Consider the following 57671-nt stretch of genomic DNA (forward strand, 5'->3'; position numbering starts at 1 on the left):
TTTTTCACCTGCTCATCCAGATTAGGATTTGCCTGAGATTTCGATACGGGCGGACGCAATTGTTCAATCAACACTGGGGTCAGTGGATAAATTTCCACGTGTTTATCAAGCTGATAATCTTTATCTTCTGTTGCAATAACATTTTTTCCGGTCATAGCTAAATCCTGACCCGGTGAAAATACACAGCCTGTTAACTGGCTTATTGCAAGAAATAGAAAGGAAAATACTGTTGTGTTTTTCATTTATATAAACATATCTTTTATCGTTGTGCTTATCGTACGGACGACAATTTTATTTAAAAAAATAACCATATAATTCATTGCATTAAATGAATCATGATGTGTTAATAAAGCGTATTTTTAACGCAGTAACCAGATACTGAATCGTCTAAACCGACCCGCTCTATGGAACCAGGGATCAGACGTCATAACATGTCGTGCCGGCCGATATTAAATGTTCCACAGTGGGAAAGCATTCACTCAACGGTCCAATTTTGAAGTAACGATGCGTTTTCAGAATTAATTAATAAATCGATAAATAAATTAAATATAAAATACCAATATCATTCACCTGCGTAATGTTCTTTCTGTATTTCGACTACACAAAACCGTTCAGTTTTGTTACATTTTTTTTCAAACACACCATGTTTTGATACTTAAAATGGACCGTCTGCCGCGCATACTGAAACCCGCAGACGAAATGTATCTGTAACGATATTACTGGAGAAAAAATGGCTAAGCGTAAATTGGTGCTTCTGGGTGTACTACTGTCTCTGGCGAGTTCCGCATTTTCTGCTCCGCAAACGGCTGCAGCACCTTCTGGCATCAAAGCCTATGAAGAACAAGAGTTCATCGCTGACTTCACAAAATTTAAGATCGGCGACACGGCGCCAGCGCAGTATCAAACGCCAGAGTACACCATCAAACAATACCAGTTGCGTAACCTGCCAGCGCCGGATGCCGGAACACACTGGACCTACATGGGTGAGAACTACGTGCTGATTGGCGATGCCGATGGAAAAATCCATAAAGCCTATAACGGAGATATCTTCTATCACCGCTAATACGATCCTGGTTCGCGCCTGGCAGGAGAGCGACCGTCCTTTCCTGCGCACGATTTACCTGCATGCCCGGCGCGAAGCCTGGCCATGGTTGAACGGTTCGGAATGGCGCCTTGAAGACTTTGACGCCGCAATCCTGGACGAAGAGATTTGGGTGGCTGTGCAGGACGGGCATCGACTTGGCTTCGCCTCAGTCTGGACGAACGATAATTTTCTGCACAACCTGTTTGTTGACCCGCAGTATCAGAGCCTGGGCGTTGGGCATGTGTTGCTGGAGCAGGTACAGGAGACGTTCACCAGTACGGGGGCGCTGAAGTGTCTGGTCAAGAATGCGCGTGCTGTTGCGTTTTACCAGCGACACGGCTGGCACATTGAGGCGACGGGTGATTCTCCGGACGGAGAGTACTATCTGATGCACTATCGGCTTGGGTAAAGTCAGGTGGCGCTTCGCTTACCTGACCTACAAAACCAAACGTCGTAGGCCGGGTAAGCGAGGCGCCACCCGGCAATTCGGCGCAGAGGAATTACACCGCGCGGAACGCGATTTCGCTCGGGATCACTTCGCCCTGCCAGTAGAGTTGCGCCGCAACGCGCCCGGCCAGCTGACGATACATTTCCGCGAATTCACTTTCCGGACGGCTAACAACTGTGGGTTTCCCGCTGTCGAGATCTTCACACAGCGTGATGTGCAGCGGCATCTGGCCCAGCAGCTGGGTGTGATACTGCGCCGCCAGCTTCTCCGCACCACCGGTACCGAAGATAGGCTCATGGTGCCCGCAGTTGCTGCAGATATGCATGCTCATGTTCTCAACGATTCCCAGCACCGGTACTTCCACCTTCTCGAACATCACGATGCCCTTTTTGGCATCGATTAGTGCGATATCCTGCGGCGTGGTCACGACGACCGCTCCCGTTACCGGAATGTTCTGCGCCAGGGTCAGCTGAATGTCACCCGTACCCGGCGGCATGTCCAGCACCAGATAATCCAGATCCGGCCACATGGTTTCCTGCAGCATCTGCATCAGCGCCTTGCTGGCCATCGGACCGCGCCAGACCATCGCGTTATCGTCGGTGACCAGATAACCAATCGAGTTGGTTGCCAGACCGTGCGCCATGATTGGCGCCATGTGGGTGCCGTCCGGCGAGGTTGGACGCTGGTTTTCCGCCCCCAGCATGTTTGGAATGGACGGGCCATAAATGTCCGCATCCAGAATACCGACCTTTGCCCCTTCCGCTGCCAGCGCGAGTGCCAGGTTTACAGCCGTGGAGGATTTACCCACCCCACCCTTGCCAGAGCTGACGGCAATAATGTTTTTGACGCCGTTCACGCCAGGCTGGTTTTTCACGCGCTTCAGCGTGGCGATGCTGTGGCTCAGCTTCCAGTCAATCGCCTTCGCACCGGTGATGCGCAGCAGCTCCGAGCTGGTTTGCTCTTTCAGCGCGTCAAAGACGCTGGTCCAGACGAATGGCATCTGCAGCTCAATGTGCAGCGTATCGTCCAGCCAGGCAACGTGGTGTAACGCTTTCAGCGTCGTAAGATTGTGCTTCAGGGTTGGATGCTGAAAGTTAGCCAGCGTCCCGGCGACCATTGCTCGTAAGGCTTCCGGTGATTTGGCCTGGGATTGAGAACTCATCCCGACTCCTTTGTTCTTGTGAATAAGACCTTAGATGAACAAGTTTACCTGAAAGCCCGTGGTTTGTGCTTACTTAATAATGCCCCTTTTGGTAATATTAAAAACCCTTTTCACAGTTAAAAGAAGTAATGCCTACTATGACTCAAGTCGCGAAGAAAATTCTGGTAACGTGCGCACTGCCGTACGCCAACGGCTCAATCCACCTCGGCCACATGCTGGAGCATATCCAGGCTGATGTCTGGGTCCGTTACCAGCGAATGCGCGGCCACGAGGTTAACTTCATCTGTGCGGACGATGCTCACGGCACGCCGATCATGCTGAAAGCACAGCAGCTGGGGATTTCCCCGGAGCAGATGATTGCCGAAATGAGTCAGGAGCATCAGACTGATTTTGCTGGCTTTGACATCAGCTATGACAACTATCACTCCACGCACAGCGACGAAAACCGCGAGCTGTCGGAGCTGATCTACACCCGTCTGAAAGAGAACGGTTTTATTAAAAACCGCACTATATCTCAGCTGTACGATCCGGAGAAAGGCATGTTCCTGCCGGACCGTTTCGTCAAAGGCACCTGTCCGAAATGTAAATCCCCGGACCAGTACGGCGATAACTGCGAAGTGTGCGGCGCGACCTACAGCCCGACCGAGCTTATCGAGCCGAAATCCGTGGTTTCCGGCGCCACGCCTGTGATGCGTGACTCCGAGCACTTCTTCTTCGACCTGCCGTCGTTCAGCGAAATGCTGCAGGCGTGGACCCGCAGCGGCGCGCTGCAGGAGCAGGTGGCGAACAAAATGCAGGAGTGGTTCGAATCCGGCCTGCAGCAGTGGGATATCTCCCGCGATGCGCCGTACTTCGGCTTCGAAATCCCGAACGCGCCGGGCAAATATTTCTACGTCTGGCTGGACGCGCCAATCGGCTACATGGGCTCCTTCAAGAACCTGTGCGACAAGCGCGGCGACACCGTCAGCTTCGACGAATACTGGAAGAAAGATTCCACCGCCGAGCTGTACCACTTCATCGGTAAAGACATCGTTTATTTCCACAGCCTGTTCTGGCCGGCCATGCTGGAAGGCAGCAACTTCCGCAAGCCAACCAACCTGTTCGTTCACGGCTACGTGACGGTGAACGGCGCGAAGATGTCCAAGTCCCGCGGGACGTTCATTAAGGCCAGCACCTGGCTGAACCACTTCGACGCGGACAGCCTGCGCTACTACTACACCGCGAAGCTCTCTTCCCGCATCGACGATATCGACCTGAATCTGGAAGATTTCGTGCAGCGCGTGAACGCGGACATCGTCAACAAGGTGGTGAACCTGGCGTCCCGTAACGCGGGCTTTATCGCTAAGCGTTTTGACGGCGTGATGGCCGCTGAACTGGCGGACCCTGCCCTGTACCAAACCTTTACCGACGCGGCGGCGACTATTGGCGAAGCCTGGGAAGCGCGTGAGTTCGGAAAAGCGGTACGTGAAATCATGGCGCTGGCTGATCTGGCGAACCGCTATGTCGACGAGCAGGCACCGTGGGTGGTGGCGAAACAGGAAGGCCGCGATGCCGATCTGCAGGCCATCTGCTCCATGGGCATCAACCTGTTCCGCGTGCTGATGACCTACCTGAAGCCGGTTCTGCCGCAGCTCGCAGCCCGTGCTGAAGCGTTCCTGAACACCGAACTGACCTGGGATGCAATGGCGCAGCCGCTGCTCGGCCACAAGGTGAACACCTTCAAGGCGCTGTACAACCGCATCGAGATGAAACAGGTGGAAGCGCTGGTGGAAGCATCCAAAGAAGAAGTGAAGGCGGCTGCGGCACCGGTCACCGGCCCGCTGGCAGACGATCCAATTCAGGAAACCATCACCTTTGATGATTTCGCGAAAGTCGACCTGCGCGTGGCGCTGATTGAAAATGCGGAGTTCGTGGAAGGTTCTGACAAACTGCTGCGCCTGACGCTGGACCTGGGCGGCGAGAAGCGTAACGTCTTCTCCGGCATCCGTTCCGCGTATCCGGACCCGCAGGTGCTGATTGGTCGTCAGACCGTGATGGTGGCGAACCTGGCACCGCGCAAAATGCGCTTCGGTATCTCCGAGGGGATGGTGATGGCCGCAGGCCCTGGCGGGAAAGACATCTTCCTGTTAAGCCCTGACGAAGGCGCGAAGCCGGGCCAGCAGGTGAAATAACAAAAAAGCCGGATTCTTATCCGGCTTTTTTTTGCCGGGTGGCGGCTTCGCCTTACCCGGCCTACAAACCCCGTAGGCCCTGCAAGCGCAGCGCCGCTGGGCAAATCACGCCTTCGGGTGATGCACCCGGTGGGTCAGCCCGCGCAGGAAATTACGCAGAAACTGATCGCCGCACTCGCGGTAGTTTTTATGATCCGGCGCGCGCATCATTGCCGTCACTTCCGGTACGGATACGCGGTATTTTTGCTCGGTCATGATCGCGACAATATCGTCCGTTTTCAGCGAGAACGCGATGCGCAGCTTTTTCAGCACCGTGTTGTTGTTCACGCGACGCTCCAGCGCCAGCTCTGGTGCGGCAGGATCTTTGCCACGCTTATCGTAAATCAGGCCGTTCAGGAATCCCGACAGAATAATGTCAGGGCAGCGGACAAACCCCTCTTCGTCTTCTTTGGTCATCCAGGTATCGAAACCCGCAGACGTGGCTTCCATGTCGGACAACGCAAGAATGCGCACCATGTCGTTATTGTTTGCTTTCAGGGTGTAGCGCAGGCTACGAAGAATGTCATTACTAATCATGAGTGCCTTTAACTGTCGATGATGCAATGGCGCGCAGTGTACCAGTTTTACAGACCAATCGCCTCTTTCAAACTCTTCAGGTAGCGACGGCTGACGGGCACCGTTTGCCCGGCACGCAGCACCAGTTCCGCCTGGCCGTTATCTTCCAGGCGGATCTCCTTCAGGTGCGCCATGTTCACCAGATACTGACGATGGCAGCGGATCAGCGGCGTGCGGCTCTCCAGGGTGCGAAGCGTCAGCTCGGTAAAGCCTTCATTTCCCTCCGCGCTGGTGACATATACCCCGCTCAGACGACTGCTGACGAAGGCCACGTCATCCATCTGCAGGAGATAAATGCGGCTGTGCCCGGTGCAGGGGATAAACTTCAGCGGCTGCTGGTTTTCCGGCAGCAGCGTCATATCCTGCACGGTGCGCTCCTGGCGTAAACGGGTGAGCGTTTTATCCAGCCGCTTCTCTTCAATCGGTTTCAGCAGATAATCAAAGGCATGTTCTTCAAATGCCTTCACGGCATACTCATCAAACGCTGTCAGAAAGACGATATAGGGGCGGTGCTCAGGATCAAGCATCCCGACCATCTCCAGCCCGCTGATGCGCGGCATCTGAATGTCGAGAAACAGCACGTCCGGACGCAGTTTGTGCACCGCACCGATAGCCTCAATGGCATTTGCACACTCACCCACCACCTCGATATCACTCTGCTCCTGCAATAGCACTCGCAGGTTTTCCCGTGCCAGCGGCTCATCATCCACAATCAGCACTCTCAGCATGCATTTTTCTCCAGCGGCAGTCGTAAGGTAATACGGGTAAATCGGTCGGGTTCACAGGCAACGGTAATGCCACAGTCGTCACCAAAGTGCGCACGCAGGCGTTTATCCACCAGGCTCATCCCTAACCCTCCCGAGGCGGAAGGGACGTAGAGCCCGGCGTTATCTTCAATATCCAGCACCAGATGGTGGTTAAACTGGGTGGCAGAAATGGTGATCTCCCCGATACCCAGCAGCTGCGACGTGCCGTGTTTGATGGCATTTTCCACGATAGGCTGCAGGGTAAAGGCCGGAAGATGCTGGTACGCCAGCGCGTCCGGGACGGAGAGCGACACCTGCAGGCGAGACTGGAAGCGTGCCTGTTCAATCTGCAGGTATGCGTTAACATGTTCAATCTCGTCGGCCAGGGTCACGATTTCGGAAGGCCGCTTCAGATTCTTGCGGAAAAAGGTCGACAAAAACTGCACCAGCTGCGCGGCCTGATCGCTGTCGCGGCGGATCACCGCCTTCAGCGTATTAAGCGCGTTAAACAGGAAATGCGGATTGACCTGGGCGTGCAGGAGTTTGATCTCTGACTGCGTCAGCAGCGCCTTCTGTCGCTCGTACTGCCCGGCGAGGATTTGCGCGGACAGCAGCTGGGCAATCCCCTCCCCCAGCGTGCGGTTGATAGAGCTGAACAGGCGGTTTTTCGCTTCATAGAGCTTAATCGTCCCCATCACCCGCTGATTTTCACCGCGTAGCGGGATCACCAGCGTCGAGCCAAGTTTGCACTGCGGATGGAGCGAACAGCGGTAGGGGATCTCATTCCCGTCGGCATACACCACTTCACCGGTTTCAATGGCGCGCAGGGTATAGGTTGATGAGATCGGTTTCCCCGGCAGATGGTGGTCGTCTCCGGTACCGGTAAACGCCAGCAGCTTTTCGCGGTCGGTAATGGCGACGGCACCGATATCCAGCTCCTTGTAGAGCACCTGCGCCACCTTCATGCTGTTTTCTTCGTTGAATCCCTGACGCAGGATCCCTTCCGTTGAGGCTGCTACTTTCAGGGCCGTCGCGGAAAACGCCGAGGTGTATTTCTCAAACATGGCACGCTTGTCGAGCAGAATACGCATAAACAGCGCCGCGCCCACGGTATTGGTAACCATCATCGGAGCTGCAATATTGCTAACCAGGTGCAGCGCATCGTCATACGGACGGGCAATCAGCAGGATAATCGCCATCTGCGCCATCTCTGCCACGAAGGTAATCGCACCGGCGGTCAGCGGGCTAAATACCTTATCCGGGCGGCCGCGTTTGATCATGTAGCTGTGGACGAGGCCACCCAGTAGCCCTTCGACGATCGTGGAGATCATACAGCTCAGCGCCGTCATGCCGCCCATGGAATAGCGGTGCAGACCGCCGGTAAGCCCAACAAGGCCGCCGACTACGGGACCGCCAAGCAGGCCGCCCATCACCGCACCGATGGCGCGGGTATTGGCAATGGAATCTTCGATATGGAGGCCAAAGTAAGTCCCCATAATGCAGAAAATGGAGAAGGTCACATAGCAAAGCAGCTTGTGCGGCAGACGGACGGTGACCTGCATCAGCGGAATGAACAGGCGCGTTTTACTCATCAACCATGCGATGACAAGAAACACACACATCTGCTGAAGCAACAACAGCACCAGATTAAACTCGTACATACTGACAAACCGCACATTCTAAAAACGCGTAACATACACTGATGCAGGTAAACTTTCTTTGAAGCGTGCCAAAAAAGCTGCAAATCGTGTTCGTCATCACAGCGTTTGCCGAACATCGTGCATGCTTCGCATTATTTGTTCAAAAAACGATCAACCCTTCCTGGTTCGGCAAAGTGAGTCTACAGTTAAGCTGGGGAAGCGTAAGCCAGGGGGCGAATATGGCGCTTTACACAATAGGTGAAGTGGCACTCCTTTGTGATATCAATCCCGTTACCCTACGGGCGTGGCAGCGAAGGTATGGATTACTCAAACCGCAGAGGACCGACGGTGGGCATCGCCTTTTCAATGAGGCGGATATCGACCGCATTCGCGAAATTAAAAGCTGGATCGACAACGGAGTGCAGGTCGGCAAAGTGAAATCCCTGCTGAGCCACGACGATCCGGACACGCAACACCTCTGGCGCGAACAGCAGGAAACCCTGCTACGACTCCTGCAGGCGGGCAATCTTCAGCGCCTGCGCGCATGGATAAAAGAGCAAGGCCGCGATTATCCGGCACAGACGCTGATCAACCATCTTTTCATTCCGCTCCGTCGACGTTTGCAGTGCCAGCAGTCCACCCTGCAGGCTCTGCTCAGCATGCTCGACGGGGTGCTGATCAACTACATTGCCGTCTGCCTTGCCTCGGCGAAGAACAAGGCCGGAAAAGATGCGCTGGTGGTCGGCTGGAACGTGCACGATACCACCCGCCTGTGGCTGGAAGCGTGGATTGCGACCCAGAAGGGCTGGCGGGTGGATGTCCTGGCGCACTCGCTGGCGCAGCTCAGACCTGAGTTTTTCGATGGCCAGACCCTGCTGGTCTGGTGTGGCGAAGTACCCTCCGCCACGCAGCAACAGCTACTGACGGAATGGCGAGAGAATGGCTACCCGGTTTATTCCCTTGGCCCGGATGAACCATAACGGCATTTAATGGTTCATTAACAGCTGCGCTTCACCGTATAATTGTTCCGTTAACAACAGGAGCACATGATGAAGGCAACTAAACTGGCGGTAATTACCCTTTTTGTCCTGATGGCCGTAAGCGGTATCGGCGGCGTGATGCTGGCGGGTTACTCGTTTATCGTCCGTGGCGGTGTCGGCTGAGAAACAGCGCCAGGCGTTCGAAAAGGCGATCGACTACAATCGCCGCCAGCGCAACCAGTAGCGCGCCCTGAATAATGTAGGCCGTATTAAATCCGCTTAAGCCGATAATAATCGGCGTTCCCAGCGTGTTTGCCCCCACCGTCGAGGCGATTGTCGCCGTACCGATGTTGATAATCACCGACGTGCGGATCCCGGCGATAATGACCGGTGCCGCGAGCGGCAGTTCAACTTTGCGCAACCGCTGCCAGGCACTCATGCCCATCCCTTCTGCTACGCTCAGCACCGACGCAGGCACCGCCGCAATACCGGCCAGGGTTCCCTGAAGTATCGGCAACACTCCGTATAAAATCAGCGCAATAATCGCCGGTTGCTGACCAAAGCCAATTACCGGTACCGCAATCGCCAGCACCGCCACCGGCGGAAACGTCTGACCGATCGCCGCAATCGTCTCCACCAGCGGGCGAAACTCGCGTCCCGATGGCCTTGTTACCGCGATCCCCGCCCCCACGCCGAGCACGATGGCAATGATGCTTGAGATCGCCACCAGCCAGGCGTGCGCCAGCGCAAGGTTGATAAAACTCTCCTGCTGGTAGACCGGTCGTGGCAGGCCAGGAAAGAGCGAACTGAACAGTGCCGCGCTGTGCGGCATCAGAAAGAGCAGGCCGACGAAGAGCAGCGCCAGCCAGAACAGCGGATCACGCATGACCTTCACGGGTCACCTCCCCGGCCAGCAGATCGCGAAAGTGCAATGCCCCACAGGTTGTTCCCTGGCTGTTGGTCACCGGCAGGATCTCACATTGTCTGGCGACGAAAGCAGACAGCGCATCCCGCAGGCTCATCTGCTCCTGCAACGGTTCACCGCTTAGCGGTGCATCCTGCCGGCGCATGTAATCGCCAACGGTGCGCAAAGAGAGCAGCCTGACGCCCAGCTCGCTGCGACCAAAAAATTCGCGCACAAAGTCGTTCTTCGGTTGGCTCAACAGCGCAAGCGGCGTGCCCTGCTGTACCACCTCGCCGTGGTCCATCAGCACCAGATGGTCAGCCAGGCGCAGCGCCTCATCAATGTCGTGTGTCACAAGGATAATGGTGCGCCCCAGAATGCGGTGGATGCGGGTCATCTCCGCCTGCAGCGCGGCGCGTGTGACCGGATCCAGCGCGCCAAAAGGTTCATCCATCAGCAACACCTGGGGATTGGCCGCCAGCGCGCGCGCGACCCCAACCCGCTGCTGCTGCCCGCCGGAAAGCTGGTGCGGGTAGCGGTCACGCAGTGTCGGCTCTAATCCCAGCAGGGCCATCAGCTCATCCACCCGCGCATGGGTTTTCGCCCGCGTCCATTTTTCCAACTGCAGCACGGTGGCGATGTTCTGCGCCACCGTCCAGTGGGGAAACAGCCCGATGGACTGAATGGCGTAGCCCATACGACGGCGCAGCTCTAGCACCGGCAGACTGCGGATCTCTTCCCCGGCAAAGCGAATCTGCCCGCTGTCGTGCTCCACCAGCCGGTTGATCATCTTCAGGGTGGTGGATTTTCCCGACCCCGATGTGCCTATCAATACCGAAAACGCCCCTTCTGCAAAATGCAGGTTCAGGTGGCTTGCCGCCGGGCGACCGGCAAAGGTTTTACTGACATCATGAAATTCAATCATTGGCTCTTCTCCCGAGCAGCGCGAGCCACAGGGCAAATAACGCATCCAATACAACCGACAGCGCGATGGTGGGCACCACGCCCAACAGGACCAGGTCCAGCGCGCTGCTGAGCAGCCCCTGGAAGACCAGCGCACCAAAACCGCCCGCGCCGATGAGCGCTGCAATCACCGCCATCCCCACGGTTTGCACCGTCACCACCCGCAGGCTGCGAATTAACAGCGGAAGCGCAAGAGGTAACTGTATTTTCCAGAAACACTGCCGCGCGCTCATTCCCATCGCATGGGCGCTTTCCAGCACGTCCGGCGCAACCTGGCTTAAGCCCGCCACCACACCGCGCACCAGCGGCAGTAGCGCATACAGCACCAGCGCGATCAGCGCGGGCGTGAGCCCGGTACCGGCAATGCCGATTTCCCCCAACGCGGGAAATGACCTCGCCAGACCGGCCAGCGGAGCAATGAGCAATCCAAACAGGGCCACGGAAGGAACCGTCTGAATGACGTTGAGAACGGTGAACACGCTCCCCTGGCGCGCCGGATGGCGATAGCACCAGATACCCAGCGGGACGCCCAGAAGCAGCGCCGGGAAAAGCGTGCCGAAGAGGATCGTCAGATGTTGCGAGAGCGCATCATCAAACACCTCCTGACGATTGGCGTACTCTTTTAACAACGAGAGATTATTCAGCTCACCGCTAAACAGGAGGATCAGAGGGATGAGCCAGATTTGCGCGTTTAGCAGCCAACGCCAGACGGGCGCTGGCGTCAGGCGGCGAATGGCATCGCTACAGGCCAGCAGGCAGAGCGCCAGCCACAACCACAAACCGCTGCCGATGGACGTACGCGCCAGCGGGCTTTCCGCAGACATCATGAGCGTCGCCGACTGCCCTGCGCTCCAGAACAGCCCTAAAAAAAGGGCTTCACAGAGGAGCAACGTCAGCCATTGCGCGGCACGTCCTGACCAGAGCGATAAGACGACGGCCGCGCCCAGCGCCACCGCCAGCAGCGCGGGCGAAAACGACCAGATCTGCCAGAGTGCGCGCCCTTCACCCGACATCAGGCGGTTAGGCGCGACATTCACAAAAGGTAACGCGACCGCCGCGATGGCCACACAGGCCAACAGCAGCAGCACGCGATTATGACATTGTATTGGCACAGCTTTATCCTGTTACTTCACAAGCCCTTGTTGTTTCAGGAAGTCGGCCGCCACTTTTTTGGCATCCAGTCCCTCAACGGCAATGCTGGCGTTCAGCTGCTGCAGCGTTTTTTCATCCAGTTTTTCAAAGACCGGCTTGAGCCATTCTGCAATATCCGGGTAGGCTTTCAGCACCGCTTCGCGCACTACCGGGGTCGGGGCGTAAATCGGCTGGACGCCTTTCGGGTCGGTCAGGGTTTGCAGTCCAAGGGCCGCAACCGGGCCGTCGGTGCCGTAGGCCATCGCGGCATTTACGCCGGAGGTTTGCTGCGCCGCGGCTTTGATGGTCACTGCCGTATCACCGCCTGCCAGAGAGAGCAGTTGAGCCTGATCAAGCTTGAAGCCGTAGGCTTTTTCGAAAGCAGGCAGCGCATCAGGACGTTCGATAAATTCAGCCGACGCAGCGAGTTTGAAATCGCCCTTCTCTTTCAGGTAGCGGCTGAGATCCGCGAGCGAGGTCAGCTTGCCCTTCTCCGCCACGTCCTTACGCACCGCGATAGTCCAGGTATTGTTCGCAGGCGCAGGCGTCAACCAGACCAGTTTGTTCTGATCTGCGTCCAGTTTTTTGACTTTTTCATACCCGGCGTTGGCGTTTTTCCATGCCGGATCGTTTTCATCTTTGAAGAAGAATGCGCCGTTGCCGGTGTATTCCGGGTAGATATCCAGCTCGCCGGAGGTAATCGCACCGCGCACGACGGGCGTTGTACCGAGCTGAACTTTATTGACCGTTTTGACCCCGTGGCTCTCAAGCACCTGCAAAATAATATTGCCGAGCAGCGCCCCTTCGGTATCAATCTTTGATCCCACTTTGACAGGCTCAGCCGCCTGAAGCGGCAGGCTAAGCGCGGCCAGTAACACCGCAGAGCCCAACATCCCCTTTTTAATCGTCATTCCGCCGTCCTCATTTTTTTATCGCCTTTTTCAGAGGCTTGAGAGAAAAGCGTAGCTTAAAACGGCGTGTTTAACCGTCAAAATGCCTTTTTAGCATAAGGTAAGATGCATCCCCCGTGAGGTGGGGGATGCGAAGGAAGGGAAGTTTACTGCAGTTCGAACTCGCCTCTATTCACCCGGGCGGAATCCACGCCGATAAAGACGTTGAACTTGCCGGGTTCCACAACGTATTTCATCTGCTGGTTCCAGAACTTCAGCGCATCGACGTCGATCGGGAAGCTAACGGTTTTGGTTTCGCCCGGTTTCAGGTTGACCTTTTCAAAGCCGCGCAGCTGCTTCACCGGACGGCTCATGGACGCGGTAACATCCTGAACGTACATCTGCATCACCGTTGCGCCTTCACGCTTGCCAGTGTTGGTCACGTCCACGCTGGCGGTGACCTTGCCGTCACGCTTCATCACAGGCGCTGACATTTTTACGTCAGAGACCTTAAAGGTGGTGTAGCTCAGACCGTAACCAAACGGATACAGCGGGCCGTTGGCTTCGTCGAAGTAGCGAGAGGTGTACTTGTTCGGCTTGTCAGCGTTATACGGACGACCGGTGTTCAGGTGGCTGTAGTACACCGGGATCTGCCCGACGGAGCGCGGGAAGGACATTGGCAGCTTGCCCGACGGGTTGTAATCGCCAAACAGCACGTCGGCAATGGCGTTACCGCCTTCGGTACCGGCGAACCAGGTTTCCAGAATAGCATCAGCCTGCTGGTCTTCTTTCACCAGCGCCAGCGGACGGCCGTTCATCAGCACCAGCACCAGCGGTTTGCCGGTCGCTTTCAGGGCGGCTATCAGATCGCGCTGGCTTTGCGGAATAGTGATATCGGTACGGCTGGAGGCCTCGTGCGCCATCCCCTGCGCTTCACCCACGACCGCGACAACGATGTCAGACGTCTTCGCCGCCTTAACCGCTTCGTCAATCATCTCTTTCGGCGTGCGCGGATCCACCTTCACCGCTTCCTCGTACTGATTGAGGAAGGTAACGATGTCTTTGTCGTTAGTGACGTTCGCCCCTTTGGCGTACACCACTTTCGCGTTTTCACCGACGGCGCTCTTAATGCCGGTCAGCACGGTCACGGACTGATCGGCCACGCCCGCGGCAGACCAGCTGCCCATCACGTCGCGCTTGCTGTCGGCCAGCGGGCCCACCACGGCGATGGTGCCGGATTTTTTCAGCGGCAGCGTGTCGAGACGGTTTTTCAGCAGCACCAGGCTTTCCCGCGCCACGTCACGCGCCTCTTTGCGGTGCAGGCGGCTTTCGGCGTTGGTATCGGCCGGGTCAGACTCTTTCGGGCCCAGGTGGCTGTACGGATCGTTAAACAGCCCCATGTCGTATTTCACGTTCAGCACGTGACGCGTGGCATCGTCCAGCTCCGCCATCGTCACCTTGCCGCTCTTCACCAGCCCCGGCAGGTATTTGCTGTAGTACTCGTCGCTCATGCTCATGTTGATGCCGGACTTGAGCGCCACACGCACCGCGTCTTCCGGATCGGACGCCGTGCCGTGTTTGATCAGCTCTTTGATTGCGCCGTGGTCAGAGACGGTAATGCCCTTGAAGCCCCACTGGTCGCGCAGCACGTCTTTCAGCAGCCAGGAATCGGAAGTCGCAGGCGTGCCGTTCAGCGAGTTCAGCGCCACCATCACCGCGCCGCTACCCGCATCCAGCCCTGCCTTGTACGGCGGCATGTAGTCGTTGAACAGGCGCTGCGGGCTCATGTCGACGGTGTTGTACTCTTTACCGCCTTCAACCGCGCCGTAGGCCGCAAAATGCTTCACGCTGGTCATCACCGAGTAGCGGTCCGCCGGGCTTTTGCCCTGCATCGCTTCCACCATGGTTTTCCCCATTGTGGCCGTTAAATACGTATCTTCACCGAAGCCTTCCGACGCGCGGCCCCAGCGCGGATCGCGGGAGACGTCGACCATTGGCGCCCAGGTCATGTTCAGGCCGTCGTCCGCCGCTTCATACGCCGACACGCGCCCGACGGTTTTCACCGCGTCGAGGTTAAAGGAGGAGGCTAACCCGAGGCTAATCGGGAAGACGGTACGCTGGCCGTGCAGAACGTCATAGGCAAAGAAGAGAGGGATCTTCAGGCGGCTGAGTTCCATCACCTGATCCTGCATTTTACGGATATCCTGACGGGTGACGGTGTTAAAAATCGCCCCCACCTGGCTCTCTTTAATCATCTCACGGATGGCCTCTTTCGGGTTATCTGGGCCGACGCTGATCAGACGCAGCTGGCCGATTTTCTCATCGACCGTCATCTTTTTGAGCAATTCCGTGACAAACGCGTCTCGGGCTTCAGGCGTGAGCGGATGATTACCAAACAAATCCTCTGCGAGCGCAGGTTGCAGCGCCAGGCTGACGGCGACACCTACAGAACATAGCCATTTCATGTCGTTATACTCTCTCATCAATAACCGCCGGACGATCTCGGCCATACCGTGCGAAAAGCGCAGTGTGCCACAAACCCTTTGAACCTTGCAGGGTTATTCTCTGATTTTTCTCGTGAATACTCGACCGCTTAACAGTTAATCGCGCTATGCTTTAGAGCGAGAAATTTGCCCCACCACAAGGAGTGGAAGATGTCTTCTGTTCGAACTGACGATAACAATACTTTTATTAACGAACTGTCGCGCCTGGTTGGTCACTCTCACCTGCTTACTGACCCGGCTAAAACCGCCCGCTACCGCAAGGGTTTCCGTTCCGGCCAGGGCGACGCGCTGGCGGTGGTCTTCCCCGGCACGCTGCTGGAGCTGTGGCGCGTGCTGAGCGCCTGCGTCGCCGCCGACAAGATTATTTTAATGCAGGCCGCCAATACCGGCCTGACCGAGGGCTCCACGCCGAACGGCAATGATTACGATCGTGACATCGTCATTATCAGCACCCTGCGCCTCGACAAACTTCACCTGCTGGACAAAGGCGAACAGGTACTCGCCTTCCCCGGCACCACGCTCTACTCCCTCGAAAAAGCGCTTAAGCCGCTGGGACGCGAGCCGCACTCGGTGATCGGCTCGTCGTGCATTGGCGCGTCGGTGATCGGCGGGATCTGCAATAACTCCGGCGGCTCGCTGGTGCAGCGCGGCCCGGCGTATACCGAGATGTCGCTGTATGCCCGCATCGACGAAAACGGCAAGCTGACGCTGGTGAACCATCTGGGTATCGATCTTGGCGTGACGCCAGAGCAGATCCTGAGCAAGCTTGACGATGACCGCGTGAAGGACGAAGACGTTCAGCACGATGGCCGCCACGCGCACGATCATGATTACGTCACTCGCGTGCGGGATATCGAAGCCGACACCCCGGCGCGCTATAACGCTGACCCGGACCGCCTGTTTGAATCCTCCGGCTGCGCGGGCAAGCTGGCCGTTTTTGCCGTACGCCTTGATACCTTCCCGGCAGAGAAAAAGCAGCAGGTGTTTTACATCGGCACCAATCAGCCTGAGGTGCTGACAGAGATACGCCGTCATATTCTGGGCGAATTCACCCATCTGCCGGTGGCGGGCGAATATATGCACCGGGATATTTACGACATCGCCGAACGCTACGGGAAAGACACCTTCCTGATGATCGACAAGCTCGGCACCGATAAAATGCCGTTCTTCTTCACTATGAAGGGCCGCACCGACGCGATGCTCGATAAAGTGTCGCTGTTCAAACCGCACTTCACCGACCGCTTTATGCAGAAGCTGGGCACCGTTTTCCCGGCGCATCTGCCGGAGCGCATGAAAACCTGGCGCGATAAGTACGAACATCACCTGCTGCTGAAAATGGCCGGGGACGGAATTGCCGAAGCGCAGAGCTGGCTCACCGAGTTCTTCAAGACGGCTGAGGGTGATTTCTTTGCCTGCACGCCGGAAGAAGGCAGCAAAGCCTTCCTGCACCGTTTCGCCGCGGCGGGTGCCGCCATCCGCTATCAGGCGGTGCATTCCGACGAGGTGGAAGATATTCTGGCGCTGGATATCGCCCTGCGACGCAACGATACCGAATGGTTTGAGCACCTGCCGCCGGAGATCGACAGCAAACTGGTGCACAAGCTCTATTACGGCCACTTTATGTGTTACGTCTTCCATCAGGATTACATCGTTAAAAAAGGCGTTGACGCGCACGCGCTGAAAGAGCAGATGCTCGCCCTGTTACATGAACGTGGCGCACAATATCCTGCAGAACACAACGTCGGGCATCTTTATAAAGCCCCTGACGCACTTAAGCAGTTTTATCGCGAGAATGACCCTACAAATAGCATGAACCCCGGCATTGGTAAGACAACGCGGAAGAAATACTGGAAAGAAGAGGCAGATGCGGAGCAGCCCATAACGCAAGCATCTGATTAATTCATACAGCCATATTTGAGAGATTGTTAAGCGCTCCTTAATCGTACTAGAGTAGCGATCTGTCGCCGGAGAGACGTTTCTCCGGCATTCTACGATGAGGAGCGGGCACATCATGTCGGCTGTAGATATTTTATCCGAAACCGAGCTGGAAGTGCGCGATGCCCTTCCCGATGATGTGCATGCCATTGCCGCGATCTACGCCTGGCATGTACTTCACGGGCGCGCGTCATTTGAAGAAGTCCCCCCGACCATTGACGAAATGCGTCATCGCATGAAAAGCGTGGCTGAGAACGGTTTGCCGTGGCTTATCGCGCTGTACCGCGGCATTGTGGTGGGCTACTGCTATGCCACCCCTTACCGGCCGCGACACGCCTACCGCTATACCCTGGAAGAGTCGATTTACGTGGATGCCAGCACCACGGGCCGTGGATTCGGCTCAACGTTGCTGAACGCGCTGATCGCACGCTGCGAGCAGGGGCCGTGGCGGCAGATGATTGCCGTTGTGGGTGACGGGAACAACAATTCAGGATCGCTGCGCTTACATAAAAAGCACGGTTTTGATGTCGTGGGTCAATTGCGAAGCGTTGGGTATAAGAAAGGCGACTGGCGGGATACGTTGATAATGCAGCGCCCGCTCAACGACGGTGACTGGACGCTGCCGGAGTAGGCGCTTTCGCCCGGTGGCGCTTCGCTTACCGGGCCTACGTGTCGAGGTCTTTGTAGGCCGGGTAAGGCGAAGCCGCCACCCGGCGCGCACAAACGGCTCAGTCGTTCTGCGCCGTCGCCATCTGTTCTGCTTTCTGCTTTTTATACGTCAGCGCCGCGGCCGGAACCGGCTGCACTTTCCCGGTCTCAATCCACGTACGCAGGCGGCTGGCATCTGCGAAGTGGGTATATTTGCCGAAGGCATCCATCACCACCAGCGCCACCGGCTTACCGTTAAACACGGTGCGCATCACCAGGCAGTGACCTGCCGCATTGGTAAACCCGGTTTTGGTTAACTGAATATTCCAGTTCTCACGATACACCAGATGGTTAGTGTTGCGGAAAGGCAGCGTGTATGACGGGTTAGAGAACGTCGCCATGTCCTCGCGCGTGGTGCTGAGCTGACCGAGCAGCGGGTATTGCTTGCTGGCAATCAGCATCTTCGTCAGGTCGCGCGCCGTTGAGACGTTATGAATCGACAGCCCGGTGGGCTCCACGTAGCGGGTGTTGGTCATCCCCAGCGATTTGGCTTTAGCATTCATCGCGCGAATAAACGCATCATAGCCGCCCGGATAGTGGTGCGCCAGGCTGGCTGCCGCGCGGTTTTCGGACGACATCAGCGCCAGCAGCAGCATATCCTTTCGGCTGATTTCACTGTTCAGACGCACGCGGGAGTAGACGCCTTTCATTTCCGGCGTGTGGCTGATATCGACCTTCAGTTTTTCATCCAGCGGCAGTCGTGCATCAAGCACCACCATCGCGGTCATTAATTTGGTAATGGAGGCGATTGGTCGCACCAGATCAGGGTGGCTGGCATAGATCACTTTATTGGTGTTGAGATCGACGATCATCGCACTGCCGGAGGCAATCTGCGGTTGTGCCGCCGCGGAGGTCACCGCAGGCGTTTTAGCGATGGCTGGCGCGGCAACGGACGCACCCAGCAGCAGCGCCAGGCTCAATAATGAAACTCGGAATTTCAGCATGGTGAGACTTCTGATAATTATTCACGCACGTAATGACGTACACCGCCTGCGTCAACGGATAAACGCAGGCTGGCATCGGCATCATAGCGGTCACCGTGCATTGTCGCCAGCGGAGAATCGTGAACAGATGCTGCATTGCTGGCATTTACGCCAGCAATGCAGTGAGCTTAAAAGAGACGGTATCCATAACCCCACAGAATAACCGTCAGAGCCAGTAACGCCTCCAGGACCAGAACCCCGATGGCAAGCGTGGAGCTGGAGAAGCTCAGGCCCTCTTCTTTATTGATATTCAGGAAGGTTGGCACCCCCACATACAGCAGATAACCGGTGTAAAAGAGGGCAACAGTACCGATCAGCGCGCACAGCCAGACCAGTGGATAGAGCGCAACAATACCGCTTAAGAACAGCGGGGTCGCGACATATCCGGCAAAGACCATACAGTGGGCCAGCGACGGACGCTGCGGGTAGTTTCGCGCCATCCAGTGAATCACGCGCCCCATCACCGCCACACCCGCCAGCATCAGGCCGTAAAAGATGACGGCAAGATACAGCCCGGTAAACCAGGAGAGCTGAACCACGGTGCCATCACCAAAGTTCCAGCCGATTTGTGTTGTGCCTATAAACGCACAGATTACCGGCACCGCTGCCATCAGCAGCACATGGTGCGTGTAATGATGCGCGACCGTTTCGTTCTCGCTTCTGATCACGTGCATTTCACGATCGGGATGGGAGAAGAGTCCCCAGACATGGTTCATAGCGCCCCCTTGTTGTCGGCCCGTCAGCGATACTCTAAGTATAATGCAGGCTTTAGATTATTTTATGTACAGCGGGAAAATTCCGATGATTGCCGCACGGTTGATGCTGGGGGTATATGATTAATGCAGGCTCGAACAGGGAGATAACTCAGACGTAATGGATATCAACGGACTCATTGAACAATATGGATATGCCGCGCTGGTCATCGGTAGCGTGGCAGAAGGCGAAACCATCACGCTGTTAGGCGGCGTTGCGGCGCATCAGGGATTGCTGAAATTCCCGCTGGTGGTGGCTGCCGTGGCGCTGGGCGGCATGATTGGCGATCAGTTGCTCTACTTTTTGGGGCTACGCTTTGGGCCGACGCTGCTTAAGCGTTTCGCAAAGCATCAAAAGAAAATCCGTCGCGCTCAACGCCTCATTCAGCGTCATCCTTATCTGTTCGTCATTGGCACCCGCTTTATGTACGGCTTTCGCATTATCGGGCCGATTCTGATCGGTGCCAGCCGTCTACCGCCCAAAATATTTCTGCCGCTCAATTTTGTAGGCGCGATTGCCTGGGCGCTGATCTTCACCACGCTCGGTTACGTGGGCGGCGAAGTGATCGGACCCTGGATGCATAATCTTGATCAGCATATTAAACACTGGGCGTGGCTGATTCTGGTGGTTGTGGCGGTGATTGGGGTCAGGCTGTGGATGCGGCACAGGGAGAAGAGGCGGGATGAGGAGTAGCTTAGTGCGGTCTGTTGCCCTCACCCTAACCCTCTCCCCAAAGGGGAGAGGGGACTTTATACACCCTCGCCCCTTTGGGGAGAGGGCCGGGGTGAGGGGTAAAACAACTACTCCTCCGGCTTAAACTGCGGATTCGCCAGCATAAATCCGCCGTCAACGATAAACGATTGCCCCGTCGTGTAGCTGGCGTCGCTGTCGCACAGCCACGCCACCAGGCTGGCGATCTCTTTGGTATGCCCCGGCCTTGCCAGCGGGATTTCCCGCATTGAGCCTTCTTTCACTTCGCTATCATCCATGTCGTTCATCGGCGTGGCAATCGCACCGGGCGCTACGGCGTTTACCAGAATCTTGTGCTTAACCAGCTCCAGCGCCATGGATTTGGTTAAGCCACCCAGCGCATGTTTTGCCGCTGTATAGGCGCTGGCGTCAGGCAGCGGCGTGTGCTCATGCACGGAGGTGATGTTCACAATTCGCCCCCCTTCCCCCTGCTTCACCATCTGCCGCGCGGCAATCTGCGAACAGAGAAACGCGCCATCCACGTCGACGGTGAAAATGTTCCGCCAGTCGTCAAACGGCATCTCAAGGAATGGCGCTTTGGTCATCGCACCCGCATTGTTGACCAGTACATCAAGCCGACCGAAACGCGCAATCAGCGTATCAATGGCCTTTGCACCGTCCGGCAACGTGCTCAGATCAAGCTGGATGGCCTCGGCGCGTTGCCCCCTCGCCTCAACCTCGCGACAGGTTTCCCGCGCGCCGCTTTCATCGGAATGCCAGGTGACGCCGATATCAAACCCGCGTTCTGCCAGCATCAGCGCGGTGGTTTTACCGATACCGGAGTCCGATGCCGTTACAATTGCTACTCGGGTCATACTCACCTCCTGAAAATGTGCAAAGAGGTAAGTATAGATAATCACCCTTTTTAGCCGTGATGATAGCCACCGCCCAGCGCGGACGTCAGCTGTAGCGTGGCATCCACGTACTGCCCTTTCAGGGTCAGTGCAGCGATATGTTCCTTGAGTGCCGGAATTTTGGCCTCGCTGACGCGGGAACCGGCAATAATCCCGGCGCTAAAGCGCGCCTGTGCCAGTGCCACCACGCGCGCGGCATCTTTCTCGACCTGCTGCTGTTGCTGATTTTTTGCGGTCAGGGTTTCAACTTCGCTGGCCGTGCGCGCCACCTGATTAACGGCATCGACCACCGCTTTGTTGTAGTTCGCCACCGACAGATTGTTCTGCGCCTGGGCAATATCCAGATTCGCATTCAGCCTGCCGCTGTCGAAGATCGGCAGCGTCAGCCCGGCGGTGACGCCCATTTGCTGGGCGGAGGAACGGAACAGATCGCTCAGATGCAGGGCATCCTGCTGCAGGAATGCCATCAGATTCACGTCGGGATAGAAGGCGGCTTTGGCGGCATCCACTTCGCTCAGGGAAGCTTCAATGTACCAGTGCGCCTCCTGCAGATCCGGGCGGCGAGCCAGCAGCTCGTATCCCAGCGTGGTAGGCAACGTCGCTTCTGCTGCCGGTAAAGCATGGCGAGTCAGTTTCATTGAGGAGGTATTGGTCAGGGCCTGCAGACGTGCCTCAACGGCTTTCATTTTGCCTTTTACCCCGGCAAGCTGCTCTTCGGTTTTACTGGCATTGATATCGGTTTCGACACCTTCTACCGAAGATGTGATCCCATGCTGATACAGCTCGCGGTCGGCACCGATGATATTTTCCTGCTCGTGTTTAATCTGTGCGAGAACATCCCCCACCGCGGCCTGGGTCTGCCACTCCCAGTAAAGCCGCGCGACGCTGCTGGCCAACAGCTGACGCGTCTGCTCCATCTCAGCTTTCTGGGCGTTGACCTTGCCGATGCGGGCTTCAACCTGCGCGCGGTTTTTTCCCCACAAATCGAGATCCCAGCCCGCTGTCAGGCCAAAGGTGCCGTTGGTATACCACGGCCCGGTGGTGCCCGCGGCCGGATCGGTAACGGCGAAGGGCCCCATCAGCCCTTCCGCAGACATCTTCTGCCGCTCCGCATCGGCGGAAAAATCCATCTGAGGGCCGTCTGCCGCCAGGGTGGCTTTCGCCTGCGCTTCCGCGAGCGTAATACGCTGTCGGGCGATTTGCATATCCGGCGCATCATTTAGCGCCTTCGCGATCAGAGAATTAAGCTGCGGATCGTTATAGTCTTTCCACCATTCGTTTTTCGGCCAGTTGGTTCGACTTAGCCGTGTATTTACCGACGCCGCAGTGGCTTGCGTTTTAATCGGCGACACGCTGGCATGTTCCGGCGCGCAGGCGGCCAGCATTAAGACAAGAGGAGCACTCAGAGATAAAAAAAGAGAACGTTTCATGACGCCATAACTCAAAAAATTAAAGGCGCAAATTACGCTTGATGGCATTCTGTTTTTTAGTAACGCGTGGCAATCCGCAAATTGTCATACATTTTCATATTCGGCAATTTATTCCTAATCCCAATGAATAAATTCAACATATCCATTCAAATTATGAATTGGCTGCTACACTTATTCAGTGTCATACACGGGCAGGAGAAGGGAATGAAAATATTACTGTGGGTTATTTTAATTATATTTTTGATAGGGCTGTTAGTGGTTACCGGCGTATTCAAAATGATTTTCTGATTTATTTGCCCGGCACTGCGCCGGGCGACGTTATTCCTTTCAGGCTTTCAGCGATGCCCCCTTCGTGGCAATCACTTCTTTATACCAGTAAAAACTCTTTTTGCGGCTGCGGGCCAGAGTGCCTTTACCGCTGTCATCGCGGTCCACATAAATAAAGCCGTAGCGCTTGGACAGTTCCGCTTTGGAGGCGCTGACCAGGTCGATCGGCCCCCAGCTGGTGTACCCCATCACCTCAACGCCGTCGTCTATCGCCTCGCGCACCTGCACCAGGTGGTCGTTAAGGTAGCTGATGCGGTAATCATCCTGCACCACGCCGTCCGCGTCCGGTTTGTCCTTCGCGCCGAGGCCGTTCTCGACGATAAACAGCGGCTTCTGATAACGATCCCAGAGCACGTTCAGCAGCGTACGCAGGCCAACCGGATCGATCTGCCAACCCCACTCTGAGCTTGCCAGATGCGGGTTTGGCACCATGCTCAGGATGTTGCCCCGCGCCTGCTGGTTCAACTCTTCATCGGTCGTCACGCAGCCGGTCATGTAATAGCTGAACGAGATAAAATCGACGGTGGATTTCAGCGCCTCGCGGTCGGCGTCGGTGATATCAATCTCAATTTCGCTGTCGCGGAAGAAGCGCAGCATATACCCCGGGTACGCCCCGCGGCACTGCACGTCGCCAAAGAACTGCCAGGCGCGGTTCTCCTGCAGCGCCTCCAGCACGTCTTCTGGCCTGCAGGTCAGCGGGTACATCAGGCCGCCCAGCAGCATGTTGCCAATTTTTGCATCCGGGATAATCTCGTGGCAGGCTTTCACCGCCAGCGCGCTGGCCACCAGCTGATGGTGGATCGCCTGATACACTTCCCCTTTGCTGCTGGTTTCCGGCAGGCCCACGCCGGTCATCGGCGCATGCAGGGACATGTTGATTTCGTTGAAGGTCAGCCACAGCTTCACCTTCTCCCTGTAGCGCGCAAAGACGGTGCGGGCGTAGCGCTCAAAGAAGCCGATAGTCTGACGACTGCCCCAGCCGCCGTACTGTTTCACCAGCCCCCACGGCATTTCGTAATGCGACAGCGTGACCAGCGGCGTGATGTCGTGCGCGGCCAGTTCGTCAAACAACCTGTCGTAAAACGCCAGACCCGCTTCGTTTGGCGTCTGCTCGTCGCCGTTCGGGAAGATACGCGTCCAGGCAATGGAGACGCGCAGGCAGCTAAAGCCCATTTCGGCAAAGAGTTTGATGTCTTCCGGGTAGCGGTGATAGAAATCTATTGCCACATCTTTAATCCCGCTGTCGCCCGCCATGCGCTCCACCACCGGGCCAAAGACCCCCTGCGGCTGGACGTCTGAGGTGGAAAGCCCTTTGCCATCCTCCAGATATGCGCCTTCTACCTGGTTCGCGGCAACCGCGCCGCCCCATAAAAAATCATCCGGGAAAGTTTTCATCACGTTCTCCTGTTATTGATGGCTTACGCTGAGCAGCGGTGCACCGGCGTTGACGGACGTTGCCGCCACGGTCGCCACCTCGCGATACTCGTCGCTGTTACTGATAATGATCGGCGTCGCCAGGTCGTATCCGGCATCGATAATCGCCTGACGATCAAACTCCAGCAGCAGGTCGCCCGGCTGCACCCTGTCGCCCACCTTCACATGGGCGGTAAACGGTTTACCATCGAGCTTCACGGTGTCGATCCCCACGTGGATTAACACTTCAATGCCGCTGTCGCTGAGCAGGCCGATGGCGTGTTTGGTCTGGAAAAGAGAGGCAACAACGCCCGCAAACGGGGCAACCACCCTGTTGTCGGAGGGAATGATGGCGGCACCGCTGCCCAGCAGGCCGCTGGCAAAGGTGGTATCGGGCACCTGATCGAGCGCCAGCACGGTACCGGTCATCGGTGCCAGCACATCGTTTTCACCCGCTGGCGCAACCGCCTCGGGCGCTGAGCGTGCTGGCATGCCCGCCACCAGCGTCAGGACGCAGCTCAGCACCAGCGCCACGACGGTGCCGATAATGCCCCCCCACAGCGTGGCGTCTACGCCGCCCGGCGGGATCATCTGGGCGATGGTAAAAATATTGGCAAAGCCGAACGAATAGACATGAGTGTCGCTAAAGCCGACTATCGCGCCGCCGACGGCACCCGCGACGCAGCCAAAGATAAACGGACGGCGCAGCGGCAGGTTAACCCCGTACACGGCCGGTTCGGTGATGCCAAAAATCCCCGCCGTCACGGACGAACCGGCCAGCATTTTCTGGCGCGCGTCGCGGGTGCGCAGGAAAATCCCCAGCGCCGCGCCCACCTGGCCAAACACCGCCGGGAGCAGCATCGGCAGCATGGAGTCATGGCCCAGCACCGCCAGGTTGTTAATCATCAGCGGCACCAGCCCCCAGTGCAGGCCGAAGATCACGCAGACCTGCCACAGCGCCCCCATCGCCGCGCCCGCCAGCCACGGTGCCAGGACATAAACCCACTGGTAGCCGTTGGCCAGCATCTGGCTGAGCCAGGTCGCCAGCGGGCCAATGACCAGGAAGGTCAGCGGCACGGTCACGCCTAAGCAAATCAGCGGCGCGAAGAAGTTCTTCATCGAGGACGGCAGCAGCCTGGTACTCTGTTTTTCCAGCCAGCAGCTTACCCACGCGGCGAGAATGATCGGGATCACCGACGAGCTGTAGTTAAACCATGTGATCGGTATACCAAGAAACGCATCGGTAAACGCTCCCGGCTGCTGGCTGGCGTTAAACGCCGCAATCATCATCGGATGGGTGAGCGCCCCGCCGATCACCATGGTAATAAACGGGTTGCCGCCGAATTTCTTGCCCGCGGTATAGCCCAGCACCAGCGGGAAGAAGAAGAACAGCGCGTCGCTCGCGGCGAACCAGATTTTATAGGTGCCGCTTTCAGGAGTGAGCCAGCCGCAGACCACCGCCAGCGCCAGCAGACCTTTCAGAATACCGGAGGCCGCCAGAATGCCGATAAACGGAGTGAAAATTCCGGAGACGATGTCGATCAGGCGGCCCAGCAGGTTGCCCTTCTCGCCCTTCTCCTCCACGGCCGGCGCGTCGTCGGTGAGCCCGGCCTCGCTACGTACCGCCTGCCAGACGTCGTGTACGTGGTTACCAATCACCACCTGGAACTGGCCGCCGCTTTCGACCACCATAATCACGCCCGGGTTTTTCTTCAGCCCTTCGGCGTCCGCTTTCTGGTTATCTTTCAGTTTAAAGCGAAGCCGGGTCGCACAGTGGACAAGGCTGACAATGTTCTCTTTTCCGCCAACGTGGCCGAGAATATCCTTTGCTAACGCCTGGTATTCCATCTCGATTTCCTTACATCCGATGCCCGCAGGCACCTGTTGACTGAGTATAAAAATAAAAAAACCCGAGAACGTCCTCCTTGCGGAGGCCGCGCCCAGGTTTTGCCTGCGTTATGCAGTAACAATCCAGATTTGAGGCTTAACGCCCCTCTTTTCTCACCCGTTCAATATGAATGGCGAGGAACATAATTTCTTCGGTCGTCAGCTCGCGCTGATAGCTTTTGTTCAGGTGCTGCGCGATTTTCTCGGCGCATTTCCACGCTTTCGCGTAGTTGTCCTTTACCGCGGTATGCAGCGAGACGTCGTCATCGTCCACCACGGTGCGGGTCAGCATCCGCTGGGCAAAAAACTTCAGATGCGTGACAAAACGCTGATAGCTGAGCGACTCTTCGTCGTACTCCAGCTGTAGCTGATACTTCACCAGCTGCAGGATCTCCTGCATCACTCTTGTCACGTGCATCACTTCCGGCATTTCGCTGTTCAGCTGCGCGGTGACCAGATGCAGCGCGATAAACCCCGCTTCGTCCTCAGCCAGCTCGACGTTCAGGCGTTTGGCGATAATGGCCCTCGCCTCCTGCCCCAGCTCAAACTCCTTCGGATAGAGGCGCTTGATGTCCCACAGCAGCACGTTTTTAATCGCCAGCCCTTTCTTCTGGCGCTCAATCGCGAAGTAGCAGTGGTCGGTCAGGGTGATATACAAACTTTCCTGCAATTTCCCCAGCCGCTGCGCCGCCAGCCCAATGATGCGGTCGCAGGTGGTCATCACCTCCAGCGGGATCTGGCTCAGCAGTTCACCGAGACGCTGCACCAGCTCATCGCTCTGTAACGCAAACACCTTTTCAATCAGCGCGGTATCCAGCGCTTCACCCACGCGCCTCTGAAAGGCCAGCCCGCGGCCCATCACCACCTGTTCGCGCCCGCGCTCATCCTGAACAACCACCACGTTATTATTGAGTATCTTGGCGATTTTCATCGGAACCCCAGAAACAAAAAAACCTGACCTCCGGCAGAAGCCAGAAAATCAGGTTTTGCCTGCCGAAGCAGTAACAATCCAGTTCTGGCACTCTATCAGTTTCATTCGTAGCCTCAATGCGTCACGGGTAAAAAACGTGACGCAGATCGACATTGCTAGAACGTCACGACGGTTTTCAGCTCCGTCACCCAGGCATCCTGAGTGCGGGATACGCCCCCCGGATGGCGCCAGTACTGAATGCCCGGCTGCAGCTCCAGCCACGACACCGGACGGAAGCGATAGTAAAACTCACCGTTCAGGGAGTGGCCCGGCACCGGATGGTACGCCGGATCGTTATAGTCCGACACGCCGCTCAGGCTGTTCATATAGCGCTGGTTGCGGGCGTACTGGCTGCTCATATCAATCCAGGTCAGCCCGAAGCCAATCCAGTCTTCCGGGCGAGCGTCAAACAGCCCGCGATAGCGCAGCGAGGCGGCGTAGACCTGATGCATGTAATTGCTGCGCTGATCCGCAAGGCTCATGCTGACCGAGGTGCTCAACCCGCGATTCGGATCGTCCTTGTGCTGCGTGATCTGCTGATTCAGTCCGGCGTACATAAACCAGGTACGGTTATGCTTCTCGTAACCGTCCGGATCGGTGGCGCCCGCTCCGTCCGATGCACCGCTATAGAGATCGGTTTGCGGCGCGTTGGTAAACACCACGCCGAGGTTATAGGCGCCCGGCAGACCGTTTATCAGCGGACGCGCTTCGATTTCGACCGGGAGCAAGACCCCTTTGCTGCCCTTCGTCGACCCGCTCCACGCGTGGCTGCGGCTGGAGGCGTCCGGGTTTTGCTCCATCACGCCGCCTTTTAAGGTGACGGTTGGCGTGAGCTTATACTCCAGCGTGGTGCCCCAGGTGTGAACGTTCCAGTTGTTCCAGGTCAGCGAGTTGGCCGATTTTCCACCGCACTGGGAGAGCATCTGGAAGTCGCACGGGATGATTTGATCGAAGGTCTGCACCTTGTTCATCATGCCGATACGCCAGGTGAGGCGTCGGTCGTCAAAGCTGCGGGCAAACGTCAGCCAGCCCAGACGGGTTATGGATTGCCCGCCCCAGCTTTCCTGGGTCAAATCGTTGAAGTTCACGCGCGGATCCTGCACGCGTTTGGTGGTGAGGTCGTCATTGTGGTTGCGGTTGACGATATTCCCCTCAATACGCGCATCCGGGATGCCCGTCCAGCGCGCCAGATCCTGGTTGAAGGTCAGCGCGAACTGGTCAATATAGGCCACGTGGGAGTCGTGGTTATATCCGCCACCGCCGTTCCAGCCAATTTCATTGAGGTATCCGAGGTTATAGGTAAAACCGTTATCGTTAAGGATTTTGCGTATGCCGAGCATTTCGCCCAGAACAGGCCCCGGCGGGGCTTCAAACCCTAATACCGTTCCATTCCACTCCTGCGCCATTGTTAAAGGCGATATCATCAATAAAGCGAGGGCATAAAAATTATATTTATTTGTCATAATAGTAACCTGTAGCTGAGTATTAATGCGTAACCGTTCGCAGGAAATTTTTTATTTCCCGTCGTATTTTGATTATTCGTTCCAGCAAAAAGCGTTAGGCCAAATGGCTCTCCTGCGTGAATGACAGGCAAAAAAAAACCTAAGCGCTCCACAGCGGTTAATGCTGTGAAACGCTTAGGTTTTGCCTGTTAACCAGTAACAATCCTGCGTTGAAAACAGTGGCACCTTAACACCGTCGCGCCACCTTGAAAACCTGCATCGTTTTATATTTTAAAAAAGTGTGAGCAAATTAACGCTTATTATTTTGACTGGATGACACGCGCAATATCGGCAGAAGTTTGTAAGGTGCGGATCTCCTGAAATAAATCCAACGCTTCGCTGTACTCTTTGCGTAAATAACTGAGCCACTGTTTGATGCGCGCGACGTGATACAAACCGGTGTCGCCCTGCTTTTCCAGACGGCTGTATTTTTGCAGCAACGTGACCACGTCTGCCCACGGCATGCGCGGTTCGTTATATTTCACCACCCGGCTGAGGTTTGGCACGTTCAGCGCGCCGCGGCCTATCATCACCGCATCGCAGCCCGTCTCTTTCATGCACGCCTGCGCGCTCTCGTAGTCCCAGATTTCACCGTTGGCGATAACCGGAATGCTGAGGCGTTTGCGGATCTCGCCAATCGCCTGCCAGTTAATGCGGTCCGCTTTATAGCCATCTTCTTTAGTACGTCCGTGCACCACCAACTCGGTGGCACCGGCCTGCTGTACCGCATCGGCAATTTCAAACTGCCGCGCGTCGCTGTCCCAGCCCAGACGCACTTTGACCGTCACCGGCAGATGCGACGGCACGGCCTCACGCATCGCCTTCGCGCCGCGATAAATGAGTTCAGGATCTTTCAGCAACGTCGCCCCGCCCCCGCTGCCGTTCACCATTTTCGACGGACAGCCGCAGTTGAGATCGACACCGTAAGAGCCCAGCTCAACCGCACGGGCGGCGTTCTCCGCCAGCCATTCAGGGTACTGCCCCAGCAGTTGAATACGCACCAGCGTACCGGAGGTCGTCCGGCTCTGGTTGTGCAGCTCGGGGCACAGACGGTAGAAGGATTTTACCGGCAACAACATATCGACCACGCGCAAAAACTCCGTCACGCAGAGATCGTAATCGTTCACCTCGGTCAGAAGCTCGCGCACGAGGGAGTCGAGCACGCCTTCCATAGGGGCCAGTAAAACACGCATAGCAGTACCTGTGAAAAAAGACGCGCTATAGTATCTGCTCTGTATGGTTGAGGAAAGCACGGCGTTCCATTCTGGAATGTCTGGTATGCTCAAAATTCATGATGTGATCCGTGGCACATTTCCGGGTTTAATTGTATGATGAATGCGTTTCATCAAGGACTTTCACCATGAGCAAATCACTGAATACAATCTGGCAGTATCTGCGCGCATTCATCCTGATTTACGCCTGCCTGTACGCCGGGATTTTCATCGCCTCGCTGCTGCCGATCGTCATTCCCGGCAGCATTATCGGCATGCTGATCCTGTTTGTGCTGCTGGCTTTACAGGTGCTGCCCGCGAAGTGGGTCAATCCAGGCTGCTTCGTCCTTATCCGCTACATGGCGCTGCTTTTCGTGCCCATCGGCGTAGGCGTCATGCAATATTACGACGTGCTCAAAGCGCAGTTCGGCCCGATTGTCGTCTCCTGTGCGGTCAGTACGCTGGTGGTGTTCCTGGTGGTAAGCTGGAGTTCGCACATCGTGCATGGCGAACGTAAAGTGGTCGGGGAGAAAACAAAAAAATGATGGCCAATATCTGGTGGTCGCTGCCGTTAACTCTGGCGGTGTTCTTCGCTGCACGTAAACTTGCCGTACGCTTCAAAATGCCGTTGCTCAACCCGCTGCTGGTGGCGATGGTGGTGATTATTCCCTTCCTGCTGCTTACCGGTATTCCCTACGAACGCTACTTCGCAGGGAGTAAAGTTTTAAACGATCTGCTGCAGCCCGCCGTTGTCGCGCTGGCGTTTCCTTTATATGAACAGCTGCACCAGATCCGCGCCCGCTGGAAGTCCATCATCACCATCTGCTTTATCGGTAGCCTGGTGGCGATGATCACCGGCACCTCGGTGGCCCTATTAATGGGAGCCTCGCCGCAGATTGCCGCCTCTATTCTGCCAAAATCCGTCACCACACCTATTGCGATGGCCGTAGGCGGCAGCATCGGTGGCATTCCGGCCATCAGTGCCATGTGCGTGATTTTCGTCGGGATCCTGGGCGCGGTGTTTGGCCATACCCTGCTGAATCTGATGAAGATCCGCACCAAAGCTGCACGCGGTCTGGCGATGGGGACCGCGTCACACGCGCTGGGCACCGCGCGCTGCGCCGAAGTGGACTATCAGGAAGGCGCGTTTAGCTCGCTGGCGCTGGTCATCTGCGGGATTATCACCTCCCTGATTGCCCCCTTTGTCTTCCCGATTATTCTGGCGGTGATGGGCTAAAATTTGCGATGCGTCGCGCAATTTTCATTTTGTTTTCATAAGTTGCATACATAATGAGAAGTGGATCACATATAAAGCCCCGACGGCTCCGTACACTACCGATCCATTAACCTTTATGAGGCAAACGCCATGCACCCACGTTTTCAAGCTGCTTTCGCCCAGCTTGCAGAGAATTTGCAATCTGCCCTGGCGCCGGTTCTGGCGGATACCCATTTCCCCGCCCTGCTGACGGCGGAGCAGGTCACGACGCTGAAACAGGCAACGGGACTGGATGAAGACGCGCTGGCTTTCGCACTGCTGCCCCTGGCTGCCGCCTGCGCGCGTGCCGACCTTTCCCACTTCAACGTCGGTGCCATTGCACGCGGCGTAAGCGGAACCTGGTACTTCGGTGGAAACATGGAGTTCCTCGGTGCGACCATGCAGCAAACCGTTCACGCCGAGCAAAGCGCCATCAGCCACGCCTGGCTGCGCGGTGAAAAAGCATTGAGTGCCATCACCGTTAACTACACCCCTTGCGGTCACTGCCGTCAGTTTATGAACGAGCTGAACAGCGGGCTGCAGCTGCGCATCAACCTGCCAGGCCGCGCGCCGCACACGCTGGGGGATTACCTCCCGGACGCTTTCGGTCCTAAAGATCTCGAAATTAAAACGCTGCTGATGGACGAGCAGGATCACGGTTTCGCCCTGTCCGGCGATGACCTGAGCGAAGCGGCCATTCGTGCGGCGAACAAGAGCCATACGCCGTACAGTCAATCGCCAAGCGGCGTGGCGCTACAGTGCCGCGATGGGCGTATCTTTACCGGCAGCTATGCGGAAAACGCCGCGTTCAACCCGACGCTGCCTCCGCTGCAGGGCGCTCTTAACCTGCTGAGCCTGAACGGCTATGACTATCCTGACATTCAGCGCGCCATTCTCGCAGAAAAAGCCGATGCGCCGCTGATCCAGTGGGACGCCACCGCCGCGACGCTGAAAGCGTTGGGCTGCACCACAATCGACCGCGTGCTGCTTGCCTGAACCTTCCGGCGGGCAGAAATGCCCGCCCGTTTGCTGAAAAAGCCCTCAGTTGATTCACCGTTTCTTGCGCTAAACAGGCGGGTAAAGTAGCCTGAGTGAACTTTCATCCACGAACGAGCCATCTCCATGTTAAAGCGCGTTTTTTACAGCCTGTCTGTCCTGGTCGGCATACTGCTGTTGATCGTGCTCGGTCTCGACCGCTGGATGAGCTGGAAAACCGCTCCCTACATTTTTGACGATCTGCAGGACCTGCCCTATCGTCAGGTAGGCGTGGTGCTCGGCACCGCCAAGTATTACCGCACCGGCGTGATCAACCAGTATTACCGCTACCGCATTCAGGGCGCGCTGAACGCTTACAACAGCGGCAAGGTGAATTATCTGCTGCTGAGTGGCGATAACGCCCTGCAGAGCTACAACGAACCGGTGACGATGCGTAAGGACCTGATTGCCGCAGGCGTCGATCCTGCCGATATCGTGCTCGACTACGCCGGGTTCCGCACCCTGGACTCCATCGTGCGCACCCGCAAGGTGTTCGACACTAACGATTTCATCATCATTACCCAGCGCTTCCACTGCGAGCGCGCGCTGTTTATTGCGCTGCATATGGGTATCCAGGCTCAGTGCTACGCCGTCCCGTCGCCAAAAGACATGCTGAGCGTGCGCGTGCGCGAGTTCGGTGCCCGCTTTGGCGCATTAGCCGATCTCTACATCTTCAAACGTGAACCGCGCTTTTTAGGCCCGCTGGTGCCGATCCCGGCAATGCATGAGGTGCCGGAAGATGCGCAGGCTTATCCGGCGGTGACGCCAGAACAACTGCTCGATCTGCAGAAAAAAGAGAAAAAATAGCCTCCGTTTATCGTTTCTTTACGCCGGATGCCACGCTTTTTATCACCTCTTTACACCTGACCTTTTACCCTGAGTTCATTGCCGCTACGGCTTCATTGAAGACTGACTATGAACTCGATAATGAACGCGTTTTTCCTGAAAAGTCTCCGCCCGTACTTTAATTTCCCGGGCTTATCGCTGCCGACCGCGCTAAATTCCGGCCTCTATCTTGAAGAGAAGCTTGCCACTCTGAAGCAAAGCCTGTCGGTGGAAGTGGCGGATTATCTCGAGCGTTACCCACAAACCAAACACATCGATGTCTGTCTCAACGACATCAACGGCATTACGCGCGGTAAGCGACTTTCCGCGGACAGCATGCTGAGTCTGGAGAAAGGCTGCTATTTTCCTCTCTCGGTCTATTCGATGGATCAAAAAGGGAAAGTCGCCGCGTCGCGTGACGATGAGCCAGACCGACTTTGCATGCCGGTTGCCGGTTCCCTCCGCCCCTCTTCGCACGATCCGCTGCATACCGCACAGATCCTCCTGACGATGAAAGAGAGCGACGGGCAACCTTGCCCCCTTGAACCACGCGTCATATTGCAGAACGTTCTGGCGCGTTTTCATCAGCACGGGCTGTATCCGGTTATTGCGCCGGAAATTGAGTTCTACCTGACGGGGCCTGACACTCAGGAGCTTCAGAATCAGGGCTGCTTTCACATGGATACGTCGTCAGCACAGGCTGCGCTGTTCGACGAGCTGGAACAACTGGCACAGCGGCAGCATATCCCCCTTACCGGAATTGTGGCAGAGGCCGAATCAGGTCAGTTCGAGTTAAATCTGAAGCACAGCCATCGGGTCGTGGAGGTATGTGACAATATCCTGGCACTGCGTCGGTTAACGCGGTTTGTCGCTGAAAAACACGGCTTTCAGGCTAACTTTATGGCCAAGCCGTTCAGCCTCTTGTCCGGCAGCGGACTGCATTTTCATTTCAGCCTGAATGATATTCACGGTGATAACGTATTTGCCTCACCGGCTGATGAACTCAATAGCATGATGCGCTTATGCATCGCAGGTCAGCTGGCGCTGATGCCCGCCTCCATCGCCATTCTGGCCCCCGGCGTTAACGCTTTCCGGCGCCTTCGTAAAAACCTCACAGAGCCATTATTCCATTCATGGGGTTATAACACCCGTACCGCCGCGCTGCGTATACCCTGCTCGGATGAAAGCAATCGTCGCATTGAGTACCGTCTGGCGGGCGCTGATGCCAACCCGTATCTCGTTGCGGCAACCATCCTGACAGGCATGTTGTACGGTCTGGAAAATTTCGATGAGAATGATTTACCGGAACCGCAGCGTGATGAGCCTGAACTTCCACTGTTCCAGCAGCAGGCAATCGAGGTGTTTTCCCGCTGCCAGTACCTCACCGACAGCTTAGGCGAAGCCTTTTCAGAACAGTGGATAGCCTGCAAGCTTTCTGAACTTGACTGGTTCGAGAGCATTGTGACCGGGCAGGAGTCCACGCTGGCGTAAAAAAAAAGCCCGCTCAATGAGCGGGCTGGATAATGCGAGGTGCAATTATTTCTTACGTGCGTATTTCAGTGAGTCCAGCGCAACCGCGAAGATGATGATGGCGCCTTTGATAATGTACTGCCAGTACGGGTTCACGCCGATGTAGGTCAGACCGTAGTTGATGACGGTAAAGATGATCACACCGGTGACTACGCCGAGCACGGTACCCACGCCGCCGCTGAAGGAAACACCGCCCACCACGCAGGCCGCAATCGCATCCAGTTCGTACATAAAGCCAAGGTTGTTGGTGGCAGAGCCGATACGGCCCGCTTCCAGCATCCCGCCGAAGGCGTAGAACACACCGGACAGCGCATAAATCATCAGCAGGTTCAGGGCAACGTTAACGCCGGAGACTTTCGCCGCTTCCGGGTTACCGCCGATGGCGAAAATGTTTTTACCAAAGCGGGTTTTGTTCCACAGCACCCAAACGAAGGCCACGGCAATCAGCGCATAGAAGGTGATATAGGACAGGCGGAAGCTGCCCAGCGCGACAAATCCTTGCGTAAAGGTCGAGAAGCCGCTGTCAAAGCCCGAAATTGGCGACGCGCCCACGAAGTCGTAGTACAGGGAGTTGATACCGTAAACGATGATCATCGTACCCAGCGTGGTGATAAATGGCGTCACGTTCAGGTAAGCAATGATGATGCCGTTGATCAGGCCGATCACCGCACCGATGGCGCAGACAATCAGGATCACCACGAAAATCGGCATGGTTGCCATTTCCGGGAACACCTTGTTGGCGTTTTCCATCGACTGCAGCAGGGTTGCCGCAATAACCGCCGCCAGCCCTACCTGGCGTCCTGCTGACAGGTCAGTCCCCTGGGTGACAATCAAACCTGCCACGCCCAGCGCGATGATGATACGCACGGAGGACTGAGTCAGAATGTTACTCAGGTTCAGCAGGCTTAAGAACGTTGGGTCCTGGAAGATAATAATTGCCAGTAATACTAAAAGAACAACGTAAATACCGCCTTCTTTCAGATAAGTGAGAAAACTTTTCTTATTTAACGCACTCATGAGGAGCCCCTGATCTTAAAGGTGCAAAGACGCAAGACGCAAAATTTCGTTTTGCGTTGTCGTTTTGGTGTCAACAATACCGGCAACGAGACCATTGCTCATAACCAGAATACGGTCTGTGATCCCTAACAGTTCCGGCATTTCGGAAGAAATAATAATGATCCCTTTATTCTTTTTCGCCAGCTCGGCAATCAGCTGATAAATTTCAAATTTTGCACCCACATCGATACCGCGGGTTGGTTCATCCAGCATCAGAATTTCGGGCTGGGTCAACAACCAGCGGCCAATAATGACTTTTTGCTGGTTCCCACCCGAGAGCGAACCAATTTGCGTACGGTGGCCTGGCGTTTTAACGCGCATGGAGTCAATTACCCACTGGGTATCGCTCTTCATGCGGGAATTATCCAGCAGACCGATTTTACTTTTATAGTTACGAATGTTCGAAATTAACGAGTTAAAGTTAATATCGAGATAGGCATAAATACCGGTCGAGCGACGCTCTTCCGTCACCAGCGCGAAACCGTTATTAATGGCTTCGTTGGCGTTATGGTTGTTAATTTTTTTACCGTGCAGCGTAATGGTGCCGCCCGATTTTTCCCGGATACCAAACAGGGTTTCCACGATATCGGTACGTTTGGCCCCCACCAGCCCGGCAATCCCCAGAATTTCGCCTTTGTGCAGGTCGAAAGAGATATCGCGAATGGACGGCTGGCGCAGCGAGGTGAGATTGCGCACTTCCAGAATCACTTCGCCCGGCTTGTTTTCTTTGTCCGGGAAGCGCTGGTTCAGGGAGCGGCCGACCATCATGGCGATGATCTTGTCCATGTCCAGCCCTTCCAGCGGCTGAGTGGCAATCCACTGGCCGTCGCGCAGGATGGTAATTTCATCGCACAGCTGGAAGATCTCTTCCATTTTATGCGAGATATAGACAATGCCGCAGCCGCGATCTTTCAGTTTGCGAATAATGGTAAAAAGGTGGTTAACCTCTTTTTCCGTTAATGACGACGTGGGTTCATCCATGATGACGATCTTCGCGTCATAGGAGAACGCTTTGGCAATTTCGATCATCTGCATCTGGGAGACGGATAATGTCCCCACGCGGGCGCGCGGATCGATATCAATATCCAGCTCATCGAAAATCGCTTTGGTGTCGCGATACATTTTATCCTGATCGACAAACACACCTTTGGTTGGGTAACGTCCCAACCACATGTTATCCATTACCGAGCGTTGCAGTACCAGGTTTAATTCCTGGTGAACCATCGAGATACCGTTTTCCAGTGCTTCTTTCGCTGAATGGAAATCGATCTCTTTCCCCTGAAAAAGAATGCTGCCAGAATCTTTTTGATAGATCCCAAAAAGACATTTTAATAATGTTGATTTACCCGCACCGTTCTCCCCCATCAAGGCATGAATAGAGTGAGGACGCACTTTTAAATTAACATTATCGAGTGCCTTAACACCGGGAAAAGACTTGTTAACACCGGTCATTTCCAACAAGTATTCACCGGACGACTGAGTAGTTGTGCTGACCATAATTATACCTTGTTGGCCTCGCATATCGCGTTATAAAAGGGCGCAACGAATTGCGCCCAGTGAAGACAAAACAAAGATCTTATTTACCGATAAACTCAGCCAGGTTGGACTGGTCTACGCCCACGTATGGCACGCGAACGATTTTGTTTTCAATTTTCCAGGTCGTGCCATCAGCAGCACCTTTACCGTCGGCCAGGTTTTTCGCCAGGTCGAAGGTGGCTTTCGCCTGGTTGTTGGCATCGTTCAGAACGGTACCGGCCATCGCACCGGATTTAACCAGCGCCAGCGCTTCTGGCAGAGCATCTACGCCGAACACAGGAATGGAGGATTTGTTGTGTGCTTTCAGCGCTTCAACGGCACCCATCGCCATCGCATCGTTGTTCGCAATAACCACTTCGATTTTGTTGGCGTTCGGGCCAGACAGCCACGCGTCCATCTTATCTTTCGCCTGAGCGGTATCCCACATCGCGGTATCTAACGCCAGCTGCTGGGTTTTCAGGCCCTTGTCGTTCAGCTCTTTGATAACGTAGGTGGTACGGGCTTCAGCGTCCGGGTGGCCTGGCTCGCCTTTCAGCAGAACGAACTGAATTTGACCGTCTTTGTTCAGGTCCCAGTTCGGGTTCGCCGCCCAGTGTTTCGCGATCAGATCGCCCTGAATAATGCCGGACTCTTTGGAGTCAGTACCGACGTAAAACGCTTTGTCGTAGCTATCCAGCGCCTTACGGGAAGGTTCTTTGTTGAAGAAGACGATTGGCACGTTCTGGCCGCGCGCTTTCTCAATAACCGTGCCTGCTGCAGCCGGGTCAACCAGGTTGATCGCCAGGGCTTTCACGCCTTTCGCCAGCAGAACGTCGATCTGGTCGTTCTGTTTGGACTGGTCGTTCTGGGAGTCGTTCATCAGCAGCTGAACGTCTGGCGCTGCTTTCGCATCTTTCTCAATCGCTTTACGCACAACGGACATGAAGTTGTCGTCGTATTTATAGATGGTCACGCCAATACGGGTATCCGCAGCGTGCGCTGCTGCACCAAAAAGCATGCTTGCCATTACAGCAGACAGAGTCAACACCTTCTTATTCATGGTATCTCCGGTTTTTTTTATGCAGGGTAGTTCTTGTGAATAACGGTCGGCGGGCAGGTGTTAATAAAACGTTACTGTTCGCCGAAGTTCACTTATAAAATTTCTATCTTCCGTGTTCGGTAACGCTCCAGAAATGCGTTTTATTCGTTGTTTTCGGCTCGCTGGCTATAGTGAAAATGATTAATCACCGTTACATAGCGTTTCAGCCTCTAAAACGCTGACATCATAGTCAGCGGCTTGTTAAGATACTGTGAATTTACTCACAGATTGAAAACGGTTACATCACACCACATAATTAGTTAGTGATCGGAGCCACAGTTTGCCGAATAGAAACAGAATGCCGCCTGACTAAAGTTGGCATGAAACAGTGTGTTGCATCCGGATCCAGCAGGCCTGCGGCACCCTGTAACGCCAGTTCTGTTGCCAGTTTCGCCATCGAGGCAATAGGGTAACGCACGGTGGTTAACTGCGGGTCGGTGTAACGGGCAATCGGGATATCATCGAAGCCAATCAGCGATAAATGCTGCGGCACCGCAATTCCGTTGTCTTTCAGCGCAGTCAGCGCCCCTGCCGCCATGCTGTCGTTATAGGCAAACACGGCAGAAAGTTGCAAATTACGGCCCAGCAGCTCGACCATTGCGGCTTCCCCGCCCTGCATGTCCGGCGTACCGGTTCCTACCCAGCTTTCCAGCGGGACAATGCCGTGCTCCTTCAACGCATTCTGCCACCCTTCCCGACGCATTCCGTCGTCTTCAATCTGGTGGCTGGAAGCAAGATACCCGATGCGCTGATGGCCGTTGCTGATGAGCATCCGCGTCGCCATCATCGCGCCGCTGACGTTATCCAGCCCGACGCAGCGGTGCGCGTAGCCTGGCACAATCCGGTTGATTAACACCATCCCGGGGATCTGCTCCATAAACCCGGCCAGCTCTTCGTCGCTTAACGCTTTTGAATGCACAATCAGGGCATTGCAACGCTGGCGTATCAGTACCTCAATGGAATGACGCTCTTTTTCCGCCTCGTGATAGCTGTTGCCAATCAGCACATATTTCTGGTGCTGCTGGGCGACAACGTCCACCGCTTTAACCAGCGCACCAAAGAAGGCATCCGACACATCCATCACCACGACGCCAATGGTATCGCTCACCTGCGTCGCCAGCGCCTGCGCGTTGGCATTTGGCCGGTACCCAAGCTGAGTCACGGCTTTCATTACGGTTTCACGGGTTTCAGGGCTGACCAGCGCGCTGTTGTTCAGCACGCGAGAGACGGTAGCCACGGAAACGCCCGCCAGGCGGGCGACGTCACGAATGGTGATCATGTTCACCATCCTTTAAAGGATTGCAGCAACTCACAGACACCCCCTGTGTTTAGCAAGGTGGCTATTTTGGCAGCGAGAGAGCGGGGACTACGTGAAGAAGCTCACACAGATGAAAACGCTTACATCCATTTTGTTAATGATTGTGATCCAGATCGTTATCCGGATGTATTACGCAATGATACACCCGAAGCATGTGCGGTTAATTTGCGCCAGACCCACTCCAGCGGTCCCTGGCGGAAATAACGCAGCCAGATAACGGAAAACGCCAGGTTAACCATCCAGACCGGAATAACAAACGCCAGCAGCGTGAGTCGGTCGAATTTCATAAACAGGCCAAATCGGTAGAACAGCGTGGTGCAGATCAGCGTTTGCAGGATGTAATTGCTTAACGCCATGCGGCCAACGCAGGCCACGGCGCTGACAATCCACAGGCGGGAAAGCTGCGGCCAGAAACCATAGATCAGCGCCGCGTAGCCAATGGTCTGGAACGGAGCGCTAAGCTCACGCGGTACCTGAAGCAGAAAAGCGCACCAGCGGTAATCCCAGTGAAGATGCCACTGCATTATCACCGCCGGAAGATTAATCACCACGCCGAGCAGGACCAGACCCGCGCCCGTGCGGCGATAGTGGCGCAGGCTGAATTCGCCCTTCAGCCAGCCGGTACGCATCAGGGATGCCCCCATCAGCATCATCCCTGCCAGCTGCCAGCCGTACTGCGCGCCCAGCGCCAGGAGATTATCACCGAGCATATCGGCCCGATTACCGATCGCCTCAGCCCCCCCTTTCAGCTTCCAGAACTGCTCATACTGCAGGTTGGCCGCGTCGGGGATCCACGAGCGGTTTGTTGAATCGCCAGAGATAACGCCCAGCAGAAACAATACGCAGAGCCCCATGACATAGAGCATCACGCCGGTGTTGAACAGGCTTTTTACGCTGGGCGCATCGCGGATAAGTCGCCAGCAAATGAGCCCGACTAAGCCGTAGGCGAGCAGAATGTCGCCATCCCAGAAGAACAAACCGTGAATAAAGCCGAGGATCGCCAGCAGCGTTAAACGTGACTGGATCCAGCGCGTGCCGCGTTTGAGCAGAAGCTGCAACCCTGCGCCAAACAGCAGCGCAAACAGCGTCAGGAATTTAACCTGCGCAAAGAGATCGAGGATCGCCCATGTCCAGGCATCGCTTCGGGTGATATCGCCGTACCAGGCGGGATTAAGATAAGCGGCCTTCGGCAAACCGAAGGCGCTAATATTGAGCAGCAGGATACCGAGTATGGCGACGCCGCGAACAAAATCGAGCGTGACGTTTCGCTCCATGGTCCCTGCCCTGTCTGATTAATTGTGGTGACGCACGGCGCGCAGGAACTCCTGGCGGGTGTTCTGGCTCGATTTAAACAGACCGCCCAGCGACGTGGTGGTGGTTGCGCTGGTCGCATCACGCACGCCACGCGCTTTCACGCAATAGTGCACCGCGTCGATGGAGACCGCCACGTTATTGGTACCCAACAGCGTTTGCAGCGCGGTCAGGATCTGCTGCGTCAGACGCTCCTGCACCTGCGGACGCTGGGAGAAGAATCGCACGATACGGTTGATTTTGGACAGGCCAATTACCGTGTCTTTTGGAATATACGCCACGGTCGCTTTGCCATCGATGGTCACGAAGTGGTGCTCGCAGGTACTGGTGAGCGTTATATCGCGCACCGTCACCATCTCATCGACCTTCATTTTGTTTTCAATGACGGTGATTTTCGGGAAATTGGCGTAATCAAGGCCAGAGAAAATCTCGTCGACGTACATTTTCGCGATGCGCTGAGGCGTCTCCATCAGGCTGTCATCGCTCAGATCGAGATTCAGCAGTTGCATGATCTCGGTCATATGCCCGGAAATCAGACGCTTACGGGTTTCATTATCCAGTTCCTGAACCGGTGGACGCAGTGGCGTTTCAAGACCGCGCGCAACCAGGGCTTCATGGACCAAAGCAGCTTCTTTACTGAGTGATGACATTCTTTTCTCCTGCAGGTGTGGCGTCTTTTGCCCTCGTTGTGGCAAAAGTGTGCGCTCATTGTGCGTGAGGCGGCGCACATAATCCAGTATTCACGATGATAATTATTGCAATTGCTGCTGCCTTTCAGCCTGACGGTTCCAGACCAGTGCCCCGCCGATGAACAGCGCGATGCCCGCCAGCCCCAGCGCAGGCTCCAGCCGATGCGTAAACCAGGTGGATAGTGCGGACGTTATAGGGCCAATCAGCTGGCCGATGGCATAGCCGGTGGTGAGCAGTCCCGCCATATAGCGCGTGTGGTTCGGTGCCAGCTCGCGACCGTATAACAGAGAAAGCTGCACGGCACATAAGAACCCGCCGCCGACCAGCAGACCCCCCGTCAGCAAACCGCCAATGCCCGGCAGCAGCCAGGCTGCCAGCACGCCTGCGCCCTGTAACCACAAAACAATAGCCAGCCTGCGATTAGCCGTGGATGTATGGCGCAGTATGATGCTAAGTACGATGCCGATGACGGCAGCGAAACCGAAAATCGGCCAGACAAACTGGGCAAACAGGCTGCCGGGAAAACGCACCGCCGCCATTTGCGACAGGAAGGTCGCCGGGAGGATATAGCCAAACCCCGCGAGGCTGTAGCTCCAGACCAGGCGCTTTAAATCCGCCGTCAGCACCAGCGGCTCCGGTGCAGTTCCAGGCCGATGGAGTTGCCCGGATCGCGGCAGGTAGCGTGCCACCAGCGCAATCAGCACCAGCGCCAGCACGCCGTAAATCTGCCATGCCGCCCCGGCGGAGAGCGCCTTCGCCTGAATATAGACCGCGAGCAGCCCGCTCAGGGCAATGCCTGCGCCCGGCCCGGCAAAGACCGCGGCGCTGAGCCCCGGTTTGCCCAGCTGACCCAGTCGCTCATTGGTCCACGCGGCTATCAGCACCATAGACCAGCCGCTCATGCAGCCGATCGCGAAGCGCAGTAAGCCATGAACCACGGCGTTATCCGCCGCCGCCGAGAGCAGCGTCAGCGCAACCGCGCCAGTGATGCCCAACCAGAGGCGTGTTTCCACAAAGCGATGGGCGCGCATGGCATCCCACGCCCCCACCAGATAGCCCAGATAGTTCATCGCCGCCACTAGACCCGCACTGGTTAGCGTGAGTTGCCCGGCGGCAATCATCAGCGGTACCTGAGGCGTAAAGGCAAAGCGCCCGATCCCCATAGCCACCACCAAAACCACAAATCCGCTGAGCGCGATACGCAGCGCCATGACCGCTCCAGTTGTTAAAGAAAAGTAAATTTATGATGCAGTATCTGAACGCAAGGGGAAAGTGAAAGTTGCTCACAGGTCAATGAAAACTCTGTATTATGGATTTTATGAATACGTATCTTCATTAAGGAGCCTTGCATGGAACTGCTCGAAGAGCACCGTTGTTTTGAAGGTCGACAGCAGCGCTGGCGGCACGACTCCACCGTACTGAACTGTGCGATGACGTTCAGCATTTTCCTGCCGCCGACGGAAAACCCGCCGGTTCTGTTCTGGCTTTCAGGCCTGACCTGCAACGACGAAAACTTCACCACCAAAGCCGGTGCGCAGCGTATTGCGGCCGAGCTTGGCATAGCGCTGGTGATGCCAGACACCAGCCCGCGCGGGGATGAGGTCGCTGACGATGCCGGATACGATTTAGGCAAAGGCGCCGGATTCTATCTCAACGCTACCGAGCAGCCGTGGGCGAGCCACTACCGCATGTATGACTACATTCGTGACGAGCTGCCTGCGCTGATTCAGGCAGAGTTTGCAGTGAATGACCGTTGCGCCATCAGCGGGCACTCAATGGGGGGTCACGGTGCGCTTATCATGGCGCTGAAAAACCCCGGAAAATATACCAGCGTGTCGGCGTTCGCGCCGATTGTGAACCCAACGCAGGTACCCTGGGGGCAAAAGGCCTTTACGCACTATCTGGGCGATAACGCAGAAACCTGGCAGGAATGGGACAGCTGCGCGCTGATGCTGGCAAGCCAGACAGAGGATGCGATCCCAACGCTTATCGATCAGGGTGATGCGGATCAGTTCCTCGCCGGACAGCTACAGCCTGCGGTGCTGGCTGAAGCGGCTCGCCAGAAGGACTGGCCGCTGACGTTGCGCATTCAGCCGGGGTATGACCACAGCTATTACTTCATCGGGTCCTTTATTGAGGATCATCTCCGCTTCCATGCGGCGCATTTGTTTGGGTAAGAACGGGTGATTGCCGGGTGGCGGCTTCGCCTTACCCGGCCTACGTTCGTGGTTTTTGTAGGCCCGGTAAGCGAAGCGCCACCGGGCATAAAGGTTACATCAGAACGTATAATCCACGCCCACAAAGTAGCGACGACCATCTTCCGTATAGCTGTAATCGTCACGGCTCAGGTCTTTATCCAGCAGGTTCTGTACCCCTGCGCGCAGCTTAACGGCTTTCGTTGCCTGCCATGCCGCACCGGTGTTCCAGATAACGTAGCCGCCCGGCGTCGGTTCACCGCTGGTGAGCGCGCGTTTCTCGCCTTTATAGTTACCCTGCACATAGAACGACCAGTCCTGAGTTGCCTTCCAGTCAACGGTTCCGTTGGCGGTGTGGAACGGCAGTTCGGAGAGCGGCTTGTTGCCGCCGTTGCTGATGTCACGACCATCGTTGTAGGTGTAGTTCAGCGTGACTTTCCAGTCTTCGGCAATCGGGAACTTCAGCTCAGTTTCCACCCCACGAATACGCGCCTTGTTGACGTTGTAATAGCGGAAAATGGGTTCGCCGTCGGCGTTCAGCCCAACATAGTTCGGGTAGCTTTGCGCCTGGTTCACGTTAGCCGTACGGCTGATGCTGATACGGTCGTCCACATCGTTCTGGAAGGTGGTGATGCTGGCCTGAACGCCTTCTAACCAGCCCTCTTCCCCGCTGTAGTAGAGGCCAAGCTCGAAGCTTTCGCTGGTTTCCGGCTTCAGGTCCGGGTTACCGACAATCTCGCAGGCGCCGCGGCAGGAACCGGTGATCCAGTCCGGGCTGAGCTGCAGCAGCGATGGCGCTTTAAATGCGGTGGCCCAGCCCCCTTTCACCGTGACGGTGTCGGTCGCGTTGTAGACCAGATAGGCACGCGGGCTCCAGTGGTCGCCATAGGTTTCATGGTCATCCATACGGATGCCGGTGGTCAGCGCCAGCGGCTCGAAGATACGCCATTCATCTTCAAGGAACAGCGCGTACTGGCTTGCCGAGGTCGTGCTGCTGGTGCTCCCCGTCAGGTTGACCGGATCCTTCAGCTTGTCGTGACGCCACTCTCCGCCGAAGGTCAGCAGCTGATTGATTTCGCCCAGCGGCAGCACGTATTTCCCGTCAACCGCGTTGCTCTCGGAGGTAATCGGACTGCTGTTGCCCGGATTTTTGTTGTCGACCTTCTCGCCGTACACCTTTAGTTCACTGTTGCCTACGCCCCAGCGGCCGTTGTGGCTGAGGGAGTAGTTCTGGCGCTCAAGGCGATTTTTGTCGAGGGAGTCCGAGTCGCGATCCTGACGGTCGAAACCGTATCCCGCGGTAAAGTCATGATTTTCCGTCGGCGTCCAGGCGAATTCGACGTTGGCATCGCGGCTGGTGAAGCCTTCGATACGCGGCGTTTCACCGCTCGCGGAGGTAGAGGATTGTTGCTGATCGTCTTTTTCACGTTTAGACACGCTGCCGTAGGCTTTCAGCCCCAGCACGCCGTCCACCAGCGGGCCGCTGGTGTAGAACTGACCGTTATTGGTGTCACCGCGGTCGCGGTGTTCCTGAATGGTTGAATCCGCGCTCAGGGTACCGGTCCATTTCTGACCGATTTTTTTGGTGATGATATTGACCACGCCACCCAGTGCATCGGAACCGTAGAGGGAAGACATCGGGCCGCGCACCACTTCGATCCGCTCGATGGCGTCGACAGGCACCCAGTTCAGGTCAAAATCGTTGTGGCGGAATACCGCATTGCGGGAGTTAACGCGTTTGCCGTCGACCAGAATCAGCGTGTAGCTGCTGTCCAGGCCGCGAATACTGACCCCTTTGCGGTTGTCCCCTTCGTTTGTGAGCTGTACGCCAGGCACATCCTGTAACACATCTTTCAGGTTCTGAACGGGCTTACGCTTCAAGTCTTCCTGGGTAATGACGCTAATGCTCGCCGGTGCGTCTTTCAGGTTTTGCTCGGTCGCTGATGCCGTTACAACCAGTGTGTCGCCAGATTCCGCAGCGATAACAGGCAGGGCCAGGGACATTGCGGACGCACAAAGTCCTCCCCTGACGAAAGGATTCAACCTAAACATTCCATATCTCCATGAGGTAAATACAACTAAATCAACTAGTTACTGCTCACAACGCCTTACGATCCGCCCGCATCTTCGGCAGGTCGGTGTTTTGCTTATTATTTGGTAACGATAAAGCAAACGATAACTATTATCAATTAAATTGTTAAAAATTATATCCGTCCTGCATACTGTGGAGATAAAAAAGCCCGCTCAGGTGAGCGGGCTAAAAGAGAGGAAGTGCGGTTATTGTTTAAATCGTTCCGGGAAATCCATTTCGCTGTAGCGAACGAAGTGGGTTCCTTTCGTCAGTTTGTAGCCAAACCAGATGATGAGGAACAGCGGAATACCGATGTAGGTGGCCGTGACAGCGCCCCAGTCAATGGAATCCGCAAGGAAGGCTTCATAGTTCTGCCCTAGGGTAATAATCAGGCACAGAATGAAGGCGAAAATCGGCCCCAGCGGGAAGAACCCTGAGCGGTACGGCAGGTTGTTCAGGTCATGGCCCTGCATCACGTAGCCGCGACGGAAGCGGTAGTGACTGATGGCAATTCCCAGCCAGGCGATAAAGCCCGTCATCCCGGAGGTATTCAGCAACCACAGGTAGACCGTCTGGTTGCCAAACATAGAGGTCAGGAAGCACAGACCGGCAATGACCGTGGTCGCATACAGCGCATTACGCGGCACACCGCCACGTGACAGTTTGGCGAAAATACGCGGGGCTTTACCGTCGCAGGCCAGGGTGTACAGCATACGGGTGGATGCGTACATACCGGAGTTACCCGCAGACAGCACCGCCGTCAGGATCACCGCGTTCATCACCGCCGCCGCCGAGAGCAGACCCGCGTGCTGGAAGACCAGCGTGAACGGGCTGACGCTGATGTCTTTGACATCATTACGCAGCAGGCTCGGGTCGGTATACGGAATAATCAGGCTGATAATCAGAATAGCGAACACATAGAACAGCAGAATACGCCAGAACACCTGACGCACCGCGCGCGGAATGTTCTTCTCCGGGTTTTCAGACTCACCGGCGGCAATACCGATAAGCTCGGTCCCCTGGAAGGAAAAGCCGACAATCATCGCCACGCCAATCATTGCCGAGAAGCCCCCGGCAAACGGCGCATCGCCTATCGTCCAGTTACTCCATCCGGCAGGCTGAGCGCCTTTAAAAATACCCACGATCATCGCCACGCCGACAACGATAAAGATGATGACGGTAGCCACTTTAATTAAAGAGAACCAGTATTCGGCTTCACCGAAACCACGCACGGAGATGTAGTTCAGCAGGAAGATGACGGCCAGGAACAGGGCGCTCCAGATCCAGCCCGGCGTATCCGGGAACCACCAGTTCATCACCAGCTGTGCGGCGACAAGGTCAACGGCGATGGTCACCGCCCAGTTGTACCAGTAGTTCCAGCCCAGCGCGAAGCCGAAGCCTTCTTCAACGTATTTTTGCCCGTAGGTTGAAAACGAGCCGGACACCGGCATGTAAGCCGCCAGTTCGCCCAGACTGGTCATCAGGAAGTAGACCATCAGGCCAATCAGGATATAAGAGAAGAGTGCCCCACCCGGGCCTGCTGCCGAAATCGTTGCGCCAGAGGCAACGAAAAGACCTGTACCGATTGAACCGCCGATAGCGATCATCGTCAGGTGACGCGCCTTAAGTTCGCGACGTAGCGCGGGCGCTTCTGTGGTTTTAGTTTCTGAAACCATGTGAAAATGCTGTCCATTTATTAAATGAGGCGCGATTGTAGCAGACGATCTCCGTTCCTTCCGGCAGAAATACCCAGTTATAAGAGAGCTTCATGACTCGGCCAGGATTATAAGTAAAGCATAATTTTTCCCTCTCCCCTTTTGGGAGAGGGTCAGGGTGAGGGGCAATTTTACATCTCGCAATAGCGCAGAAAACGCTGGAGCGAACTGGAAAGGTGTTTCTGGCGGTGATGAATGCACCACAGCGTGCGCACCAGCTTCGGCAGAGGAATGGGGATCTCAACCAGTGAGCCGGTTTCCAGCTGTTCAGCGATCACGCGGCGCGAAAGACAGCTGATGCCCAGGCCATGACGCACCGCGTGCTTAATGGCCTCTGAGTTGCCCAGCTCCATCCCCAGTTGGAACTGCGGCAGATGGGAGAGCAGCAGGTAATCGACGATTTCACGCGTGCCGGACCCCTGCTCGCGCAGGATCCACTGCGCCTGCGCCAGACGTTCCAGCGTCACCTCGCCCTGTAATAAAGAAGAGGCCGGTGAGGCAAACACCACCAGCTCATCTTCCAGCCAGGGTTCGGCAATGATATCCACGTTGTGGCATGGCCCTTCAATTAGGCCGATATCGACGCGGAAATCGATCACCGCGTTAATCACGTCCTGGCTGTTGCCCACGCTCATCTCCAGCGGCAGCGTCGGGAAATCCCGGCGGTAGCGGGCAATCACCTCCGGCAGGATGTAGTTACCAATGGTGCTGCTGGCAAACACGCGGATCGCGCCGTTGTCTTCGCGGAACAGCTGTTCAATTTCGATGGCCTGTTCCAGCAATGCCAACGCGCGTGGGTAAAGCAGACGGCCATGTTCGTTGACCACCAGCCGCTTCCCTACCCTGTCGAACAGCTGCACGCCCAGCTGTCCTTCGAGATCGGTCAGCGCCGCACTGACCGCAGACTGCGAGAGCGCCAGCATCTGCGAGGCCTGGGTCGTCGATCCACTCTTCAGCACTTCAGTGAAGACTTCCAGTTGACGCAATGTAATGTGCATGGTTGTTTACCACTTATATAGATTAATTATAAATATATAATCAATTTTATTTTTAAGCCAGTGCGCCGTAACCTTTAAGCCAGACAAAGGAGAAGGTTATGTCAGAACTCACCTTACAACATCATCGTACAGTGTGGCACTTCGTGCCGGGTCTTGCGCTCAGCGCCGTGGTAACCGGCGTAGCATTATGGGGCGGCAGCATTCCCGCCGTTGCGGGCGCAGGTTTCAGCGCCTTAACGCTGGCCATTTTGCTCGGCATGGTGGTCGGGAACACCCTATACCCGCACATCTGGAAATCCTGCGATGGCGGCGTGATTTTCGCCAAGCAGCATCTGCTGCGCCTCGGTATCATTCTTTACGGCTTTCGCCTCACCTTTTCGCAGATTGCGGATGTGGGTGTGAGCGGAATTGCCATTGACGTCCTGACCCTGACCAGCACCTTTTTACTGGCCTGCTTTATCGGCCAGAAAGTCTTTGGGCTGGACAAGCACACCAGCTGGTTGATCGGTGCCGGGAGCAGTATCTGTGGGGCCGCGGCGGTGCTGGCAACAGAACCCGTCGTAAAAGCAGAAGCCAGCAAGGTGACCGTGGCGGTGGCGACGGTGGTGATCTTCGGTACGCTGGCGATCTTCCTCTATCCGGCAATGTACCCCCTGGTTGCCCACTGGTTTAGCCCGGAAACCTACGGCATCTATATCGGTTCGACCATGCACGAAGTGGCCCAGGTGGTGGCTGCGGGTCACGCCATTAATCCGGAAGCCGAAAACGCGGCGGTGATTGCCAAAATGCTGCGCGTAATGATGCTGGCGCCGTTCCTGATTTTCCTGGCCGCGCGGGTTAAACAGTTGGCGCCAGCAGGCGGTAACGAGAAGAGTAAAATTACCATTCCGTGGTTTGCGATCCTGTTTATCGTGGTGGCAATTTTTAACTCCTTCCACCTGCTTCCAAAAGCGGTTGTGGATATGCTGGTGACGCTGGATACCGTGCTGCTGGCGATGGCGATGGCGGCGCTGGGTGTGACCACTCACGTCAGCGCGCTGAAAAAAGCCGGTGCGAAACCGCTGCTGATGGCGCTGGTGCTCTTCATCTGGCTGATTGTGGGCGGTGGCGCGATTAACCTCGCCGTGCACAGCCTGATGGCATAAACCACTACATCCTTCTCCTGTTAACCCGCTATCATAAGCATTTCGGGTTAACAGGAGTCCCTTTATGAAATACGTTGGAGCGCACGTTAGCGCCGCCGGTGGCCTTGCGAATGCCGCCATTCGCGCCGCCGAAATCGAGGCGACCGCTTTCGCCCTGTTCACCAAGAACCAGCGCCAGTGGCGCGCCGCGCCGCTCACTACAGACGTGATTGATGACTTCAAATCCGCCTGCGAGAAATACCACTACGGACCCGGCCAAATTCTCCCCCACGACAGCTACCTGATTAACCTCGGGCACCCGGTTCAGGAAGCGCTGGATAAATCACGCGAGGCGTTTCTTGATGAAGTGCAGCGCTGCGAACAGCTGGGGCTGACGCTGCTGAACTTCCATCCGGGCAGCCATCTGATGCAGATTGACGAAGATGCCTGCCTGGCGCGCATTGCCGAGTCCATCAACATCACGCTGGACAAGACCAAAGGCGTCACCGCGGTGATTGAGAACACCGCCGGTCAGGGCAGCAACCTCGGCTTTAAGTTCGAACATCTGGCGGCGATTATTGATGGCGTGGAAGATAAATCCCGCGTGGGCGTGTGCATCGATACCTGCCACGCGTTTGCTGCCGGGTATGACCTGCGCACCACCGAGGCAACGAAAAACACCTTCGAAGAGTTCGAGCGCATCGTGGGCTTTCAGTATCTGCGCGGCATGCACCTGAACGATGCAAAAAGTGCGTTCGGCAGCCGCGTTGACCGCCACCACAGCCTGGGCGAAGGCAACATTGGTCATGATGCGTTCCGCTTTATCATGCAGGACGTCCGCTTCGACGGTATTCCGATGGTGCTCGAAACCATTAACCCGGATATCTGGGCGGAAGAGATTGCCTGGCTGAAGGCGCAGCAAACCGCTGAACAGGCGGCATAAAAAAAGCCGGGCTGCTTACGCACCCGGCTTTTTTGTTGGTCGGGTAAGGCGCAACCGCCGCCCGACACCTCTTTTACGCTGCTTTTGCCATCACTTCCGCTTCAGGACGCTTCAGCACCGCGTAAGACAGACCCGCCACCAGCGTACCGGCAATAATCGCCAGCAGATAGCCCAGTACCGGTGTGATGGCGCCAGGGATCAGCAGCACGAACAGACCGCCGTGTGGTGCCATCAGCTTCGCGCCAATCGCCATAGAGATTGCACCCGTTACCGCGCCACCGACGATACAGCATGGCAGAACGCGCATTGGGTCACGTGCTGCGAACGGAATCGCGCCTTCGGTAATGAAGCAGAGGCCCAGAACCAGCGCCGCTTTGCCGCCTTCCTGCTGTGCTTTATCGAACTTACGACGGGCAATGATCGTGGCCAGACCAAGCGCCAGCGGTGGCACCATGCCTGCCGCCATGATCGCCGCCATCGGCGCGTAGGTCTGGGTACTCAGCAGGCCAACACCAAAGGCGTACGCCGCTTTGTTCACCGGGCCACCCATGTCGGTACACATCATGCCGCCGAGGATCGCCCCCAGCAGTACCGCGTTAGCGGTGCCCATGGTTTGCAGCCAGTGGGTCAGACCCGCCAGGATGCCCGCAACAGGCTTGCCAATCAGGTAAATCATCGCCAGACCGACCACCAGGCTGGAGATCAGCGGGATAATCAGGATCGGCTTCAGCGCTTCCATACTCTGCGGCAGCTTCAGCTTAGAGCTAATCAGCTTCGCGACGTAACCCGCCAGGAAACCGGCAATGATACCGCCAATAAAGCCAGAGCCGGTGCTCACCGCCAGCATACCGCCGATAAGACCCGGCGTCAGACCCGGACGGTCAGCAATGGAGAAGGCGATAAAGCCTGCCAGTACCGGTACCATCAATGCGAACGCGGAGCCGCCTCCGATCTGCATCAACGCAGCCGCCAGAGTGCCTTCTTCTTTAAACGCGGTAATACCAAACGCGAAGGAGAGCGCGATACACAGACCACCTGCCACCACCATCGGCAGCATGTAGGACACGCCGGTCAGCAGGTGGCGATATGCGCCAGCTGACTCTTTTTTCCCTTCGGTCGGGGTTTTCGCTGCACCGGTCGCCTGATACGGCCTGGCTTCCACCAGCGCCTTATCAAATTCCTGTGCCGTCTTTTTCAGCGCCAGGCCGGTAGAGGTGCGGTACATCGGCTTACCGGCAAATTTCGCCAGATCCACTTCGATGTCAGCCGCCACGATCACCAGATCGGCTTCCGCCACTTCTTCAGGGGTAATCGCATTGCCCGCACCAACGGAGCCACGTGTTTCAACTTTCACCCACCAGCCGCGTTTTTTCGCTTCGGTTTCAATGGCTTCAGCCGCCATGAAGGTGTGCGCCACGCCTGTCGGACAGGCGGTAACCGCGACAACGCGTTTTGGACCGGAAGCCGCAGCCGGGGCCGCCGCCACAGGTGCGCTGTATACAGTGGCGTGACCTTTCGCTTCGCTCAGGAACAGCTCAGGATGTGCCACCGCGCGATTAATATCGCCCAGCCACACTTTTTTGCCGTTAAGCGCGCTGTCTGCGGGGATTTTATCGCCCAGGACAATCGCCAGTTCGGCATCGCCCGGGTTATCAATGATGTCCAGGTGTGCTTTTTGTGCCGCCGCGCCCAGCAGGGTCTTCGCCATGTAGGCGCGAGCCTGTCCGAGCCCGGAGTCAATGATCAGCAGCGTTTTCATTATTCCTCTCCTGCTGTTAGTTAAAAGGTTTTAAGTCAACGCGCGCCATCATCGCGGCTAACTGGGTACGATCGGTAATACCGACATTGCTCTGGCTCACGGCCAGGGCAGCAACGGCGGTGGCAAGACGTAACGTATGTTCACTGGATTCACGCATCAGCAGACCGTAAATCAGCCCACCAACCATGGAATCCCCCGCGCCAACGGTACTTACAACTTCCATTGACGGCGGTTTGGCAATCCATTCACCTGAAGCGTTAACCCACAACGCCCCTTCTGCCCCCAGCGAAATCACCACGTGAGCAATACCCTGCTCGCGCAGCGCATGGGCAGCGTCAATGACATCCTTTAATTCTGGCAGCTTACGGCCTGCCCAGATCTCCAGTTCGCGACGATTTGGCTTCACCAGCCACGGAGAGGCTTTCAGACCCGCCACCAGCGCATCGCGGCTGCTGTCAAAAATAATGCACGGGCACTGGCTGCGCAGGCGCGTCATCCAGTCGGTGAAGGCTTCCGGGCTCACGCCGGACGGCAGGCTGCCGCTGACACACACCATGTCGAACTGGCCCAGCCAGGTCAGGGAGTCGGTCACAAAGCGTTCCCAGTCAGCAGGCGTCACTTCAAAGCCAGAGAAGTTGAGATCGGTGACTTCACCGTCTTTCTCCGTCAGCTTAACGTTGATGCGGGTACGGCCCTGAACGACCTGGAAACGGTTGGCAATGCCCAGCTCGCTGAACAGCTGCTGGAAACCGTCCTGGTTATCTTTTCCGAGGAAGCCGCCGACGGTGACGTCGATGCCGAGATCTTTGAGCACTTTCGCGACGTTAATTCCTTTACCCGCCGCATGAAGGCCCGTGGTGCGCACGAGGTTCACTTCGCCGCGCTCAATTTCCGGGCAAAAGCCCACCAGGTCATAAGCCGGGTTCAGCGTAATAGTCGCAACACGTCTGCTCATTATGCGCCCTCCCCCAGACCTGCCGCGATGGCATCGCCAATCGCTTTCAGCGCCTGTTCAGCATCAGCACCCTGTGCGGTGAAGCGCAGACGATGACCTTTCTTCACGCCCAGCGCGACAACTTTCATCAGGCTACGGCCATTCGCCGGTTTGCCTGAGCCATCCAGGTTGGTCACGGTAATCTCACTTTCGAATTGTTTAATGGTGTTCACCAGCATGGTGCCCGGGCGAGCGTGCAGGCCGTGTTCATTGCGCACCACGAACTCTGCGCTCAGCACGTCATCGGTCAGCGCATCGTCGCTGGTCAGCAGCGCAAGCACGGTGGCCGCATCAGCGTTCAGCAGCTTTTCAGCTTTGTTGGTCAGCAGCAGGTCGCTCAGGCGCTTCAGCACGGAAACCGGCTGGTCATCGACCATTGCCACGGTGACCAGCATCGCGGCGCGGTCACCGTCTACGTCAAACGCTGTTGCGGCGCGGCTGACAGCAACTGCGCTGCGCAGGTTGCCTTCAGCACTGTCGTTCAGCCAGACGCCCTGGCCCAGATTCAACGGCTTATCATTGATAGCGCGCGTAACGAATGTCGCATCGGCCGCACCGGCTTCCTTCAGGCGACCGGCGTTCAGCGCTTGCAGGGTCACAAGGTCAGAGGCTGCAACATCCAGCGTCAGGGTTTCATTATCCAGTTTCAGCGCTTCGCTCTGTTTTTCACCCATCAGCAAGGCGCGCAGCTCTTCAGCCGTGGTGACAGACTTCAGCTGTTCCGCCACCGAGTCATCGCTCAGCACGTGCGTCAGCTGGCGCAGCAGGCCCAGGTGTTCGTCGCTGCTGGCGGCGATACCGATAGCCACATAGGCCACCTGACCGTCACCCCAGAGCACGCCCTGCGGGAACTGATAAACCTGCACGCCCGTTTTCAGCACCTGGTCGCGGGTGTCGGTGGTGCCGTGTGGAATAGCGATGCCATTGCCGAGGAACGTTGAGGTCTGCTGCTCGCGAGCCAGCATGCCGTTAACGTAACCCTCTGCCACGTTACCTGCCTGCACGAGGGCAGCGGCAACCTGGCGAATAGCCTCTTCTTTCGTCCCGGCCTGTGCGCCCGGGTGAATATCCTGAACAGATAACTGGAACATGGTTCTCCTCTCCTGCTGAACTTGAATCGTTTCAGCCTTAATGAGAAAAAATGCGCTAACCTGCTCCGTCAGTTAAAACAAGATAGCGCTGAAACGTTTCAAAAAGTCTTGCTCTTTCTGTAAAGCGTTGCAAGGAAAGTTACATTTGGCTGTTCAGAATTTAGAGTTACAGCACATTTCTCCTTTCCTCAGCTGAATATTGCTGACGTTCAGCACGTCAGTTTCAGCTAAATTCAGCAACAGTTTTCAAAGTGAAATGCCATTTTGATTTTTTGTAGCAAAAGTGACCGCACCCTCTGTTTATTTAATGACTGGCGGCGTAAACTCCGCGTCTTTCTGGCCCACGCTGATCCTGATACGAAAACATGCATAACACCCCCGCTGCCGCCTCACCAAAGCCCCTTGATTTGACGTCAACGGCGTTTTTGATCGTTGCTTTCCTTACCGGGATCGCCGGGGCCTTACAAACGCCCACGCTGAGTTTATTTCTGACCAATGAAGTCCACGTCCGTCCGGCGATGGTCGGCTTCTTCTTTACCGGGAGCGCCATCATCGGCATCCTGGTCAGCCAGTTTCTGGCAGGACGTTCCGACAGAAAAGGCGATCGCAAAAGCCTGATTGTCTTTTGTTGCCTGCTGGGGGTATTCGCCTGCGTGCTGTTTGCCTGGAACCGTAACTATTTCATTTTGCTGTTTGTTGGGGTGTTTTTGAGCAGCTTTGGCTCTACGGCCAACCCGCAGATGTTTGCCCTTGCCCGTGAGCATGCGGACCAGACCGGACGCGAGGCGGTGATGTTCAGCTCAATCCTGCGTGCCCAGGTATCGCTGGCATGGGTCATTGGTCCGCCGCTGGCTTACGCGCTGGCGATGGGCTTTGGCTTTACGGTGATGTACCTGAGTGCGGCGGTGGCCTTTGTCGTGTGCGGCACAATGGTGTGGTTCTTCCTGCCCTCAATGCGTAAAGAGCCGAAACTGGCGACAGGCGCGCTTGAAGCACCGCGTCGTAACCGCCGCGATGCCCTGCTCCTCTTTATTATCTGTACGCTGATGTGGGGCACCAACAGCCTTTATATCATCAACATGCCGCTGTTTATTATTGATGAACTGCACCTGCCGGAGAAGCTGGCAGGCATCATGATGGGGACGGCCGCTGGCCTTGAGATCCCGACCATGCTGATTGCTGGCTATTACGCAAAGCGCTTTGGGAAGCGTTTTTTGATGCGCATCGCGGCGGTCGCCGGGCTGCTGTTCTATGTCGGGATGCTTACGGTGCATACGCCCGCGCTGCTGCTGGCTTTACAGCTGCTGAACGCCATCTATATCGGTATTCTCGCCGGCATTGGCATGCTCTACTTCCAGGATTTAATGCCGGGTCAGGCAGGCTCTGCCACCACCCTTTATACTAATACCACCCGCGTGGGCTGGATTATTGCGGGCTCGATGGCTGGCGTCGTGGCGGAGATCTGGAACTACCACACGGTATTCTGGATTGCCCTGGCGATGTGCGTCATGACAATCACCTGTCTGACGCGGATCAAAGACGTTTAGGGCGCGGTGAGCGCTTCCAGCTCAAGCAGGTACGTCATCGCCTGCGCTCGCGTATTGCCGCACATGTCCGCGGAAGGCTGAAGCCCGGAGCACACCTTCGGGCGCAGGGGCGATCCAAAGATCATACAGAGATTCGCTTCTGAAAGTTGAACGCAGCGGGTGTTGGCAGGCTTGCCCTCCGGCATTCCTGGAATGGGGCTTGAAATGGACGGTGCAGTACAGCACGCGCCACAATCTGAACGACAATCCATAAATGCTCTCAGTCAGTGATGAACGCCCGCGCAGTCGGGCATCGGGCGCACAGTAACACCTTTTTTGTATTGATAGCAAAAGCCACGAATTCCGCTTGCCTGAAAGGCCGCGCGCGAGTAATTTGGCGCGATATTTTTTACCTCCCGTAAACAGGATTACTGCAATGCCAAGAGCGAACGAAATTAAGAAAGGTATGGTACTGAATTACAACGGCAAACTGCTGATTGTGAAAGATATCGATATTCAGGCACCTAGCGCCCGTGGTGCAGCGACGCTGTATAAAATGCGTTTCGCCGATGTGCGTACCGGCCTCAAAGTGGAAGAACGCTTTAAAGGTGACGATATCGTCGATACCGTGACCCTGACCCGTCGCTATGTTGATTTCTCCTACATCGACGGCAACGAATACGTGTTCATGGACAAAGAAGATTACACTCCTTACATCTTCACCAAAGATCAGATCGAAGAAGAGCTGCTGTTTATCCCTGAAGGCGGGATGCCGGATATGCAGGTGCTGACCTGGGACGGCGTGCTGCTGGCGCTGGAACTGCCTCAGACCGTGGATCTGGAAATCGTGGAAACCGCACCGGGCATCAAAGGCGCTTCAGCCAGTGCACGTAACAAACCCGCAACCCTGACCACCGGTCTGGTTGTGCAGGTACCAGAATACCTGTCTGCTGGCGAGAAGATCCGCATCCATATCGAAGAAAAACGCTATATGGGTCGCGCTGACTGATTGCGGTATTTGTCGGGTGGCGGCTTCGCCTTACCCGACCTACAAAAACACAAAAACCGGCTCTCAGGCCGGTTTTTTATTGTACCAGGCAACAGAGCTTACAGAAGCTCCGGATACTTCGTCATCTTCAGCGCCAGCTCAACGCCGCGCACTTCTGCCATCCCTTTCAGGCGACCAATCGCCGAATAGCCTGGGTTGGTTTTCTTGCGCAGATCGTCCAGCATCTGGTGTCCGTGATCCGGACGGAACGGAATAGGACGCACATCGCCCGCGTGCTTACGGCGCACCTCTTCCGCCAGAATGGCATCCACCACCGCCACCATATTCACGTCACCGTTCAGGTGCGCAGCTTCGTGGAAGGTTTTCGGGTTCTCTTCGCGGCAGGTTGCACGCAAATGCGTAAAGTGAATACGATCGCCAAAGGTTTCAATCATCCGTACCAGGTCGTTATCCGCACGCACGCCGTAAGAACCGGTGCACATCGTAAAGCCGTTATAGATACTGTCTACCGTCTCTTTCAGCCACTGCATATCTTCAATCGTCGACACGATACGCGGCAGGCCGAGTATTGGACGCGGAGGATCGTCCGGGTGAACAGCAAGACGAACACCCGACTCTTCTGCCACCGGTACTATCGCGCGCAGGAAGTAC

The 57671-nt window shown here is 56.2% G+C and carries 52 protein-coding genes and 1 pseudogene (2 of these 53 only partly in view); 19 read left to right on the forward strand and 34 right to left on the reverse strand.

Annotation, left to right across the window (positions count from 1 at the left end; translation table 11 throughout):
• Window positions 1-242, reverse strand: partial view of a polysaccharide export protein gene (locus tag N2K86_RS14650; protein ID WP_260659089.1) — the 5' end (the start) only. The gene continues 898 nt to the left of window position 1, outside the view; the window shows 242 of its 1140 coding nt (coding positions 1-242); the start codon lies at window positions 240-242; its stop codon lies off the left edge, out of view.
• A gap of 488 nt (window positions 243-730) precedes the next feature.
• On the opposite strand from N2K86_RS14650, the gene N2K86_RS14655 reads away from it, so the two are divergent.
• Window positions 731-1063: an RcnB family protein gene (locus tag N2K86_RS14655; protein ID WP_260659090.1), complete on the forward strand. Its 333-nt coding sequence runs from the start codon at window positions 731-733 to the stop codon at window positions 1061-1063.
• Window positions 1014-1493, forward strand: coding sequence for a GNAT family N-acetyltransferase (locus N2K86_RS14660; protein ID WP_260659091.1), 480 nt, complete (start codon window positions 1014-1016; stop codon window positions 1491-1493). Before N2K86_RS14655 ends, N2K86_RS14660 begins: the two co-directional genes overlap by 50 nt.
• Before the next feature lie 91 nt (window positions 1494-1584).
• Here the strand turns inward: N2K86_RS14660 and apbC are convergent, their stop codons facing one another.
• A complete protein-coding gene (gene apbC / locus N2K86_RS14665) occupies window positions 1585-2694 on the reverse strand; it encodes an iron-sulfur cluster carrier protein ApbC (RefSeq protein ID WP_260659092.1) in 1110 nt (369 codons plus the stop codon).
• A gap of 137 nt (window positions 2695-2831) precedes the next feature.
• On the opposite strand from apbC, the gene metG reads away from it, so the two are divergent.
• Window positions 2832-4865 (forward strand): methionine--tRNA ligase, encoded by a 2034-nt coding sequence (gene metG / locus N2K86_RS14670; protein ID WP_159514558.1) that lies wholly within the window; start codon window positions 2832-2834, stop codon window positions 4863-4865.
• A 105-nt stretch (window positions 4866-4970) separates the two neighbouring features.
• Here metG and N2K86_RS14675 read toward each other — a convergent pair whose 3' ends face one another.
• From N2K86_RS14675 to N2K86_RS14685, 3 genes are read right to left on the reverse strand one after another with little or no spacing between them, the layout of a single operon-like run.
• A complete protein-coding gene (locus tag N2K86_RS14675) occupies window positions 4971-5441 on the reverse strand; it encodes a DUF1456 family protein (RefSeq protein WP_010433625.1) in 471 nt (156 codons plus the stop codon).
• A gap of 47 nt (window positions 5442-5488) precedes the next feature.
• Window positions 5489-6208, reverse strand: a complete 720-nt coding sequence (btsR, locus tag N2K86_RS14680; protein ID WP_100165889.1) for a two-component system response regulator BtsR — start codon at window positions 6206-6208, stop codon at window positions 5489-5491.
• Window positions 6202-7887 (reverse strand): sensor histidine kinase, encoded by a 1686-nt coding sequence (locus N2K86_RS14685; RefSeq protein WP_260659093.1) that lies wholly within the window; start codon window positions 7885-7887, stop codon window positions 6202-6204. The genes btsR and N2K86_RS14685 overlap by 7 nt, the downstream gene beginning before the upstream one ends.
• 218 nt (window positions 7888-8105) lie before the next feature.
• Between N2K86_RS14685 and mlrA the strand changes: the two genes are divergently transcribed.
• Window positions 8106-8846 carry an HTH-type transcriptional regulator MlrA gene (gene mlrA, locus N2K86_RS14690; protein ID WP_260661699.1) on the forward strand — a complete coding sequence of 247 codons (741 nt, stop codon included), beginning with the start codon at window positions 8106-8108 and terminating at the stop codon, window positions 8844-8846.
• A gap of 69 nt (window positions 8847-8915) precedes the next feature.
• Window positions 8916-9029: a protein YohO gene (locus N2K86_RS14695; protein ID WP_010433613.1), complete on the forward strand. Its 114-nt coding sequence runs from the start codon at window positions 8916-8918 to the stop codon at window positions 9027-9029.
• Here the strand turns inward: N2K86_RS14695 and N2K86_RS14700 are convergent.
• From N2K86_RS14700 to bglX, 5 genes are all read right to left on the reverse strand, one after another.
• Window positions 9004-9741 carry an ABC transporter permease gene (locus tag N2K86_RS14700; RefSeq protein WP_260659094.1) on the reverse strand — a complete coding sequence of 246 codons (738 nt, stop codon included), beginning with the start codon at window positions 9739-9741 and terminating at the stop codon, window positions 9004-9006. The genes N2K86_RS14695 and N2K86_RS14700 overlap by 26 nt on opposite strands.
• Window positions 9725-10675, reverse strand: a complete 951-nt coding sequence (locus N2K86_RS14705; RefSeq protein WP_260659095.1) for an ABC transporter ATP-binding protein — start codon at window positions 10673-10675, stop codon at window positions 9725-9727. The genes N2K86_RS14700 and N2K86_RS14705 overlap by 17 nt, the downstream gene beginning before the upstream one ends.
• Window positions 10668-11825, reverse strand: a complete 1158-nt coding sequence (locus N2K86_RS14710; RefSeq protein WP_260659096.1) for an ABC transporter permease — start codon at window positions 11823-11825, stop codon at window positions 10668-10670. The genes N2K86_RS14705 and N2K86_RS14710 overlap by 8 nt, the downstream gene beginning before the upstream one ends.
• A 12-nt stretch (window positions 11826-11837) precedes the next feature.
• Window positions 11838-12755: a glycine betaine ABC transporter substrate-binding protein OsmF gene (gene osmF / locus N2K86_RS14715; protein WP_260659097.1), complete on the reverse strand. Its 918-nt coding sequence runs from the start codon at window positions 12753-12755 to the stop codon at window positions 11838-11840.
• A gap of 146 nt (window positions 12756-12901) precedes the next feature.
• Complete coding sequence (gene bglX, locus N2K86_RS14720) at window positions 12902-15199, reverse strand: beta-glucosidase BglX (RefSeq protein ID WP_260661700.1); 2298 nt, start codon at window positions 15197-15199, stop codon at window positions 12902-12904.
• Between the two features lie 189 nt (window positions 15200-15388).
• Between bglX and dld the strand changes: the two genes are divergently transcribed.
• Both dld and N2K86_RS14730 read left to right on the forward strand, forming a co-directional pair.
• The gene (gene dld / locus N2K86_RS14725; protein ID WP_260659098.1) at window positions 15389-17137 is read left to right on the forward strand and encodes a D-lactate dehydrogenase; all 1749 of its coding nucleotides are present in this window, start codon (window positions 15389-15391) and stop codon (window positions 17135-17137) included.
• Between the two features lie 112 nt (window positions 17138-17249).
• Window positions 17250-17804, forward strand: a complete 555-nt coding sequence (locus N2K86_RS14730) for a GNAT family N-acetyltransferase (protein WP_260659099.1) — start codon at window positions 17250-17252, stop codon at window positions 17802-17804.
• A gap of 97 nt (window positions 17805-17901) precedes the next feature.
• Here N2K86_RS14730 and pbpG read toward each other — a convergent pair whose 3' ends face one another.
• On the reverse strand, window positions 17902-18825 hold the full coding sequence (gene pbpG / locus N2K86_RS14735) for a D-alanyl-D-alanine endopeptidase (protein ID WP_260659100.1): 924 nt from the start codon (window positions 18823-18825) through the stop codon (window positions 17902-17904).
• A gap of 167 nt (window positions 18826-18992) precedes the next feature.
• Window positions 18993-19580, reverse strand: a complete 588-nt coding sequence (locus tag N2K86_RS14740; RefSeq protein ID WP_010433589.1) for a Yip1 family protein — start codon at window positions 19578-19580, stop codon at window positions 18993-18995.
• Window positions 19581-19737: 157 nt separating this feature from the next.
• Here N2K86_RS14740 and N2K86_RS14745 point away from each other — a divergent pair, with 157 nt between their 5' ends.
• The gene (locus N2K86_RS14745; protein WP_260659101.1) at window positions 19738-20310 is read left to right on the forward strand and encodes a DedA family protein; all 573 of its coding nucleotides are present in this window, start codon (window positions 19738-19740) and stop codon (window positions 20308-20310) included.
• A 107-nt stretch (window positions 20311-20417) separates the two neighbouring features.
• On the opposite strand, the gene N2K86_RS14750 is transcribed toward N2K86_RS14745, so the two are convergent.
• Window positions 20418-21182 carry an SDR family oxidoreductase gene (locus N2K86_RS14750; protein ID WP_260659102.1) on the reverse strand — a complete coding sequence of 255 codons (765 nt, stop codon included), beginning with the start codon at window positions 21180-21182 and terminating at the stop codon, window positions 20418-20420.
• Window positions 21183-21232: 50 nt separating this feature from the next.
• Entirely contained in the window at window positions 21233-22651 is a 1419-nt protein-coding gene (gene mdtQ / locus N2K86_RS14755) for a multidrug resistance outer membrane protein MdtQ (RefSeq protein ID WP_260659103.1), read from the reverse strand.
• A gap of 204 nt (window positions 22652-22855) precedes the next feature.
• Here mdtQ and yohP point away from each other — a divergent pair, with 204 nt between their 5' ends.
• Window positions 22856-22939, forward strand: coding sequence for a small membrane protein YohP (gene yohP / locus N2K86_RS22710; RefSeq protein WP_015572324.1), 84 nt, complete (start codon window positions 22856-22858; stop codon window positions 22937-22939).
• Between the two features lie 39 nt (window positions 22940-22978).
• Here yohP and N2K86_RS14760 read toward each other — a convergent pair whose 3' ends face one another.
• The 5 genes and pseudogenes from N2K86_RS14760 to dusC form a co-directional block, all read right to left on the reverse strand.
• Window positions 22979-24373, reverse strand: coding sequence for a glycoside hydrolase family 1 protein (locus N2K86_RS14760; RefSeq protein ID WP_260659104.1), 1395 nt, complete (start codon window positions 24371-24373; stop codon window positions 22979-22981).
• Between the two features lie 12 nt (window positions 24374-24385).
• Window positions 24386-26351, reverse strand: a pseudogene (bglF, locus tag N2K86_RS14765) (PTS beta-glucoside transporter subunit IIABC).
• Between the two features lie 24 nt (window positions 26352-26375).
• Window positions 26376-27209 (reverse strand): BglG family transcription antiterminator LicT, encoded by an 834-nt coding sequence (gene licT, locus N2K86_RS14770; RefSeq protein ID WP_041909031.1) that lies wholly within the window; start codon window positions 27207-27209, stop codon window positions 26376-26378.
• A 155-nt stretch (window positions 27210-27364) separates the two neighbouring features.
• Window positions 27365-28672 (reverse strand): carbohydrate porin, encoded by a 1308-nt coding sequence (locus N2K86_RS14775; RefSeq protein WP_260661701.1) that lies wholly within the window; start codon window positions 28670-28672, stop codon window positions 27365-27367.
• A 338-nt stretch (window positions 28673-29010) separates the two neighbouring features.
• Complete coding sequence (gene dusC / locus N2K86_RS14780) at window positions 29011-29943, reverse strand: tRNA dihydrouridine(16) synthase DusC (RefSeq protein ID WP_260659105.1); 933 nt, start codon at window positions 29941-29943, stop codon at window positions 29011-29013.
• Window positions 29944-30110: 167 nt separating this feature from the next.
• Here dusC and N2K86_RS14785 point away from each other — a divergent pair, with 167 nt between their 5' ends.
• The 5 genes from N2K86_RS14785 to N2K86_RS14805 all read left to right on the forward strand — a co-directional run bounded on the left by N2K86_RS14785 (window position 30111) and on the right by N2K86_RS14805 (window position 34567).
• Window positions 30111-30506, forward strand: coding sequence for a CidA/LrgA family protein (locus N2K86_RS14785; protein WP_260659106.1), 396 nt, complete (start codon window positions 30111-30113; stop codon window positions 30504-30506).
• Window positions 30503-31198 (forward strand): CidB/LrgB family autolysis modulator, encoded by a 696-nt coding sequence (locus N2K86_RS14790; protein ID WP_260659107.1) that lies wholly within the window; start codon window positions 30503-30505, stop codon window positions 31196-31198. The genes N2K86_RS14785 and N2K86_RS14790 overlap by 4 nt, the downstream gene beginning before the upstream one ends.
• A 129-nt stretch (window positions 31199-31327) precedes the next feature.
• Window positions 31328-32212, forward strand: a complete 885-nt coding sequence (gene cdd, locus N2K86_RS14795) for a cytidine deaminase (RefSeq protein ID WP_260659108.1) — start codon at window positions 31328-31330, stop codon at window positions 32210-32212.
• Between the two features lie 126 nt (window positions 32213-32338).
• Window positions 32339-33058: an outer membrane permeability protein SanA gene (gene sanA, locus N2K86_RS14800; RefSeq protein ID WP_260659109.1), complete on the forward strand. Its 720-nt coding sequence runs from the start codon at window positions 32339-32341 to the stop codon at window positions 33056-33058.
• 120 nt (window positions 33059-33178) lie between these two features.
• Entirely contained in the window at window positions 33179-34567 is a 1389-nt protein-coding gene (locus tag N2K86_RS14805) for a glutamine synthetase family protein (RefSeq protein WP_260659110.1), read from the forward strand.
• A gap of 45 nt (window positions 34568-34612) precedes the next feature.
• Here N2K86_RS14805 and mglC read toward each other — a convergent pair whose 3' ends face one another.
• The 7 genes from mglC to N2K86_RS14840 form a co-directional block, all read right to left on the reverse strand.
• Window positions 34613-35623, reverse strand: coding sequence for a galactose/methyl galactoside ABC transporter permease MglC (gene mglC, locus N2K86_RS14810; RefSeq protein WP_152081627.1), 1011 nt, complete (start codon window positions 35621-35623; stop codon window positions 34613-34615).
• Window positions 35624-35638: 15 nt separating this feature from the next.
• On the reverse strand, window positions 35639-37159 hold the full coding sequence (gene mglA, locus N2K86_RS14815; RefSeq protein ID WP_010433543.1) for a galactose/methyl galactoside ABC transporter ATP-binding protein MglA: 1521 nt from the start codon (window positions 37157-37159) through the stop codon (window positions 35639-35641).
• 79 nt (window positions 37160-37238) lie between these two features.
• Entirely contained in the window at window positions 37239-38237 is a 999-nt protein-coding gene (mglB, locus tag N2K86_RS14820; RefSeq protein WP_010433541.1) for a galactose/glucose ABC transporter substrate-binding protein MglB, read from the reverse strand.
• Between the two features lie 295 nt (window positions 38238-38532).
• Window positions 38533-39555, reverse strand: coding sequence for an HTH-type transcriptional regulator GalS (gene galS, locus N2K86_RS14825; protein ID WP_260659111.1), 1023 nt, complete (start codon window positions 39553-39555; stop codon window positions 38533-38535).
• Window positions 39556-39710: 155 nt separating this feature from the next.
• A complete protein-coding gene (gene yeiB / locus N2K86_RS14830) occupies window positions 39711-40868 on the reverse strand; it encodes a DUF418 domain-containing protein YeiB (protein ID WP_260659113.1) in 1158 nt (385 codons plus the stop codon).
• Between the two features lie 18 nt (window positions 40869-40886).
• Window positions 40887-41555 carry a GTP cyclohydrolase I FolE gene (folE, locus tag N2K86_RS14835; protein WP_108416598.1) on the reverse strand — a complete coding sequence of 223 codons (669 nt, stop codon included), beginning with the start codon at window positions 41553-41555 and terminating at the stop codon, window positions 40887-40889.
• A 102-nt stretch (window positions 41556-41657) separates the two neighbouring features.
• Entirely contained in the window at window positions 41658-42806 is a 1149-nt protein-coding gene (locus N2K86_RS14840) for an MFS transporter (protein ID WP_260659114.1), read from the reverse strand.
• Between the two features lie 138 nt (window positions 42807-42944).
• On the opposite strand from N2K86_RS14840, the gene fghA reads away from it, so the two are divergent.
• Window positions 42945-43772, forward strand: a complete 828-nt coding sequence (gene fghA / locus N2K86_RS14845) for an S-formylglutathione hydrolase (protein ID WP_260659115.1) — start codon at window positions 42945-42947, stop codon at window positions 43770-43772.
• 99 nt (window positions 43773-43871) lie between these two features.
• Here the strand turns inward: fghA and cirA are convergent, their stop codons facing one another.
• The 3 genes from cirA to yieE form a co-directional block, all read right to left on the reverse strand.
• Window positions 43872-45842, reverse strand: coding sequence for a catecholate siderophore receptor CirA (gene cirA, locus N2K86_RS14850; protein WP_260659116.1), 1971 nt, complete (start codon window positions 45840-45842; stop codon window positions 43872-43874).
• Window positions 45843-46067: 225 nt separating this feature from the next.
• Window positions 46068-47537, reverse strand: a complete 1470-nt coding sequence (locus N2K86_RS14855) for an amino acid permease (RefSeq protein ID WP_108416602.1) — start codon at window positions 47535-47537, stop codon at window positions 46068-46070.
• A gap of 170 nt (window positions 47538-47707) precedes the next feature.
• The gene (yieE, locus tag N2K86_RS14860; protein WP_260659117.1) at window positions 47708-48574 is read right to left on the reverse strand and encodes a DNA-binding transcriptional regulator YeiE; all 867 of its coding nucleotides are present in this window, start codon (window positions 48572-48574) and stop codon (window positions 47708-47710) included.
• Window positions 48575-48672: 98 nt separating this feature from the next.
• Between yieE and N2K86_RS14865 the strand changes: the two genes are divergently transcribed.
• Together N2K86_RS14865 and nfo are read left to right on the forward strand one after the other, a co-directional pair.
• Window positions 48673-49719, forward strand: coding sequence for a YeiH family protein (locus N2K86_RS14865; RefSeq protein ID WP_260659118.1), 1047 nt, complete (start codon window positions 48673-48675; stop codon window positions 49717-49719).
• 64 nt (window positions 49720-49783) lie between these two features.
• The gene (nfo, locus tag N2K86_RS14870; RefSeq protein ID WP_260659119.1) at window positions 49784-50641 is read left to right on the forward strand and encodes a deoxyribonuclease IV; all 858 of its coding nucleotides are present in this window, start codon (window positions 49784-49786) and stop codon (window positions 50639-50641) included.
• A gap of 73 nt (window positions 50642-50714) precedes the next feature.
• Here nfo and fruA read toward each other — a convergent pair whose 3' ends face one another.
• From fruA to fruB, 3 genes are read right to left on the reverse strand one after another with little or no spacing between them, the layout of a single operon-like run.
• Window positions 50715-52400 carry a PTS fructose transporter subunit IIBC gene (fruA, locus tag N2K86_RS14875; protein ID WP_260659120.1) on the reverse strand — a complete coding sequence of 562 codons (1686 nt, stop codon included), beginning with the start codon at window positions 52398-52400 and terminating at the stop codon, window positions 50715-50717.
• A 16-nt stretch (window positions 52401-52416) separates the two neighbouring features.
• A complete protein-coding gene (fruK, locus tag N2K86_RS14880; protein WP_126544419.1) occupies window positions 52417-53355 on the reverse strand; it encodes a 1-phosphofructokinase in 939 nt (312 codons plus the stop codon).
• Window positions 53355-54485 carry a fused PTS fructose transporter subunit IIA/HPr protein gene (gene fruB, locus N2K86_RS14885; RefSeq protein WP_260659121.1) on the reverse strand — a complete coding sequence of 377 codons (1131 nt, stop codon included), beginning with the start codon at window positions 54483-54485 and terminating at the stop codon, window positions 53355-53357. Before fruB ends, fruK begins: the two co-directional genes overlap by 1 nt.
• Window positions 54486-54850: 365 nt before the next feature.
• Between fruB and setB the strand changes: the two genes are divergently transcribed.
• A complete protein-coding gene (gene setB, locus N2K86_RS14890) occupies window positions 54851-56032 on the forward strand; it encodes a sugar efflux transporter SetB (protein WP_260659122.1) in 1182 nt (393 codons plus the stop codon).
• Here setB and N2K86_RS14895 read toward each other — a convergent pair.
• Window positions 56029-56283 (reverse strand): YkgJ family cysteine cluster protein, encoded by a 255-nt coding sequence (locus N2K86_RS14895; protein WP_260659123.1) that lies wholly within the window; start codon window positions 56281-56283, stop codon window positions 56029-56031. The two genes, setB and N2K86_RS14895, sit on opposite strands and share 4 nt — an antisense overlap.
• Window positions 56284-56447: 164 nt before the next feature.
• Here N2K86_RS14895 and yeiP point away from each other — a divergent pair, with 164 nt between their 5' ends.
• A complete protein-coding gene (yeiP, locus tag N2K86_RS14900; RefSeq protein WP_008500940.1) occupies window positions 56448-57020 on the forward strand; it encodes an elongation factor P-like protein YeiP in 573 nt (190 codons plus the stop codon).
• A 98-nt stretch (window positions 57021-57118) separates the two neighbouring features.
• Here the strand turns inward: yeiP and uxuA are convergent, their stop codons facing one another.
• Window positions 57119-57671, reverse strand: partial view of a mannonate dehydratase gene (uxuA, locus tag N2K86_RS14905; protein ID WP_260659124.1) — the final stretch only. The gene runs 638 nt beyond the window's last position; only the last 553 of its 1191 coding nucleotides appear in the window; its start codon lies off the right edge, out of view; it ends in the stop codon at window positions 57119-57121.

It is taken from the genome of Enterobacter mori (genome assembly GCF_025244905.1).
Taxonomy (GTDB): domain Bacteria; phylum Pseudomonadota; class Gammaproteobacteria; order Enterobacterales; family Enterobacteriaceae; genus Enterobacter; species Enterobacter mori_A.

Excerpts from the sequence above, each read along its gene's own strand:
- N2K86_RS14785 (WP_260659106.1), top strand. The coding sequence starts at position 30,111 with ATGAGCAAATCACTGAATACAATCTGGCAGTATCTGCGCGCATTCATC.
- fruA (WP_260659120.1), bottom strand. The coding sequence starts at position 52,400 with ATGAAAACGCTGCTGATCATTGACTCCGGGCTCGGACAGGCTCGCGCC.
- galS (WP_260659111.1), bottom strand. The coding sequence starts at position 39,555 with ATGATCACCATTCGTGACGTCGCCCGCCTGGCGGGCGTTTCCGTGGCT.
- cirA (WP_260659116.1), bottom strand. The coding sequence starts at position 45,842 with ATGTTTAGGTTGAATCCTTTCGTCAGGGGAGGACTTTGTGCGTCCGCA.
- osmF (WP_260659097.1), bottom strand. The coding sequence starts at position 12,755 with ATGACGATTAAAAAGGGGATGTTGGGCTCTGCGGTGTTACTGGCCGCG.
- fruB (WP_260659121.1), bottom strand. The coding sequence starts at position 54,485 with ATGTTCCAGTTATCTGTTCAGGATATTCACCCGGGCGCACAGGCCGGG.
- N2K86_RS14655 (WP_260659090.1), top strand. The coding sequence starts at position 731 with ATGGCTAAGCGTAAATTGGTGCTTCTGGGTGTACTACTGTCTCTGGCG.
- pbpG (WP_260659100.1), bottom strand. The coding sequence starts at position 18,825 with ATGCTGAAATTCCGAGTTTCATTATTGAGCCTGGCGCTGCTGCTGGGT.
- N2K86_RS14660 (WP_260659091.1), top strand. The coding sequence starts at position 1,014 with ATGGAAAAATCCATAAAGCCTATAACGGAGATATCTTCTATCACCGCT.
- N2K86_RS14805 (WP_260659110.1), top strand. The coding sequence starts at position 33,179 with ATGAACGCGTTTTTCCTGAAAAGTCTCCGCCCGTACTTTAATTTCCCG.
- bglX (WP_260661700.1), bottom strand. The coding sequence starts at position 15,199 with ATGAAATGGCTATGTTCTGTAGGTGTCGCCGTCAGCCTGGCGCTGCAA.
- folE (WP_108416598.1), bottom strand. The coding sequence starts at position 41,555 with ATGTCATCACTCAGTAAAGAAGCTGCTTTGGTCCATGAAGCCCTGGTT.
- N2K86_RS14730 (WP_260659099.1), top strand. The coding sequence starts at position 17,250 with ATGTCGGCTGTAGATATTTTATCCGAAACCGAGCTGGAAGTGCGCGAT.
- cdd (WP_260659108.1), top strand. The coding sequence starts at position 31,328 with ATGCACCCACGTTTTCAAGCTGCTTTCGCCCAGCTTGCAGAGAATTTG.
- yeiB (WP_260659113.1), bottom strand. The coding sequence starts at position 40,868 with ATGGAGCGAAACGTCACGCTCGATTTTGTTCGCGGCGTCGCCATACTC.
- N2K86_RS14775 (WP_260661701.1), bottom strand. The coding sequence starts at position 28,672 with ATGATATCGCCTTTAACAATGGCGCAGGAGTGGAATGGAACGGTATTA.
- fghA (WP_260659115.1), top strand. The coding sequence starts at position 42,945 with ATGGAACTGCTCGAAGAGCACCGTTGTTTTGAAGGTCGACAGCAGCGC.
- apbC (WP_260659092.1), bottom strand. The coding sequence starts at position 2,694 with ATGAGTTCTCAATCCCAGGCCAAATCACCGGAAGCCTTACGAGCAATG.
- N2K86_RS14895 (WP_260659123.1), bottom strand. The coding sequence starts at position 56,283 with ATGGATTGTCGTTCAGATTGTGGCGCGTGCTGTACTGCACCGTCCATT.
- mlrA (WP_260661699.1), top strand. The coding sequence starts at position 8,106 with ATGGCGCTTTACACAATAGGTGAAGTGGCACTCCTTTGTGATATCAAT.
- dusC (WP_260659105.1), bottom strand. The coding sequence starts at position 29,943 with ATGCGTGTTTTACTGGCCCCTATGGAAGGCGTGCTCGACTCCCTCGTG.
- N2K86_RS14705 (WP_260659095.1), bottom strand. The coding sequence starts at position 10,675 with ATGATTGAATTTCATGATGTCAGTAAAACCTTTGCCGGTCGCCCGGCG.
- N2K86_RS14740 (WP_010433589.1), bottom strand. The coding sequence starts at position 19,580 with ATGAACCATGTCTGGGGACTCTTCTCCCATCCCGATCGTGAAATGCAC.
- N2K86_RS14675 (WP_010433625.1), bottom strand. The coding sequence starts at position 5,441 with ATGATTAGTAATGACATTCTTCGTAGCCTGCGCTACACCCTGAAAGCA.
- N2K86_RS14685 (WP_260659093.1), bottom strand. The coding sequence starts at position 7,887 with ATGTACGAGTTTAATCTGGTGCTGTTGTTGCTTCAGCAGATGTGTGTG.
- licT (WP_041909031.1), bottom strand. The coding sequence starts at position 27,209 with ATGAAAATCGCCAAGATACTCAATAATAACGTGGTGGTTGTTCAGGAT.
- N2K86_RS14760 (WP_260659104.1), bottom strand. The coding sequence starts at position 24,373 with ATGAAAACTTTCCCGGATGATTTTTTATGGGGCGGCGCGGTTGCCGCG.
- metG (WP_159514558.1), top strand. The coding sequence starts at position 2,832 with ATGACTCAAGTCGCGAAGAAAATTCTGGTAACGTGCGCACTGCCGTAC.
- fruK (WP_126544419.1), bottom strand. The coding sequence starts at position 53,355 with ATGAGCAGACGTGTTGCGACTATTACGCTGAACCCGGCTTATGACCTG.
- btsR (WP_100165889.1), bottom strand. The coding sequence starts at position 6,208 with ATGCTGAGAGTGCTGATTGTGGATGATGAGCCGCTGGCACGGGAAAAC.
- setB (WP_260659122.1), top strand. The coding sequence starts at position 54,851 with ATGCATAACACCCCCGCTGCCGCCTCACCAAAGCCCCTTGATTTGACG.
- N2K86_RS14855 (WP_108416602.1), bottom strand. The coding sequence starts at position 47,537 with ATGGTTTCAGAAACTAAAACCACAGAAGCGCCCGCGCTACGTCGCGAA.
- yohP (WP_015572324.1), top strand. The coding sequence starts at position 22,856 with ATGAAAATATTACTGTGGGTTATTTTAATTATATTTTTGATAGGGCTG.
- mglC (WP_152081627.1), bottom strand. The coding sequence starts at position 35,623 with ATGAGTGCGTTAAATAAGAAAAGTTTTCTCACTTATCTGAAAGAAGGC.
- N2K86_RS14865 (WP_260659118.1), top strand. The coding sequence starts at position 48,673 with ATGTCAGAACTCACCTTACAACATCATCGTACAGTGTGGCACTTCGTG.
- dld (WP_260659098.1), top strand. The coding sequence starts at position 15,389 with ATGTCTTCTGTTCGAACTGACGATAACAATACTTTTATTAACGAACTG.
- N2K86_RS14750 (WP_260659102.1), bottom strand. The coding sequence starts at position 21,182 with ATGACCCGAGTAGCAATTGTAACGGCATCGGACTCCGGTATCGGTAAA.
- N2K86_RS14790 (WP_260659107.1), top strand. The coding sequence starts at position 30,503 with ATGATGGCCAATATCTGGTGGTCGCTGCCGTTAACTCTGGCGGTGTTC.
- yieE (WP_260659117.1), bottom strand. The coding sequence starts at position 48,574 with ATGCACATTACATTGCGTCAACTGGAAGTCTTCACTGAAGTGCTGAAG.
- N2K86_RS14840 (WP_260659114.1), bottom strand. The coding sequence starts at position 42,806 with ATGGCGCTGCGTATCGCGCTCAGCGGATTTGTGGTTTTGGTGGTGGCT.
- yeiP (WP_008500940.1), top strand. The coding sequence starts at position 56,448 with ATGCCAAGAGCGAACGAAATTAAGAAAGGTATGGTACTGAATTACAAC.
- mdtQ (WP_260659103.1), bottom strand. The coding sequence starts at position 22,651 with ATGAAACGTTCTCTTTTTTTATCTCTGAGTGCTCCTCTTGTCTTAATG.
- N2K86_RS14745 (WP_260659101.1), top strand. The coding sequence starts at position 19,738 with ATGGATATCAACGGACTCATTGAACAATATGGATATGCCGCGCTGGTC.
- mglB (WP_010433541.1), bottom strand. The coding sequence starts at position 38,237 with ATGAATAAGAAGGTGTTGACTCTGTCTGCTGTAATGGCAAGCATGCTT.
- mglA (WP_010433543.1), bottom strand. The coding sequence starts at position 37,159 with ATGGTCAGCACAACTACTCAGTCGTCCGGTGAATACTTGTTGGAAATG.
- nfo (WP_260659119.1), top strand. The coding sequence starts at position 49,784 with ATGAAATACGTTGGAGCGCACGTTAGCGCCGCCGGTGGCCTTGCGAAT.
- N2K86_RS14695 (WP_010433613.1), top strand. The coding sequence starts at position 8,916 with ATGAAGGCAACTAAACTGGCGGTAATTACCCTTTTTGTCCTGATGGCC.
- sanA (WP_260659109.1), top strand. The coding sequence starts at position 32,339 with ATGTTAAAGCGCGTTTTTTACAGCCTGTCTGTCCTGGTCGGCATACTG.